This is a genomic window from Candidatus Bathyanammoxibius amoris (assembly GCA_024451685.1).
Taxonomy (GTDB): domain Bacteria; phylum Planctomycetota; class Brocadiia; order Brocadiales; family Bathyanammoxibiaceae; genus Bathyanammoxibius; species Bathyanammoxibius amoris.
In genome coordinates, this window is the sequence record JAMXCW010000014.1 from 4357 (window position 1) to 56212 (window position 51856).

Here is a 51856-nt window from a genome sequence, read left to right on the forward strand (position 1 = left end):
TTCAGGAAGAGGTCCCTCGGTCTCTTTAGCTTCCCGCAGGGTCTCCTCCCCCGGCCCTTCTCCCTTTTCAGTGGTTTCGGGTTTCTCCTTGCCTGAAAGGTCTTCAGGAAGAGGTCCCTCGGTCTCTTTAGCTTCCCGCAGGGTCTCCTCCCCCGGCCCTTCTCCCTTTTCAGTGGTTTTAGAGACCTGTTTAATACTCAGACCCAGTTTTCTTGCAGGAGCGTCAAGCCGTATTACCTTTACTTCTACTTCGTCGCCTATGGATATTAGCTCACTGGGGTCGCTCACTTTTTTATCAGACATTTCTGAGACGTGAAGCAGCCCTTCAATTCCCTTTTCCAGTTCGACGAAGGCGCCAAAGTTGGTGAGCTTTGTGACCTTGCCACTTACTATACTCCCAACCTGATATTTATTCGGAATGTCACTCTCCCACGGGTCCTCTTCCAACTGCTTCACCCCGAGGGCTACACGCTTCTTTCCTTTATCTACCGACAAAACCACCGTCTCTATACTGTCACCCTTCTTGAGTACCTCCGCGGGATGGGCCACCTTTTTGGACCATGAAATGTCTGATACATGAAGGAGCCCGTCTATACCTTCTTCTATCTCTATAAAGGCGCCGTAGTTGGCCAGGTTTCTGACTGTACCCAAGATCCTCTTTCCAGGTGGAAATTTTTCTTCGATATGGTCCCAGGGATTTTCCTCGGTCTGCTTCATACTGAGGGATATCTCCTGTTTTTCCTTATTGATCTTCAGGACCAACACCTCCACCGTATCGTCTATCCCCACCATCTCGGAGGGATGGTTTATACGTCTCGTCCAGGACATTTCCGAGACATGTACCAGGCCTTCTATGCCGTCCTCCAGCTTGACGAAGGCCCCGTACGGCATTATGTTGACCACCTGTCCGTCAACCTTGGTCCCGACGGGGTATTGCTCCTCCACCTTCATCCAGGGGCTGTCCGTCTTTTGTTTGAGGCCCAGGGCGATCTTTTCTTTCTCCTTATCTACGTTAAGTATCCTCACCTCTATCTCCTGGCCTATAGAGACTATCTCTGAGGGATGATTTATGCGGCCCCAGCTCATGTCGGTAATGTGAAGAAGACCGTCCAAACCACCCAGGTCGACAAAGGCGCCGAAGTCGGCTATGTTCTTTACCATACCCTTACGAATGTCGCCTTCGCTTATCTCCGCCAGGAGCTGCTGTTTTTGCTCCTCCCGCTCCTCCTCCAGAAGCCTCCGGCGCGAAACGACTATGTTTTGTCTGGCCTCGTCTATCTTGAGTATCTTACAGGTCACTTCCTTCCCTATATACGCGGCTATGTCTCCGGGCGGCTTTATATCTATCTGAGAGGCGGGCAGGAAGACAGGTATGCCAAGGTCGACCAGGAGTCCACCTTTTATCTTTCTGGTAACTGTGCCGGTCACCACGTCGCCCTCGTTATATTTTGTGATAATCTTTTCCCAGCCTCTTATGCGGTCGGCCTTCCGCTTTGAGAGCTTTATCAACCCCGAGTCGTCTTCTACGGCCTCAAGGAGCACCTCTATCTCGTCTCCAACCTGCATTTCAGAGAGGTTGTCAAACTCGTCATTGGAGACAACACCCTCTGATTTGTACCCACAATCAACAATCACATCCGACGGGACAAAAGCAAGGACCTTTCCCTTAAGGATGGAACCTACCTCAAAATGCTTTATGGAATCGGCGTAGACCTTTTCCATGTCCTCTGACGGGTCGGTACCAATCGCCTCTTCAACCTCTCTATCAACCTCCGCCATGTCAATGTCATATTCCACCACTATGTCAAGTCTCTGCATTTATTCCCTTCTCTCAAGAAACAGAATTAACTTTTACTCTTCAGAAAACCCTGAAGCCTTAACATCCTTGATGATACTTCCTCCGCAAACTCTTCCGCAGAACCATCGCAATAAAGGACGGGGCCAAACGCCACCTTTACCGCGGGGCCAAACCTGAAAAGCTTCCTCGCCCTGGGCCAGACCTCAAAGGCGCCGTCAATTACCGCCGGCACCACCGGTGAGCCCGACCTCCTGGCTATTGACGCTATACCGGGATGAATCTCACCTATACTTCCGTCACTGGTCCGCGTCCCCTCCGGGAACAACAATACGATATTGCCCCTTTTTAAACGCCTTATCGCCTCCTTCATGGCTCCGACGTCAACCCCGCTGTCATTCAGGGGAAAGGCGTTAAGGGACAATATCAACCAACGGAACAAAATAAACTTATGGAAGAGCGAACGCCTCGCCATTATATGAATCTGACGATTCAGCCCAACACCTATAAGCAGGGGGTCTACGTAACTCTGGTGATTACACACTATTAAAACCCCGCCGCTGCAAGGCACGTTCTCCCTGCCGAAAGACCTGTACCGCCAGAAGGCAGAAAAAACAAGCTGGGACAATATGCGCAAGAAACCATACCATATAGCCCTTATGACTTCCACGTATAATCTGTATTCTACTTGAGGGCTAAATTTTTTTCAACAACCGTTCCACAACTTCTTCCACACTCAGCCCCGTGGTGTCGAGGCTGATAAAGTCCGGCCCGCTGCGCAAGGGTGATGCCTCGCGGGTACTGTCCCGCCGGTCTCTTTGTTTTATGTCCTCCAGTATCCCTTCGTAGCTAAGCCCTGTATTGTCGGGGCCCAGCTCTACGTAACGCCGCCTGGCCCTCTCTTCCGGCCGGGCATCGAGATAAAACTTGCGGTCGGCGTCGGGGAATACGACGGTGCCTGTGTCCCTGCCCTCAGCCACCGCATCCACACCCGCCGCCGCAGCTCTCTGTAATCCTACAAGGGGCTCCCTTACCTTCGCAAGGCTTGCTATGAAATGGACTTCTCCCGTTACCTCAGGGCTCCTTATCTCTCTGGTTACGTCTTCACCGTCTACAAGGACGCGGAGGCCCTCCCGGCCATCTTCTATCCTTATATCCGTCTTTTTTACCAGTTCGCAGAGTCTCTTCTCATCCCTGAGGTCAGCACCGGCCTTGATGGCCTTCCAGGTAAAGGCCCTGTAGAAGGCACCTGTATCTATATATCGGTAGTTCAGCCGCTTTGCCAGGGCCCTGGCGACGGTACTCTTGCCAGAACCCGCAGGGCCGTCCATAGTAATAATCAACCGTCCACCTACCCGTTGTAAAGGTTCCAGGCGGGCCGCACAATCTAGCAAAAGGTCATGACCATTTCAATGGTTTTTTAGGGCTACGGGGTGCGCACCGTACCACCGCCCGCCCCATGACCACTTAGCGTCTGGCCCTCTTTCTCGTCCACCACTCTGTCGTCAGGGCGCCGATGACTATCATAAAAAAGACCCAGTTGTCCCACAGAGTGTACGTCCTGCGCCCCAGAAGTCTCATCACTTCCGGATTCTCCAGTCGTAAAGACTTATGGACGTCAGACACGGGGAGTCTGAAAAACTTCCCGCCCGATGCCTCGGCTATCTTTTCCAGAACGGCCTCGTCCGCCTGCAGCTCACGGAACTCTTCCATCCTGGAGATGACGCCGAAAAGGGCCGACGCCTCACCTAATAATTCATCAGCGCCGGCTTTTGCCCTTACGGCCTTTACCTGTACCCTGTAGAACCCTGCGGGAAGGTCCTTGCAGGAAAAACAGCCCAGGCCACGAGAATCCGAGTCCAGGGTCTTTTCAAGGACCTTTTCCCCGGTCTCAGCGTTTATAATCTCCAGGTCTATCCGAGCGCCGGCAACGGGCTTATAGTCCCTTCCAAGTACCTCGGCCTTCAGGTGTACCTCTTCCCCCGGCAGGTACTCTTCCTTCTGTGGGGCGATACGAACCAGATTAAGCTCCGGGTCCCTGACAAGCCACCTGACTGCGTTATTCCAGAATTTCATGTAATGCCTGTTGCTGCCCCCTCTGGCAATGGACAAGAAATTCCACCTCCAGGAGCCGTCGGCCAACATGGCCATGGTCCTCCCCTTGCCGACGTCCCTGACGGCCAGGACCGGTCTTTTATGCCCCGGATGCACGCCTAGAGTGACGGCCCCCTGCTTCTCACCGCCAATAACGTTACACCCGTCAAGTTCGGGAAATTCCTCCCACACACTCCTGTTCCTTGCCTCATCGTACTCAAGGGTTGTTATCGGATGGGTCATCCCCTGGGCGGTGAGAACGGGTCTAAAATCCTCAGCGTCTATGCGGTCTACGCCTTCATCCAGTTCCACAGGCAGGATGTCTTCAATAGGTGTGTGGTCGTACCCCCCGTGCGAAAAGGCAAGGTCGCCGCCCACCATTAGAAAACTCCCTCCGGTCTCCACAACGAACCTTTGAATATTGTCCATATAATATGAAAACCGCAGGTAAGCGGAATCATAAGGACGGTAATCAAAGTTCTGGAAGATCACCAGGTCAAAGCTGTCCAGGGCCTGAGTGAAGAGTTCATCCACGGGGAAAGGGATAAGGCTCAGTTCCCGGCTCGGTGCCGCCACAAGGTCGGTCGGGGTCCGCAGGATAAAGAAGGAGATAAGGTCTATGCTCGGATCTTTTTTGAGGACGCGCCTCAGAAAAAGCTCGTCCCAGGAGGGCCTGCCACAGAGGTGAAGCACCCTTATCTTGTCACGTATGACGTGCAGCAACACGCTGGCGGTATTGTTCTCAGAGACAAGCTCGTCGGCCAGCGGCGGCACGGCGACGGTGTAGAGGGTGTTGCCGGTAGAATACGGCATGGCCTTCATTGTAACAACGTACTCCTCCTTGCCGGGCACTACCTTTATCGGCCTGGATAGTATAATCTTGCCTCCCTCCTTCAGGGTTAGAGGCAGGGTAACGTTGTCATATCCTTTTACCCGAACGGTAACCTGTACGTTCCAAGGGTTCCGTATGAAGGCGAAGCTGTCTGCGACTACCTTTTTAATCGCTATGTCCTTATACTCTTCGGGGGGCGGCCCGAAGGTAAATACGGGTGCCGGTAATTGCTTCGCGAGTTTCTCCAGCTCCTCAAGTTTTTCTCCCGCTGGGACATCGCTTGAGTCTCGTCCGTCTGAAAACAGCAGTACGCCGCTCAGATGCCCGCCGCGATAGCGTTTTATAAGCCCCCTCAGAAGCGCGGCAATGTCCGTAGACCGGCCATCCAGGTTGATACCGCCTTCCACGTCGCTTCTCCTTATTTCCTCTAAAATCTTCTTATCGGGACCGGGGAAGCTAAGGCAGTCCACGTCAAAATCCCTCTCCAGGAGTTCAAAAAATTTCCTGTTGCTCCGGAGGAATTCCCTGACACTTTGAAACCTCTCACGCTGCCCGGCCTTTACGGCCATGCTCTTTGAATCGTCAAAAACGAGCGCCACTTTATTCTTTATCCGTGCCGTCTCCAGCTCCCAGACCTGGGGCTCAAGTATCATAGTTATGAGCGCGGCAGTCGCAACACACCTGAGGAAGATGACAAAAAGCTTAGTGCGGGCGGAGGGAATCCTGCGCAGGCCCATCCATGACATGACGATTATGGCCAGGCCCAGTATCAACACTACGGCCCTGAGCCACGGGTCCGTAACGCCGGCAAAGGTCAACGACCACTCATCCCCATGACCGGGGCCGGTAAGGAACGTTTTCAATAAATCAAGCACCCTACATCTGCCTCCTCAGGATGAACGGGAGGTGGACCTGGTCCTGTTTGTAGTCGCCGGTAAGTGCGTATAATATGATGTTGATCCCCAGCCGGAAGGCCATGGTACGCTGGCGCTCACCCCCGGGGAAGACCTCGTACTCCCAGTTCCCAAGGCCGTCTCTGGCCCAGGCGCCGCCGAGGTCGTTCTGCGAATATATCACGGCCGCGCGGCCTTCGAGGTTAAGCTCTTCGAGGTATGGGTTTACCATAAGCCTTCCACCCTGCCTGTTCACAAGATAGAAGGCCCTGTAGATGGTGTGTTCATCGGGTATTTTGGCAAGTTTTTTGCCGGGAAATATGGCGGCGAGTTCACGTCTCAGGGCCTTGTCGAAGCCGTAACCCGGCTTACCCGCATTGTCATCCACAAGCAGCATTCCGCCAAACTCCAGGTACCTCTTGAGGTTCTCCTTCTCCCTGGCGTTAAACGGCTCAAAGTCCTGGTCCCCGGCCATATATATAAACGGATAATTAAAGATGGCCCGGTCGTGGGGTTTAACGCCGTTAACGCTCAAGCTTGCCTCTACACTGGTCCTCTTTACCAGTTCCCAGACCAGCGCCCTTCCCGCCCTGGGCCGCGGGTTCCAGTTGCCGCCCCTGTACTCAAGCTGGGCGAAGACGAACCTGGACTTCCCGCCCATCGCAAATACACCGGGGGTAAATGCGTTGGAGGAAAGGTATAAGACACACAGACCCGACAAGAAAAATGTCGGACCGAGAAACCCCCTGTGCCTTATCGTTCCTACGACAGATTTTAACGTGCAAATCATTTACGGTCGGCTTCTGACTCCAGTCACTAAAATCATTAATTACCCCTTACCCGTACAAAGAACTCGTTAACATCATCGTAGCTGTCCTTGACAATATTAACAATCTTGCCGTCCAGGGCCCCTCCTGTTACTTGTTTATCAAGAATGTCTATCACCTTATCTTTTTTCAGGTGTTTCCGATATGGCCTATCCTCAGACAATGCCGTAAATACATCGCTGACGGCCATCACCCTGGACCCGACAGACATGTCGCTACCGGGGATGCGAAATGGATAACCCGTGCCGTCAAGTCTCTCATGATGATAGGCCGCCCACTTGCTCATCTCATCAAAACCCTTTATATTATTCAATATGTGAAAGGTATAAAAGGTATGCTGCTTGATGATGTCAAATTCTTGTTCCGTTAATTTTCCGGGTTTTTCGAGGATCTCGTCTGGTATCGAAAGCTTACCTACATCATGCAGCAACCCGGCAAGCGACATCATCAAGACCTCCGTCTCGGAGAATCCAAACATCCTGGCAGTTTTTGTGGCCACACTGGACACCCCGCGGGAATGTATCTGTGTAAATTTGCTTTTGTCATCGATAATCGTGGCAAACACCTCACCCAGGTTCATAAGCGTCTCAACGTCCACAACAACTTTGTCCTGTTCGGCTACGATTCTGTCCAGAAAATTATGGGCATTTGCCGGCGCAAGGTCCAGCCAGAAGGACTCTGCCAACGCCAATTTGTTAAAACAGTCCACCAAGTCCGGCCTAAAATACATTCCCCTGTAATTGTTAACACTTTCACAGACCCCCTTCTTTTGTTCAAGTACATACACGTCTTTCTCAAGCAATACATCAATACGGTCCGCCAGAAAGACCATACCGCTTAACAATGGTATCTCATGCTTGGACAAACCGGATGGATTCCCGCCCTCCCATTTGTCATGGTGAAATCTTACCACATGAGCTATCTCTTCCAGCGGGGGATAACTCATCAGCAGCCTGTATCCTCTCTCGGCGTGATCCGACCCTTCAACAACATCAAACTCTTCAAGTTTGCCCTTCTCTCCAAATGACGATATACCAGCGTCGTGGAGCAGACAAGCGTACAAGAGCACGGTTTTATCGCGTTTGCTTAAACCAAGCTCATCGGCAAGCTTTTGTGCAATTACCGCAACACGTGAATGGTGTTCCCCTATGCCTGAGACTGTAAACTCAAGCGCCCTCGAAAGCGCCAATATTACGGCGTTCTGGTCGATTGAAAACTTCATTTTTCAGCCCCCCTGCCTGTGGCATTAAATGAAATACGGCTGCAAGCAAACGGTCAAGGATTGTCCTCTTGTTTCTCCTTCACCGGTATATTTTCCACGGCCTTTCTCATAGCCTTTGCCACTTCCTTCGACTTTATAAGCACTGACGCCTCATTATTGGTCCTAAGGCCGCCGAAGGTCCAGTTGTGACTGCCGATGATGGTTATCTCGTCGTCGATTACCAGTAGCTTGTTATGGGTGGTGATATTATCCGTATCATAAACGACGTTTACACCGGCACTCTTAAGGAAATTGTAGGCATACTTGTTGTTCGCGTCGGGGTTGTCCTCCAGTATAACGCGTACGTCAACGCCCCTGTTCTTGGCGGCGATTAAGTCCCTCAACAAAAGGCTCTCTCCCCCGAACGGGTGGTTCACGCTGAGTTGCGACATGTACATCACGCAGAGGATTTTTTCCTTTGCGCCCGTTATGGCCTTGCGGACGACCTGAAAATAGTCCCTGTTAACAAGGGGTATAACGTCGTCCGCCGCCGCGGCACGGGAAGGGGGGAAAAGAAAGAGACTCGGGAGAAGCGACACCATCATAATGAGTAAAAACCTGCGTGAAATCATCGTCTAAGAGCCTCCTCTCCTCTCCTATGCGCCCTTACGTAACCCGGAAAAATCTCTGTCACCTCGACCGGTACAATCTCACCTGTAAGTTCTCGTGGTCCGGGAAACAGGGCCTTTATGTAACGCTCAGAATAGCCCGAGAGCATACCGTCGGAACGCTCTTCCTCCACAAGGACATCTATCGTCTTTCCCAGGAATCTTCTTTTATAGTCCAGCGCCAGTTCACTCTCTAACCCCTCGATTACGGCCTTTCTGGCCCTTATTACCTCAGCGGGGCCGGGACGGTCCTGCATACGTGCGGCCGGCGTGCCTTTTCTGGGGCTGAAGGGAAAGATGTGCATCCTGCTGAAACCTGCCTGACGGCAGACATTGAGGGTGTTTTCAAACTGTTCCGGCCCCTCGCCGGGGAAGCCCACCATAACGTCCGTAGAGAATGAGGGGTTGGTCAGCCTTGACCTGACTTTTTCTATGACGTCGAGATATTGCCCCGCGGTGTACCGCCGGTTCATCGTTTTTAGAATTTTGTCGTCACCGCTCTGAAGTGAGAGATGGAGGTGAGGGCATACCTTGCTCCCTTCACCGGCCATAAGGTCGATTAGCTCATCGGTCACCTCCGACGCCTCCAGGGAACTCAGTCTTATCCTGCGGATACCGTCAATCTCCCTCAATCCCCTCAGGACGTCAGTGACTGTGACGCCGTCCAGGTCACGGCCGTACGCGCCGAGGTGTATGCCCGTGAGAACAACCTCCCTGTAGCCGTTCCCGGCCAGCCTCCTCGCCTCTGACAGGACATCCTCCGGGGGTTTACTCCTGATAACGCTGCCTCTCAGCGCTGGAATGATACAGTAGGAGCAGTGCGCGTCGCAGCCGTCTTCTATCTTCAAAAATGCCCTGCTGTGGCCCTCGAACCTGCTGATACCCAGATCGGCGGGTGAATAGTCCTCGCCCATCTCCTCAAGCAGCGATTCCGTGAGGTCCTCTCTACAAATTACATCGTCCACGCCTTCTATACCCCTAAGAATCTCAGGGTCGGCCTTGGCATAACAACCCGTCACGATAACCTCGGCATCGTGTCCCAGGCGCACGGCCTTTCTTATCTCCCGTCTGGACTTCCCCTCGCTGGTCGACGTTACGGCGCAGGTATTGACCACGTAGAGGTCGGCGGGACTGTCCGAAGGCACCTCCCGGTAGCCCTTCCTGCCCAAAAAAACCTCACGCAGTACCTGGGTGTCATACTGGTTCGCCTTGCAGCCAAGCGTGATGAACGCACAGGTCTTCGGCAATTTCAAAAAACCTCCAGAAAAACAGAAAAATCACATTTTAACTGTATCAGAACGCTTGTATAAGCGTCAAGCTGGTAATATTAGGATAAACACACGCGCTAGTACTTGTAGCGGTTCGCTATGGGCATCCTGCGGTCCCTTCCAAGCGCCTTCGGGGTTATCTTTATTCCGGGGGCGGCCTGGCGGCGTTTGTACTCGTTCTTGTCAACCATGGCGATAACCCTCTTCACAACCTTTCTGTTATAACCCTTTGCTACGATCGCCTCGAAGCTCTTGTCATCCTCGACGTACGCCTTCAGTATGGGGTCCAGGACGTCAAACGGGGGCAGGGTGTCTGAGTCCTTCTGCCCCGGCCTCAACTCCGCCGACGGTTCTTTCTCAAGAACCCTTTTGGGGATTATTTCTTTATCCGAGTTCCGGAACCTCGCAAGTCTATAGACAAGGGTCTTGGGGACGTCCTTGAGCACGCCGAACCCCCCAACCATATCACCGTAAATAGTGCAGTACCCGCAGGAGACCTCGCTCTTGTTCCCCGTATTGAGCACGAGCGAGCCAAACTTGTTCGACAGGGCCATGAGAACGTTCCCCCTTATCCGCGCCTGTATGTTCTCCTCCGTCTTGTCCTCCCCGTAGCCCCTGAAGTGTCCCGTAAGGTTCCACAGATACTCATTGAACAATTTGTGTATTGGTATTGTCTTCAACATGATACCCAGGTTTCTCACCAGTTCCCCGACGTCCTCTCCGCTTTCCATCGAGGTATAGACCGACGGCATGAAAACGCCGCAGACGGCATCCCTGCCCAGCGCGTCTACCGCAATCGCGGCCGTCAATGAGGAGTCTATCCCGCCGCTTACACCGATGACCACCCTCTTAAGACCGTTCTTGACCAGATAATCCCTCAACCCCAGAACCAGGGCCCGGTACACCTCATCGAGGGGTTTCAGGTGGTCCCGGCTAATCTCAGGCAGAGGCGGTTTCCCCCGGCCGCTTATCACCTTCGATATGGCAACCGCTCCGCGTGTGGTGCTGGCCCCAACGGGCATCTTCAAATCAGCGGCCAGCAGCTCCTCCTCAAAGGCCCCGGCCAGGGCAACGCGTTTACCGTCACCGTCCATGATAAAACTCTGCCCGTCAAAGACCAGCTCGTCCTGCCCGCCGACCATATTCGCATAAGAGATAAACACCTTGCTGTCGAGGGACTGCTTGCGTATAACCTTTTCCCGTAATTTTATCTTGCCCGCATGATAGGGCGAGGAGTTTATGTTTACGATAAGCCCCGCGCCCTCACGGGCGAGCTTGGCGGTAGGGCCGTCCTCCTGCCAGACGTCCTCACAGATGTTGACCCCGAAGGCGACGCCGTCCATCACAAATACAGGCGTCTCCCTGCCCGGAGCAAAATACCGTTTCTCGTCAAAGACCCCGTAATTGGGCAGGAGTATCTTGTGGTAGACCTTTATGATTTTCTTGCCATATATTACCGCCGCGGCGTTATAGACATGATCACCGGCCCTATCCGCAAAACCTACAACCGCGACTATATCCTTCACCTTCTTAGCGAGGCCGGAGAGGGTTTTCTTGTTGTCCTGGACGAAACTGCGATTCAGCAGGAGGTCTTCGGGCGGGTATCCGCATACCGCCAGTTCGGGAAACGAGACGATATCCGCCCCGATGCGCCTCGCCTTCTCGACATATTCGAGTATTTTGCGCGAGTTTTCATCCAGATCACCGACGGTCACATTTATCTGCGCAATCGCGACCCTCAGTTCTTTCAGTTGCTTGTCTTTGCCTTTCATCGCCCCGTATTTTACCCACTCGGACGGTTAAAGGCCACTCCAAAGAATTGAGAAGCGGACGGTGTACATCCGCCTGAGAGGAGGGAGGGGATAAATGATGCATGACGCCGGGTGCGGAGACCTGTCGCTGGAAGGGCTGGTCAAATCAACGACCGTGAAAGTCTCAAATATCGCAGGGCTAAAGCCCTGCGGTACCCGCAGCACACCTAAATATGCTTAACATTAACCTACAACACGGGATTGCTTCGTCCACCTCAGGTGGACTCGCAATGACAGTTCGCTGCCACTGGGGGCTGCACCTACGACTCTTCTTCCTCTTCTTTCTTGCCCTGGGAGATGATGTTCTTGACCATGTGGGAGGGGACCACGTCGTAGTGGGATAATTCCATTGTGTACGAGCCCTGGCCGCCAGTCATGGACTTGAGCTCTGTCTCGTACCTGCTGACTTCCGCCATGGGTATGGTGGCCTTTATGACCTGCATCTGGCCGAGCGAGTCCATACCGACTATATGTCCCCTGCGTCCGCTGAGGTTGCCCGATATCTCGCCCATGAATTCGGCCGGTATGGTGACCTCTATGTTCACGACGGGTTCGAGGAGCACGGGCTTCGCCTCGCTGAACCCCTGACGGAAGGCCTTTGAGGCCGCCATCTTGAATGCCGCCTCGGACGAGTCTACGCTGTGGAAGGAACCGTCGTACAGCGTCACCCTTACGTCTACTACGGTATAACCGGCAAGGATGCCCTTCATCAGGGTCTCTTTTATGCCCTTTTCCACCGCGGGTATGTACTGAGTGGGTATCCTGCCGCCCACGACCTTGTTTACAAAGTCAAAGCCCTCGCTCCTGGGCAGCGGCTCGAGCTTTATCATGACCTCGCCGTACTGGCCGTGGCCGCCGGTCTGTTTCTTGTGTTTGTACTTGGCGTCGGCCGAGGCGGTGATTGTCTCTTTATACGGTATCTTGGGCTCGTGCGTGTTTACCTCGACCTCGAAGCGCCTCTTGAGGCGGTGGAGCATGGTGTCGAGATGGAGGGCGCTTGTGCCGGTTACGACCATCTCATGGGTCTGCGCGTCCCTGGTTATCTTGAAGGTATGGTCTTCTTCGGCGAGTTTTGTCAGTACGCCCAGGAGTTTCTGCTCGGCGCCCTTGCTCTTCGGCTCGATGGCAAGTGAGACCATGGGGGCGGGGAATTCTATCGGGGCACAGCAGAGCTGCCTGCCGGGGCTGCACAGTGTATCCGATATACCGATATCCTCTACCTTGGACATGGCGACTATGTCGCCGGCTATCGCCTTATCAACGGGCTGCTGCTCCTTACCCAGGACCTTAAATATGTTGCCGGCCTTTTCGTTCTTTTCGGTGCACGAGTTGAAAAAGCTCTGGCCGCCCTCCAACACCCCGGAGTACACCCTGAAGAAGGCGAGCTTCCCGACGAACGGGTCTGTAATACACTTAAATACCTGGGCGCAGAACGGGGCCTTTTCATCGGCCTCTATGGCGACCTTTTCGTCCTTCCCCGGCACCGTCGCCTGTCTTGCGGCGCCGCACTGCGGGCTGGGCGCGAAGTCCACAATGGTATTTAACAACTCTTCAACGCCTATCTCGTTCCGGGGGGCGGTGCAGAGCACCGGCACCAGATGTCCCACCGCAACGGCCTTTGCCATGCATTTCTTCAGTTCTTCGGCGCCCACGTCCTGCCCTTCGAGGTATTTATTCATTACGTCGTCATCGGTCTCGACTATCTTCTCTATCAGCGATTCACGGCCCGCCCGGGCATCACACAACACCCCGGAGGGGACCTCCCCGGGCAAGTCAAACAGGTTGACAACCCCCTTGAAATCATCTCCGCAGCCTACGGGCAGATTGACGGGCATACACTCCTGACCAAAATTCTCTTTAATCGAGTCAAGTAAGGCGGGAAAATCGATGTTCTCACCGTCGAGTTTCGATATAACGACGATACGGGCCAGGCCCCTGCCGGCAGCAAGCGACCAGCATTTTCGCGCATTTACCTGTATACCTGCGGTGGCGGGGATGACGATTACGGCCGTCTCAACGGCGCTCAGGGCGCCGATGGTCTGCGCGATAAAGTCGGGGTAACCGGGCGTATCAAGTATGTTTATGAGCGTGTCCCGCCACCCGCACGGCAGCAGCGACGCGTCTATGGTGTGTTTCTTTTCTTTTTCGTCGGGTTCGTAGTCCGCTATGGAACTGCCGTCGTCTACGCTCCCCATCCTGTTAGTAACCCCCGAACGGAAAAGCATGGCCTCGGCAAGCGTAGTCTTGCCGGAGGCGCCATGACCGGCCAGGGCAATATTTCTTATGTCTCTGGTTTGATAGGCGGCCATCTCACCCTCCTCAAAGTGAAAATGCCAGGCGAAGGACGTAATCTAGCAGACCTGAAAAAAAATATCAAGGGGTAAGGAATCAGGATATATTTCCGGCGTTACGGGAGGGTCTTGGACGCCGCGATGGCCTCGGGGAGGTTTACCGCGCCGGAGTACAGGGCCTTGCCGATTATGGCGCCTTCGACGGGCAGCTTGCTGAGGGCCTTAACGTCGTCAAGGGTACTGACGCCCCCGGAGGCGATGACCGGCACCTTTACGGCCCCAAGCAGTTCCTTCAGCAGTTCTATGTTCGGGCCCTGCAGCGTCCCGTCCCTCGATATGTCTGTAAAGATAAGTGCGCGTGGGCTAAATATCTCTACCTGCTTCGCCGCATCCAAAAATGAAAGCTCGGAGGATTCTACCCACCCTTTAACCGCTACCTTCCCTTCCCTCTGGTCAAGTCCCACGGCGATGCGGCCGGGAAATTCGACACAGAGCGTCTTTATCAGCTCCGGCGCGTCAACGACCTGAGTGCCCAGTATCACCCTGTCAACACCCATATCCAGTATCTGCCGCGCCGTCTCAAGAGTCCTTATGCCACCGCCGAACTGGATGGGTATATCCACGGCCTTGATGATGCGTGCAAGCTCCTTTAGATTTTTAGGCTCGCCCTCGAGGGCCCCGTCCAGGTCTACTACGTGGAGATATTCCGCTCCCCCTTGCTGCCACTTGAGGGCCGGTTCGACGGGATCGGCAAAGTAGACGGTCTCTTCCTCAAAACTTCCGCGGGTCAGCCTGACACATCTGCCGCCCCTTATGTCAACTGCGGGGATTATAAGCATGTTAATTTATCTCGACACCCCGGTAAGAATCTGTGTATCCACTTACCGGATTTAAGCCGTTGGGGTATGGTTTTTATGGTTTTTGTTTATTGTACAGCGAGATAGCTCCGGCACTCAATCATCTGCCGAAAACTAACGTCGTCACCCATTACCTCTCGTCTCTCTCTATAACGCTCAGCTGATAATACTTAATCTCGGACAGGACTTCGGCACTGCCCAGGAACTCCATAGACACCTGGTCCGCGTCACCGGGCTGAAGAAGGGAAGGCGAAAAAGAGACGGCGGTCAGGAGAAATCTCTTAGAATCAAATAAAGCGATACTTATTGCCGCCCGCGCTTCCTCCCTGCCGATATTCTTTATCTTCAATTCTACCTTTACGTCCCCTGTACGAAAAAATCTTAGACTGTCCACCGCAAAAGTACCGCCATAGCTACCTTCCTGGGCCGTTAAACCAAAATCCCTCCAACCCGTGGACATATCGGCACAGGCCGTCTCTGTAACGGGGGACATGACAAGAAACAAAAAGAACACCGTGAGCCGCGCTATTACTAAATGTGTGTTCATAGTCTTTCCCTTTGCCCGGCCTCATCCGGCAGCAAAGTTTCTTATAAGGGTCAATCCGTTGGTCTGGCTCTTCTCGGGATGAAACTGTGTCGCAAAGACGTTGTCCTTCTGTATGGCGGAAGCAAACTCCCCGCCGTATTCAGTAACGGCGGCTACCACGTCCGGGTCATCCGGACAGACATAGTAGGAGTGCACAAAGTACATGTAGGAGTCCCGGGGAATTCCCCGGGTCAACGGGGAGTCTGTCTTGAATGAAACCTGGTTCCATCCCATATGGGGTATCTTGAGATGGTCTTCGCGAAACCTGACCACCCTGCCGGGAATCACGCCCAGTCCCTCGCAAGGGCCGTCTTCCTCACTCTCAGTAAAGAGGATTTGAAGGCCCATACATATCCCAAGATAGGGCCTTCCCTCCCTGATATGCCTCAAGACAGGGTCAATCAGGCCCCTGTCTCTCAGCCCTTGCATGGTGTCCTTAAACGCCCCCACCCCGGGGAGCACCACCTTGTCAACCCCTTCCAGCTCCTCAGGTTTTTCCACCAGTACCGAATCAAAACCGACCTTCTCAACCGCCTTCTGTACACTCCTGAGGTTGCCCATGCCATAATCAATGATGGCTATCATACGGCATCCTCAGCGTCCCCCGGCCAACACAACAATACCTACCCTTCTGTTCTTCTTCCTGCCGGCGGCTGTTTTGTTGCTGGCAACGGGGTGATATTGTCCGAAGCCCGCAAGGTAAACGTTCTCCGGGTTTATATGGCCCTTGCTTATGAGGTATCGGAGTACGGATGCGGCACGGGCTGCTGAGAGTTCCCAGTTAGAGTTAAACTTCTTCTTTAATTTCTTTATTGGCTGGTTGTCCGTATAGCCTTCCACTCTCACCATTGCGTTGGGAAAGTTGCTTCTGATTACCTTCGTTATCTTGGAGAGGTGTTTTTTCGCCCCCTTCTTGAGCTCGTACCGACCCGGACCGAAAAGCATGACCGAGGGCAGTGAGACAATGAGATTCGTGCCCTCCGTCGTGACGCCGGCTCCCGTACCCTGCAACGCCGCCGCCAGCACATCTCTCGAGTTCTGCAACGCTGTTATTTCCGACTCGAGAACCGTATCCTTCTCTTGCATCTGCACCAGCAAATCATCGTTCTGCGTCTGAAGTTCCAGAATGGTCTGGTCACGCTGTGCCAGCCCCTGCTCAAGGCCCTTATTGCTGGCGCAGCCGCTGAAGGGCATGCCTGCAAGCACAACAATACAAGCGGTCAATAAAGCGGGCGATAAAAATTTAGTACGCATTCGTTTCTCCTTCTTACGGCCATCTAAGGCCATCTTCTAAAGGAAAGAACCAAAAGCACCCCTCACGACCATAAAAGAGAAAATATCTGTATACGAGAGTCCAGAAACCGCACAAACGGTTCCTGAAACCGAATAGACACCAGGGCGGCAAGAGACAAGAACGGCGCATAAGGTATCTTGTGGTCCCTTTTCAGGCCCCCACTTAAAAGGAGTGGGATATTCACCAGAAGGGCGAAAAACGGGGCAAGAAAGAACGTTATCACGGCCAGTTTCCAACCCAGTACGCCCCCTACCATAGCCATCAACTTGACGTCGCCCATGCCCATGGCCTCTTTCCTGAAAACTATTTCCCCAAACACAAGGAAAAACAGGATAAGCCCGCCCCCTGCCAGCATACCATACAACGACGACAGCAGCGCATCAAGCCTCTGGCCCTCCAGAACGTCAACACCCCTGTAATAACCGTGCTGCTGGTGCAGGACGGGGAAGAGAAGACTGTAAACCGGGCCGAAGATTATGCCGGAGTAGGTAATCTCGTTCGGGATTATGTACGACTCCAGGTCGACAAAACTCGATACCAGAAGGGCGCTGCCCAGCACGCAGTAGGCTATATAGACAGGAAGCGGTTGGCCGGCCAAACAGACCGACGTATAGAAGAACACCCCAAACATCAGCCCTGTCAGGGCCTCTATCGCCGGATAACGCAGGCTTATATCACCCCCGCAGGACCGGCATTTGCCCTTTAACAACAAAAAGTAGCTGACGAGCGGGATATTATCGTACCACTCTATGGGGCTGCCACAAAGGGTACAGTGAGAACCCGGTGAGATAACAGATTCGTTCCTCGGCAGGCGGAAGATGCAGACGTTCAAAAAACTCCCGACGATTAATCCGAGGATTACGGCAGCTAGTATGAGGCCTAAGGTACCAGTCTCCAAACCCAGTCAGTTCCTCTGAACCACGGGAAATACCAGTGGTTTATAAAAGCCGCTTCGCGTTAGCATAAGCGACGCACGAGAAAAAGCTTACACCCCTCAGCACCTAGGCGCCACATATACTAACAAAAGAGTTCTGTGATTTCAAGATGTTACTTAAACAAATCCGTCTTAGAGGAAGAATCGGGACCAACCAGGGATTATGGCATGTTTTTGGGGAAGCATTCAAAACAGGGGGGGCGGGGCAGTTCTTGAACCGTACGCCTTCAGCAAACCTCTCCGCCCTATGCTTTTGATCCAGGCAGCTCAGGTGTGGTCTGGAGTTTAGTCCCACATGGCGCCACAGCTTAGTATTGACAAAGCAAAACGGCTCACCTAAAATGCCTTCACCGATAAGGCACCGTCATTCTGTACGTTAACAAACATGATAAAAGACACACACGTAATCCTGGGTTGTGGGCCAGCCGGTATAGACATTGCCCGGAAGCTCTGTGAAGATGGCAATAAGGTCGTGGTGTACGAAAACGACCCGGATATTCTGGATCGGCTAAGAAAGCTAAATCTGGGCATAGAAACAGTCCCGGCAACCCCCACACAGTCACTGTCGTCCAACCACCTTGAACATGCTACGGCCATCGCCATCCTGGGAAAAAACCATGATAAAAACCTCAAGACCCTCAAAAAAGTGAAAGACAAGTACCCGGATAAGGACGTGCTAACGGTAGCGAGCGACCCGGACGAGACCAGTATAATGGCACGGAATGGCGCAAACCATGTGGTCGAGGGGGGAGTGGCCCTGACAAAAATGGTATTGAGAGAACTCAGTATTGCCACGCAAAGACGGGCAACGACGTCACTGACCAGCATCATAAAGGGCGCAGCCGACAGGGGGCTCGCCATATTTTTACAAGATAACCCCGACCCCGACGCAATAGCATCGGGGGTCGCCCTGAAACGCATAGCCGAAAGCTATGAAATAGACAGTACTATATACTATGGAGGAAACATCGGCCATCAACAAAACAAGGCCCTCGTAAACCTGACGGACACGGAGCTGACCCAGGTCTTATCGCCCGAAGAGGCGAAGGAAATAATGTCCAAACATGAGAAAGTAGCCCTGATCGAGGCCTCCACCCCGTCCAAGAACAACATCCTGCCGGAAGGCACGATCCCGGATATCATAATAGACCACCATCAAACAGACCTAGACGCGGTCAAGGGCAATTTTGTAGACATCGAGACCAAGCTCGGCGCCAACTCCACCATAATGACCCGATACATCAAACTCTTCAACATAAAGCCGGACCCGCGGCTCGCCACCGTCCTGTTGTACGGGATAAAGGCCGATACCAACGGCTTCACGCGCAACACCACGTCCGAAGACATGGAGGCCGTTGCGTTCCTCTCGCCACTCATTGACCACAACCTCTTAAAAGAGATCGAAAGCCCTCCAATGAGTTCTGAGACCCTGGACATAATAGGCCGGGCCATTCGCAATAGAGAGATTCGAGGCTCTTACCTGGCCTCTTTTGTCGAATTTATAACCGACAGAGACGCTTTGCCCCAGGCCGCCGAGGTGATGCTGCAACTCGAAGGTGTGAACACGGTGCTGGTCGCCGGCATATGTGACGACAGGGTGCACATATCTTCACGAAGCCGCGACCCGAGGGTAAACCTGGGACTTCTAATGCAAAAGGCCTTTGGGAAAAACGCCGGCGGGCACTCGACTATGGCTGCGGGCAGTATCGAACTGGGCATCTTCGGCATGACGAGCGACAAAAAGGCCCTGCTTAAGGTAACCTCCGACGCCATAAAAAAGAGATTCTTCTCCGTGGTGGGCGCAGAATTTGAACGGGAAGAATTGGGAGAAGAAAGGGATTACGGCTACAGCTGATAAACGGCTCTCCCATCCCGCCCTATAGACTGAACTGCATGTTACTGCAATATCTTCCGTTACAAAGACAGTCTCGGGGAAACCACCTGTGAACAAAACCGCGGACAACGTTGCCAACCACATTAACAACAAAGAAGAGCTGTTCGTTGTGTTCAGTCTTGACGTTGACCCCGACTATAACAGGGCTGTCAGGGGTAGAATCGACGCACTCTCCTACCCTCCGGAAAAGGGCCTGGTCAAGATAGATGCCGCACACAGGGGATTGGTCGAGACCCTCCAACTGCTTGAATACCTGGGCGACATACCCGCAAGCCTCTTCTTTGAGGCCAGAACGGCCCGACTGCTCGCGGAAAAAGGGCCCGAAGACCTAAAGTCACTTACCGCCTGTCACGAGATTGGATGCCACTCTCTCAGGCACGAGGACTTCCTGGGGATCACCTCCGGCATCCCCATATCCAGGTCCCAGGCCCAAGAAATAATCTCCGAGTCAATGGACATACTTAACGGCATCTTTCAGAGAAAGATAACCGGTTTCAGGGCACCTTACCTGAGGATAAACCGTGAACTCCTCTCCTTACTCGGCGAGATGGGGTTCAGGTACGACTCCTCTCTCATCAATGACTGTATCAGACCATTCTATATGAAACCGGTCTCCCTGTGGGAGTTAACCGTGGCCTCGCTGAGGGCGGACTCAGGCAGAAGAATAACCTCATACCTCCACCCTGTCTTTACGGGCAAGGTGGACACTGAGGAATATATCTGGGCCGTGGGCACACTGGCCCGGAGGGTAAAGGGCGGACTGTTTATACTCGCATTTCATCCGTGGGAATTGTTTGCCGGCCACTCAGGTGAAGCGCTTAGCGCTGAGGATTCGAGACAGAGGATAAACAGGCTCTCAGACGTGCTGAAGGGGCTTAAGGCCAGGCCGGGGCTAAGATTCGTACATCCGGGACAGTACCTCGACATGCATGGTGAACACTTCTCAGGGTATCCAAAGATACATGAAGTCCGGGCTTAGAGCCCTGCCAAAACCGGCCAGCTGCAAGCCGATAAAACCTGTCGCCTCAGGGGCCCCTTCACCCAACGAATAGATATTGTTTTTGTAAGTACCGGGCCTCTTGTACACGATGACCCTGGCCTCCTCAATCCCCGCCTCCTTCTTGGCCAGTTCTATCGCGTCTTCAAGATAACCTATCTCGTCAACAAGCCCGAGGTCAAGGGCCTGCTGCGCGTCAAAAACCCTGCCGTCGGTCAGGTCTTTGTGGCCCTTCAAATCCGCTTCAGGTCTGGATTCTTCTACCACGGTGACAAAGCGCTGGTACAGACTGTCTATAATGCCCTGAAGCAGCTTTTTCTCCTCCGGGCTAAGGGGGTGGAAGGGTAGTGTCGAGTCCTTCTTGTCACCAGACATTATCACCTCGTCCTGTACCCCTATTTTCTCCATTAAACCTTCCAGATTGACCTTCAAAAGTATAACGCCTATACTGCCCGTGATGCCGGTGGGCAGTATCACTATCTTGTCTGCTGCAGTCGCCGCGTAGTATCCGCCTGACGTGCCCAGGCCCATAATGCACGCCACGACCTTTACCCCCTTTTTCTCCCTGAACTGCTTTACCTCATGATATATAATGTCGCTTGCGGTAACGGTGCCGCCGGGGCTGTTAATTTTCAAGACCAACGCCTTTACCTTATCGTCTTCCTTGGCCTTCTCAAGTTCCTCTTTTATGCGGGCGACCATACTGGGCCTGTCACTGAGCCTCAGGGGCCCCTGCTTCTTCTTGTCGGAGATGAGACCGCTGATGTCCACCACCAGGACCTTGTCCTCCCCTTTTCCTGATATTACCTTTTCCTCCAGCGGCTTCACACGGCCGATTACCGGGACGTTTACCGCGCAACCGCAAAGGATACTTGCTGCAACTGTGAATAGAATAAACCTGCTGGCCTTTAACATAATACCGCGCATCCTCCAGAAATAATAGCTCTACGGGGCCAAACCCCACGAGGCTCAAGCACCCGCGCCCCGAATTTATCCATGTGCCTTAAAACAGGGGGCCTCTAAGGCGTCTATTTTTATATCCCCACCAGGGAATAAATTCAATCCCTATTTCAGCTGCACCAGCACTAAAGATTTATGCATTCCGGCAATAATCAGGCCTCTACACCGGGAAGTGATGACGGGCTTTGCCCTTGACAGCTAAAGTAATGCTCTGCTAATATGCGCATAATATCCACATCCATGCGAACGGGGCTGTACGCACTTTAACGGTCTCATTTACGCCTCTTGTGTTATCTTAAGGATTAAGACACATGCTTAGATTCGACGAACGTATGCAGTGCCTGGTGGAGGACGACTACGCCTTCGAGCTCCAGGACGTAAGTGGGCCAAATCTCTATAGAGAGATGTTCTCCTACGGACACGTCCCAAAGATACCCTTCAACTACCGGCTAAACCCCATGGAGCCGCCGGAAGAGATATGGATAACGGATACTACCTTCCGCGACGGCCAGCAGTCACGCCCCCCCTTCACGGTAAAACAGATAGTGGACCTCTACGACATGCTGCACCAGCTGGGAGGGGACGGGGGTCTGATAAGGCAATGCGAGTTCTTCCTCTACACCGATAAGGACAAAGAAGCGGTAACAAAATGCCTTGAGAAGGGTTACAGATACCCGGAGGTCACCGGCTGGATAAGGGCAAACAAACAAGACTTTAAGTTGGTAAAAGATATGGGTCTGAAGGAGACGGGCATACTGACCTCCGCCTCGGACTATCATATATTCTTGAAGCTGGGCAAGAGCCGGAGGCAGGCCCTGGATGATTACCTGGACATTGTTCGTGCCGCCGTAGAGGAAGGCATAATCCCCCGCTGCCACTTCGAGGACATCACAAGGGCCGATTTCTACGGCTTTGTAGCGCCATTTGCAAAGGAGCTTATGAAGCTCTCCGTGGAGAGTAATATCCCCATCAAGATCAGGGCCTGCGACACTATGGGTTACGGGGTAGGCCACCCTGGGGCAATGCTCCCAAGGAGCGTGCCCGGTATTATATATGGTTTAAACCACTTTGCGAAGGTGCCCTCCGGGCGCCTGGAGTGGCACGGCCACAACGACTTCCATCGTGCGGTATCCAACGCCACCGACGCCTGGCTGTACGGATGCAGCAGCGCCAACGGCACACTCCTGGGAATCGGGGAACGCACAGGCAACACGCCGATTGAGGCATTGGTGATTGAATACATGATGCTAAGAGGCAATGATGCCATTGACACCACCATAATCACCGACATAGCAGACTATTTCCGCAAGGAATTAGGGCATGTGATACCGCCCAACCAGCCCCTTATAGGCGATAACTTTAACGTGACCCTGGCAGGGATACACGCCGACGGGCTCCTGAAAAACGAAGAGATATATAACATCTTTGACACACGAAAACTCCTCAAGAGACCACCCGGTGTGGCTGTCAACGACAAGTCTGGTACAGCCGGCGTCTTGCACTGGATAAAGACAAACCTCAAACCCGAAAACAGTAAATTGACGAAGACCCATCCCGGAATAATAAAAATACACGAATGGATAACGGCGCAATACGTCAAGGGACGGGTTACGACATTGTCTAACCAAGAAATGCTTGACCAGGCAAAAAAGCACCTGCCGGAACTCTTCCAAAAATAAGCAAAAGCAGGCCAGCCTTGAAGCTGCATGAATACCAGGCAAAAGACCTACTGAGGAACTATGTAACCAATGTGTCCACGGGAAAAGTAGCTTTCTCTGCCGAGGAGGCGGAAAAGGCCTTTCGCGAGCTGAAATCCACCCGGGCCGTACTAAAGGCACAAATCCTGGCAGGCGGCAGAGGCAGGGCAGGCGGCATCAAAAAGGTAAACACTCCGGAGGAAGCCCGAACCTCCGCAGAGAAACTCCTTGGCTCCAGACTTGTTACCGCCCAGACCACACCTGAAGGGGAAAAGGTACAGGCCGTATTAGTACAGGAAGTCCTCGATATAAAGAAGGAGTTGTACGTCTCGTTATTACTGGACAGGCGCCGGGCCACCCTAATCCTGATGGGGTGTTCAGAGGGGGGCGTGGAAATAGAAGACGTGGCCAGGCGTTCCCCGGAGAAAATCTTCCGCGAATCCTTTGACATATTGTTCGGCCTGCACCCGTTTCAGGCCCGAAGGATGGCGTCCGCCCTCGGGTTATCCGGCCAGTTGACAGGGGAGGCTGCCAGCCTGTTCAAGAATCTCTCACGCGCCTTTATAGAAAAAGACTTATCCCTCCTGGAGATTAACCCTCTTGCCGTCTGCAGCGATGGGTCACTTTCCATTATTGACGCCAAGGCAGACCTGGACGATAACGCCGGCTTTCGTCATCCGGAACTCTTCAAAGACAAACCGTCCGGTGAGGAATCCCTGGAGGCCAGGGCGTCTGCCTATGGCTTGAGTTATGTAGGGTTGGAAGGTGACATAGGCTGCCTGGTCAACGGTGCGGGTCTTGCAATGGCGACCATGGACATAATAAGACACTACGGGGGCCGGCCTGCCAACTTCCTCGATATCGGTGGTGACGCCGCGGCGGAGAAGGTAACTCAGGCCTTTCGGATACTCTTTGAGGACGCCAGGCTGAAGGCCATCCTGGTAAATATATTTGGTGGCATCGTAAAATGTGATATGATAGCGGAGTCTATCATATCTGCGCTAAAAGACGTGAAGCCGGGGGTCCCCCTGGTGGTAAGGCTCGAGGGCACCAACGCCCACATCGCAAGGAAGATGCTGGCGGAGTCGGGGCTCGAGATGCTGTTCACGGAAAGTATGGAAGAGGCTGCCAAAAGGGTCTTGGAAGCTACAGAGCGAAATACCAGTTGAAGCGTGTGGAGGATACATCCATGAGAAAATACGTACTGAACAAGATAGGTGTTATATCAGTCTTTACTGCACTGAGCCTGTTTCTTGTCGAAGACTGCAGGGCTGAAATATATGACTACGAGAGGATGTCGAGCGCCATCGTAAACATGTTGAACGCGGCCACTGACTTTATTGCAGACAACTTCGAGGTAATAAACACCCACAATGCGCATGTCGGGATGCCGACACCCAGAGGCGAACTAGAAAGCTACAAGGGGATCAACCCCGAGGGTTTTGCCACTATGGTGGGGAAAATATTCACGAAGCAGACTGGAATAACCATAAAATTCACCTCGTTTGGAAAAGACAAAAGCGGCCCGCGGAACCCCGCCAATAAACCGGACAAGTGGGAGAAAAAACAGCTCAAGAAATTTGTCAAGATAAGATACCCGAAAGGGGTAGGCTATGGCGAGGTGGAGCAGGTCGGAGACAAAGAATTATATAAGATGGTCTACCGCTACATTTACCCCCAATACGTAGAAGCACGATGCCTCAAGTGTCACGGCAATCCCAGAAGAAGCCCCACGGGCGACGGCAAGGACGCGACGGGCTTCCCGATGGAGAACTACAAAGAAGGAGAGCTGATCGGCGCCATAAGCCTTACATTCCCCATCAAATAATCACGGTAGACTTCTCAAGTGAAGGGAGAACCTGAATGAGACCCTTGCAGAAAACTGCAATTCTGATACTGATATGCGGCCTGACAATCTTCCCCGCCGGAGTCGGCTTCTCACAGATTTACGACTTCGAGAAGATGTCCAGAAACATTATCCAGTTGATGGCCATCGCGGGCTTTTTCATCGCGGACAACCTTGACGTCATCAACATGCATGACGCAAAGCTCGGCCAGCCTTTACCCGAAGGCAAGCCTTACAGCCATAAAGGTATTGACCCGGTCACCTTCGCCAAAACCATTACCAGGGACTTCACCACAAGGACGGGGATTGAGGTCCGGTTCGTCTCGGAAGGAAAAGGCGAATACGGCCCCAGGAACCCGGCAGACCTGCCGGACCAGTGGGAACTGGCCCAGATAAACAGGTTCCAGGAGCTTGACCTGCCCCAGGGTGCAGGTTTTGGAGAATTCCTCAAGGTGGGAGAGAGACCGAAAAGGGTCATTTATCGCTACTTCTATCCCCTCTATATAACCGAACGCTGTCTCAAGTGCCACGGCGACCCGGCAAACAGCCCCACAAAAGACGGAAAAGACATAACTAATTACTACATGGAAAACTATAAACCCGGGGAGTTAAGAGGCGGCATAAGCCTAATCTTCCCCGTCCAGTAAAACCCCGTACCGTGATATTAGCAAGCCATGAAACAAAGGTGTTGTGTCAGGGGATGACCGGTGCGGCGGGGACCTTTCATACCCGGCTCATACTTGAGTACGGCACCAGGCTGGTTGCGGGTTGCAGCCCCGGTAAGGGAGGGACCTCACACCTCGGACTGCCGGTATATGACTACGTCCTTGACGCCGTCAGAGATACGGGCGCGGAGGCCTCTATAATCTTCGTACCGGCGCCTTTTGCCCCTGATGCCATCATAGAGGCGGCGGACGCGGGGATAAAACTCATCGTCTGCATCACAGAGGGTATACCCGTACTCGATATGATAAAGGTAAAAAAATATCTGGCACAAACGGGCAGCCGGCTCATAGGGCCAAATTGCCCGGGCGTCATCGTCCCCGGCGAAATGAAGATAGGCATCATGCCCGGCTACATACATAAACCGGGTAATGTCGGCGTTATCTCCAGGAGCGGCACACTCACCTATGAGGCCGTCTGGCAACTTACGAAACTTGGCATCGGGCAGTCAACCTGTGTAGGCATAGGCGGAGACCCCATACCGGGCAGCAGCTTTGTTGACATCCTGCGTCTGTTCCTGGACGACGACGACACCTGTGCCGTAGTACTCATTGGAGAAATAGGCGGCGGGGCCGAAGAGGACGCGGCCGAATTCATAAAAAACTCCTTCAATAAACCAGTCGTCAGCTACATCGCGGGACAAAACGTACCGAAGGGCAAGCGCATGGGACACGCAGGCGCCATAATAGACCACGGCTCGGGCACGTGCGAAACAAAAACCCGGGCGCTGAAACAGGCCGGTGTCACGGTAGTCGAAAACCCCGCCGAGATTGGGGCTAAAGTAGATATGGTCCTGAAAGAAGCCGGACTGATAAAGACGCAAACAAACTGATATAATAAAAACCTCTGTAAAATATAAAAAATGCCGCGGAAAAAGGGCCAGGTCGCTATAAATCACAAGTACTGTAAGCGGTGTAATATCTGTCCGCAGTTCTGTCCAACCAGTAACCTGGAGATAGTAAAGGACAAGCTTACCTCCTACGACAGGTGTATCGCCTGCTTTAACTGTGAGAGATACTGTCCTGATTTAGCCATTGAGGTGGTAAAGATATACAATGTCAAAACTCCTTCTACAAGGTAACCAGGCCATCGTCGCCGCCGCCGAGAGGGCCGGGCTGGGGTTCTTTGCGGGATACCCCATCACTCCCGCCTCAGAAATCCTGCTTGACCTTGTCGGCAGAAAGCACATAAAGGTCCTCCAGATGGAGGATGAGATAGCCTCGATAAACGCGATAATAGGCGCCTCGCTGGCCGGACTGAAGGTAATGACTGCTACCAGCGGCCCCGGCTTCTCACTCATGCAGGAAAGCATCGGACTCGCGCACATGATGGAGGTGCCCCTGGTAATCGTCAACGTGCAGAGGGTGGGGCCCAGCACGGGCATGCCAACCTTCCCCGCCCAGGGAGACATCATGCAATCAAGGTTCGGCAGCCACGGAGATTACTGCCCGATAGTCTTTTATCCCAACTCCGTAGAAGAACTCTACCGCCATACGTTCAGCGCATTCAACGCCGCGGAAAAGTCCTCAAGCCCTGTAATACTCCTCAGCGACAGCTTCATAAGCCACCTCTACGAGACTGTAGAGTTAAAAAAACATCCTACTGTCAAAAGGTCAAAACTGCCCCTCGGTCTGGGAAAACGCCACTTTACCGGCCTCACGCATAGAGACACCGCAAGGCCCGTAACCTCCGACCCCGAGGTACACCGGGCACTGCTCCAACGTTTTACAAAAAAATGCAACAGCGTGGCGGAGGGGTACAACTTCTACGAATACATCGAAAACGACACCGCCGACACCCTGTTGGTATCATACGGCGCGCTCTCCAGGGCCGCATACAGATTCAGGGACAGATACGCCCTGTTCCGCCCGATTAGAATGTTTCCACTGATTAAAGACCTCGCGGCAATAGCCGACCGGTACGAAAAAATAATCATACTGGAAATGAACCTCGGCCAGTACCGCAACCAGATAGAAAGCGTCATACACCGGCACGTAGAACTCGTCTCCATAACCGGCGGGAGGATAGATATGGAAGAGATACAGGCCAAACTCGACGCTCTAAAGAGAAAGAGGAGGAAACCTCTTTCAGCAACAGGCTAAAAGGACAGCGTTTATGAAAGACACAACGCATTTTCAGCGATTTTTGAAAGACAAGAACCTCCCCACACCGTGGTGCCCCGGCTGCGGCAACGGCCTGATCCTTAAATCCACGTGTGATGCTTTCGACGAGCTTAATTTTGACATGAAGAAAACGGTTGTGGTCTCAGGTATAGGCTGTGCGGGGAGGAGCGCAGGGTTCTTTAACCTCGACACCGTCCATACCGCGCACGGCAGGGCCATACCCATGGCCGAAGGCATAAAAACAGCTGACGAAAAACTCAACGTGGTAGTGCTAAGCGGTGACGGAGACCTCCTTGGCATAGGCGGCAACCACCTGATTCACGCCTCCAGAAGGAACACGCCGATAACTATAATCTGCTTCTCCAACGAAATATACGGAATGACCGGGGGACAGGTCTCCCCCACTTCAAAACTCGGCGCCAAGACGATAACAACTCCCGACGGCTCACGCGACACACCCATCAACATCCAGGCAATCATCAAGGCACACAACTGCTTTTACGCCCGGACCAGCACGTTCCACTTAAAACACCTCAAGAAGAGCATCGTCGCGGCCCTCAGGCACCCGGGGTTCACCTTCGTAGACGTTATCTGCCAGTGCATCGTCAACAACGGCCGGCGCATCGGCTTCAAAGACGGCTACGAAATGCTCATGTACTATAAAGACGCATACAAGATAAAAGATAACACCCGATTTCTGGAAGAAAACGAAATAGGCATTACAAAATGACTTTCCGCATAAAAACCATGACGGTCCCGGACATACCGGAGGTGCAAAAGCTCTTCAATGAGACGATAACGAAGCTGTGCGCGAACCGCCCCCCGGAGGAAAGGCGGCACCTCAAAGAAGACAACAGTCCGAAACGGATAAAAGAAAGGTTAAAGGACAAAAACAGCGTGTATCTCGTGGCCAGGAAGGACAAAAAGGCGATAGGCTACGTATTCGGCTGGAACCTGGACGGTGTGGGCCACATCCACTGGTTCTACGTTACCAAGGGCACAAAGGGGATGGGTTATGAACGTAAACTCCAGGAAAAGGCACTCTCAGAATTCAAGAAAATGCGGTGCTACGAAAGCAGGGTTTTCGTATACCCTGAAGACCGTGAAACGTGCGACCTCCTGGAGAGTCTGGGCTTTCTAGAAAAGGCAAGCCTGGAAGAAGAATTCCTTGGTGTAGGTCTGGTACTTTTCGTTAAACAACTGGCCAAACTGCCAAAGGCCGTCCAAAAAAAGCTCATACTTGCCGGGGAAGCGGGCCAGGGCATAAAACTGATGGCCCACGCCCTGGCCAACATACTTGCAAAGCTCGGCAAAGAGGTCTCCGTAAACCTAGTCTACGACGCCGCCGTCAGGGGTGGAGACATTACCGCCGAACTCGTTTTTTCAGACGAACGAATAGACGTCCCGTTCTTCAACAAGGCGGACATATGCCTGCGGCTCTCCAAACCGGTACGCAGAAAATTTAACGCTGATAAGCAAATCATAGACATGTCTATCGCTGAAGACCTGGAATACGTGGGCGCAAAAGACGTGCGCCCGTTCAAGCAGGATGCAATCGAAAAATTCGGCAGCCCTATATTTATCAACATGATTGCCCTGGGCAGGGTTCTGAACTACATCGGCATACCTATAGACCAGGTAGACTTCCGCACAAGCCTGCCGGCCCGCTTCCTGGAAGAAAACGTACGCGCCATAAAATACGGCTACACATATCAGGACTAGCCATGCGCCAGATAGACTCAAGAACCATTACCCGGGCCATAGAAAAAGGCTTTATGGAGATTACACATCTGCCGGGGGATGACCTCATCGCCGCCCTTGAAAGGGCCTGCCGGGAAGAAGAATCCCCAACGGGCAAAGAGGTCCTGGCGGAACTGCTTGAGAACGCGAAGATAGGCAGAGAAGAACATACACCCATATGCCAGGACACCGGCAACAGCGTCGTCTTTGTGGAGGTAGGGCAGGACGTGCACATAACGGGAGAAACGCCCTTTGAAGCCGTTAAACGCGGCGTAAGTGAAGGATACACAAAAGGATACCTCCGGGCATCCATAGTCGCCGACCCCATAGGGCGCAAGAACACCGGGGATAACACACCGCCTTTCGTTCACACGGAGATTGTGCCCGGAGACAGGATAAAAATCACCATGATGGCCAAGGGTTCGGGGTGCGAGAACATGAGCCGCTTCAAGATGTTGACCCCTGCCGGGGGCAGGCAGGGGGTGGTGGACTTTGTGGTCGAAACGGTGCTAAGGGGTGGCGGTAAACCCTGCCCGCCGCTCATCGTGGGAGTCGGCATAGGCGGCACCTTCGACCTGACCACCAGTATCGCAAAAAAATCCCTCTTCCGCCCCCTGGGCGAACACCACCCGGAGCCTCACATAAGAGAGCTGGAAGAAGAACTTTTGGACAAAATAAATAGTCTGGGCCTCGGCCCCCAGGGCTGGGGAGGGCGCGCAACCGCCCTCGCGGTGCACGTTGAGACACACCCCTGCCACATCGCAAGCCTCCCCGTGGCAGTGAATATCGAGTGCCACTCGCACAGGGTCAGGACCGTGACATTGTAAATGAAAAGCCGGCACATTTATGAAAAAAGACAAATATGCCGGGACAGGGCCTGTCTCACACCAGAGGCAGACCAATTATTTTTTGGGTATTTTTACAGGGGTCTCTATCTATGAAACGACCAAAAAATCTTAAGACCAAAATATCTTTAGACAGCGGAAACCCGGAGGAGACGAAGCAGGTTATCTCGCTCCTCGGATTTCTCGACGGACAGACCACCAACCCCACGCTCGTCTCAGAAAACCCTCAGGTAAAGGCACGGCTTGAACGTGGCGAAAAATTTGCCAGAGAAGAATTACTTGGCTTTTACCACAAGATTATTAAAGAAATCTCCGCACTAATTCCACCGGACGGTCATCTATCCATAGAGGTCTACGCAGACCATTCCACAACCGCCGACGAGATGCTCCGGCAGGGTAGAGAGATGCACTCCTGGAACCTCAACGCGCATGTCAAATACCCCGCGACTAAAGAGGGGCTTGTCGCGGCTCAGCAGTCGGTAAAGGAAGGTATTCGCGCCAACCTCACAATCTGCTTCTCTCAGGAGCAGGCAGCCGCGGCGTACGCGGCAACACCAGGCGCAGCAAAAGGACAGGTGGTCGTCTCCCCGTACGTAGGCCGCCTTGAGGACCATGGTCAGAACGGAATGGACCTGATCAAAAATATTATTGATATGTATAAAAGCAGCGACGGGCATGTCGGGGTTCTTGTCGCAAGCGTAAGACACGTTGCCCACATGCTTTACGCCATGCAACTTGGGGCTGACATCATTACGGCGCACCCAAAGGTGTTAAAAGAGTGGGGTGAAAAGGGCATGCCCACGCCCGACAATAACTACCGCTATGATTCCGGAGATTTGGAGGCCATTCCATATAAAGACCTTGACCTTTCAAAAGACTGGGAAGAATTTGACATCACACACGAACTAACAGATGAGGGCGTAAAGAAATTCTCACAGGACTGGAACCACCTTATTAAATAGACCATCCCTTAAATTTTACGTACAGAAAAAGCTTTTTAAGACCGTATTTATTAATATAATAAGGGTTCTGCAAAAGTCCACAAATACTGTATGTCATTCTGAGCCCTGGCGCAGGGTCGTGCCATAGGCAGATTCGCCTACGGCGTGACTTGTTGTCCTGCGCCGGGACAGGTCGAGAAGACCTGCCCTACCCACCTTGATACTGGATTGAGGTAAAGATGGCTAACGAAGTTATACAGATAAAAACGCCGCTGGACGAGGCAACGGTTCTCGGTCTGAAGGCCGGTCGGAGGGTACTCATCACCGGGACGCTCTACACCGCCCGGGACGCGGCCCACGAACGCATAACGGAACTCATTAGAGAAAGCAAACCCCTGCCCTTCGACCTCAAGGGACAGATAATTTACTACGTCGGCCCCTCCCCCGCCAAACCGGGACAGGTCGTAGGCTCCGCCGGCCCCACCACAAGTTCCAGGATGGACACTTACATGGAAACGCTTTACAAACTGGGCCTCAAGGGCACTATCGGCAAGGGGAACAGGTCACAGGAAGTGATAGACTTGATCAAGAGATATAAGGCCGTCCATTTCTCAAATATCGGCGGCGCGGGCGCGCTCATCGCAAAAACCATAAAAAAGTGTGAGACCATAGCTTTTGAGGACCTTGGTACGGAGGCCATCCACCGCATGGAGGTAGAAGACTTTTCCTGCATCGTGGCCTACGATTCAGAGGGAAACGACGTATATAAAGAAGCAGTCAAGAAATACGGAAGATAAGATCCTATGGTGAAAAACGACAAGAGAAAACTCCTGTACATAGTACTTGACGGTATGCCCGACGGCCCTCACACCGTGAAGGAACTGGGTAATAAGACCCCCCTCGAGGCAGCCGACACGCCGAATCTGGACCTGCTCGCCCAAAAGGGGCAAACGGGGTTGATGCACCCGGTAAGGAAGGGCCTCGCCCCTGAGTCCGACGTGGCGGTGATAAGCATCCTGGGTTATAACCCCTTCCTCTACTACACGGGCAGGGGGCCTCTGGAAGCATTTGCGGCGGGGCTGAAAATCAAACCCGGCCAACTCGCCCTCAGGGTCAACTTTGCCACAAAAGGCTCTGGAAGGGATATACTGGACCGCCGGGTGGGCAGAAACCTCTCTACCGAGGAGGCTACCGCACTGTGCGGGGAAATAAATTCCAGGCTTAAACTCGAATCCGTACCGGCCACGTTCCAGCTAAGAAACACCATCGGCCACAGGGCCGCGCTGGTCATACGGTCAAAGGGACATGAACTCTCGGGTGAGATAACCAACACAGACCCCGCCTACGGCAGGGAGGGCATTTTAGGTGTCGCGCTGGAGGAGGGCTCTTACCGCAATGTGGTCCAGCTGGCCAGGCCGTTGAACAAATGTAAAGACATTAAGGCCGCCGCCCTCGCGGCCCTGCTCGTAAACGAGTTTACCGTCAAGAGCAGTGAGATACTGAGAGCGTCTCCAGTCAATAAAAAACGTAACCGCCGCAGGCGTCATCCGGCCAACCTGCTCCTCCTCAGAGACGCGGGCAACCGTCTACCTGTGCTGCCGAGTATAAAAAAGGTCTTCGGCAAGAACTTCGCGTGTCTCGCGGACATGCCTATAGAGAGTGGCATAGCGCTCTTAACCGGGATGAGCGTGGTAAAACTTCCACCGCCGACCTCCAATCCGAAAAAGGACTATTCGCTGCGGGTGAAAGAAAGCCTTGCGGCGCTGCGTAAATACGACGGTGTCTACGTACACATAAAAGGGCCCGATATACCGGGCCATGACGGCCACTGTAAAAAGAAGAAGGACGCTATCGAGGCCATAGACAGGTACTATCTCGGGCCCATACTGAAAGGCATAGACCTTGAAAACACCGTGGTCGCCGTAACCTCAGACCACTCAACACCCTGCCGGACCAAGTCGCACTCACACGACGCCGTGCCCCTGGTAATCTGCGGCGGTCCCGTCAAACCCGACCGTACCACGGTTTTCTCCGAAAAGTCCTGCGCCAGGGGACAGATGGGGGAGATTAACGGGACCCAACTCATGCCCATATTAATAGGCTACTGTCACTAGCCCTTTGAATGAGCACACGGTTTTTCCCCTTGTACAGGCAGGCCGTCCCTGATACCATATCTCCCGTATGGTTAGCTTCGCGGGTAGAGATATCATCTCCTTCAGGGATTTCACCAAGGAGGAGATACTCTTTATCTTAAGTCTTTCCAAAGAGATGGAGACAGAAGCCCGCCCCGACCTGCTCAAGGGCAAGGTGCTGGCCACGCTGTTTTTTGAACCTTCCACACGCACCCGGATGAGCTTCGAGTCGGCCATGAAGCTTTTGGGCGGAGAGGTCATCAGTTTTGCGGAGCCGGGGGCCACATCGGTCGTCAAGGGTGAATCCTTAAGGGACACGGTCAAGATTGTCGCAGGGTACGCGAGCGCAATCGTCATAAGACACTTCCTGGACGGTGCGGCAAGGGTGGTGGCGGACACGGTGGACATACCCGTCATTAACGCGGGGGACGGCGCAAACCAGCATCCCACACAAACGTTCCTCGACCTCTACACCATACACAAGACCACGGGCGCGCTGGACGGCCTTACCATAGGATTCATAGGCGACCTGAAGTACGGCCGTACCGTGCACTCACTCGCATATGCGCTGGCCCACTTTAATTCATCCATGTACTTCATATCGCCGCCAAGCCTGCGAATGCCCCCGGACATGCTGAAGGAACTGGACAACAGAGGTGTCCGGTTTTGGGAGGTCACCTCTCTTGAGGAGGCAAGCAGCAAACTCGACGCCCTTTACTGCACACGCATACAGAAGGAACGCTTCGCCGACCCCATTGAGTTCGGGAAGGTCAAGGACACCTACCACCTGAGCAAGGCCTCGCTGGACAGGTTAAACATAAAGGAGTCTCTGAAGATCCTGCACCCCCTTCCCCGCGTGGAGGAGATGGACGAGAGCCTTGACGACACCCCGTACGCCGTGTACTTCCAGCAGGCGCACAGCGGAGTACCCGTCAGGGAGGCGATACTCGCCTCGGTACTGGGGGCAAAGGAGTAGCCATATGACAGTCAAACAGCTCCAGGTCTCGGCCATAAAAAACGGGACGGTCATAGACCACATAGAAAGCAAAAACACCTTTAAGGTCGCAAACATACTTAACATTGAAAACGAGACACAGGTCGTCCTCATAGGGATGAACCTCAGCAGCCACAACCTGGGCAGAAAGGGCATAGTAAAAATCGAAGGGAAAAACCTCACCCAGGAAGAGGCCAACAAGATAGCCCTCATTGCCCCGGACGCCACGCTGAACATCATAAAAAACTACGAGGCCGTAGATAAGAAGAAGGTCAGCCTGGAGGACGAGCTCCGGGGTATAGTAAAATGTTTCAACCCCAACTGCGTGAGCAACCACGAACGGATTCAGACCCATTTCCACGTAGAGAGAAAAGACCCGCCCTGCCTCCGCTGCCACCACTGCGAACGCACAATGGAGGGGAAGGACATAGAACTGCTGTAAACTACTGCGGGAACCGCTGCTTGTTTAAAACGGCGCATCAAGTCATACCCTGCAAAGACTAAGCCCTTCTGTCATTCTGAGCGTAAGCGAAGAATCTAGTACCTTTAAGATTCTTCGGTCGCTTTACTCCCTCAGAATGACAATTTTGTGAAACTTTTCACTAGCCTCCTGACGCACCCCGCTGCAAAATATTTTTGTCTTTCCCAAAGATGGAATAGGTTATAAAATGATGTTTTTCTTCAGGCACTAATATATCTCGCCGAAGACACGAACTGATGTCCCCTTTTTTATTCAAGATAGCAGGAGGTTTTATTGCACTCCATATTTACCGTGGACTGTCACGTGCATACGCACCGGTCGGCATGTGCCGACCCTGTTGACATAGAAGACTACCTGGGCCGGGCACGCGGGCTCGGCGTCGAGTGTTTCGCCATCACGGACCACAGCAACGACATATACTTCGACGGTGAGGACCGGCAGTGTCTCAAGTGGAAGCTGGAACCCCCTGAGTTCCACGATGTGATAAAAAAACGCTCCGGCCGGATGGACGAATACATATCGCACGTCGGGCAATACAGGGACATGGGCGTGCGTGTCGGCATAGAGCTGGAACAGATGCCGCTGAGTGGGGACTTCATATTCGACTGGGGGTACAGGAAGGAGTTCGACGTGGTAATAGGCTCCGTGCACAGCGTGCCCTCCGTAAGCCGGGACGGCGCAATGGATGCAGACGCCGTAAGGGAGGAATTCCTTTCGCTCACTATGAAGGCCCTGGAGCAGGACATTGACATACTGGCGCATCCCACAAGGAGCCTCCATAACGCCGGTATCGCCGTGCCGGGGAGCTACTACGAGGCCATCATAGACAAGGCCGTCTCCAGGGGAATCCCACTGGAGATAAATTCCCATTCGCTGAACCCGGAACCGGAGTTTGTAAAAAAATGCGTCGAGAAGGGCGCAAGACTCGCCTTTTGCACGGACAGCCACTCGCTCAGTGAATTCGGGGATTTCTCCTTTCATAAAAAACTCCTGAAAGAGGCGGGCATAAACGATGAAACCGCCAGGAAACACTGCTTTACGCCGCTTCAGGATTTTCTCAGGAGAGAAGAAAGGGTAACAAGATAGTATCGTGGAAATAAATAGGAGACCACCCGCCCTGTATCGAAAGACGATCATTCCCATCCTATTATTGTTCTGTGTGTTGACAGGTTGTACGTTTGAGGCCAGAAACCACTTAATCCTCGGCACGAACTACCTCAAGCTGGGCAAAATCGACCACTCGATAAGAGAGTTTAAAAAGGCCCTGGTGGCAGACCCCAAGAACGTCACGGCGCTCATACGTCTGGGGAACGCCTACGAAAAGAAGGGTCTGACGGACGAGGCCATCGCCGAGTACGAAAAGGCGCTTAAGTACAGCCCGAACTCGGCAAACGCCCACGCCTCCCTCGGTCTAGCCTATGCCAGGAAGGGTATGTTCGACGAAGCCATCGCTGAATATAATAAAGTGATAGACATCTACCCGGGCCTCGCCGAGCCCTATTTCATGATGGGGCTGGCCTACGGAGAAAGTGGAACGCTCGACAAGGCAATCATCTGTTTTAAAAAAGCTACCAAGATTGACCCGAAGTACACCGAGGCGTATCTGTATCTGGGACTGGCCTACGACACAAAGGGCGACACCGAAGGCGCTATCCGTGAGTTTGAAAAGGTCCTGGAACTCAGACCCCACGACGCCGTCGCCAGCGTCAGCCTCGCAGAGACGTACATGAACAAGGGCGTTAAGTATGAACAGGAAGGACGACTTGACGAGGCTATATTTAATCTCCAGGAGGCCTTAGCAATAAACCAGGGGCTGGTTGAGGCACACATGCTCCTCGGCAGGATATACCAGGAAAAGGGCATGATGCAGGAGGCCATCTCTGAATATCAACAGATAATAAGCCTCAACCCGGAATACGCCGACGCCCACAAAGAATTTGCAGAGGCCCTGAAAACGGTAGGACTGTACAGTATGGCAGAGAGGGAAACAGAGATATACAAGAACCTGACGAGAAGCAGGAACGTGAAGTGATTTCCCGACGACATTCAACCATTAATCTTCTTCCCCGGGTTTTCTCCTGTCTTTCCGGCCGAGATAGTCCTGCAGAATGAGTTGTGCCGAGATTTTATCGACTTTCCCCGCCCTCTTCTTCCTTGTAAGTCCGCCTTCCTTCATAGCCCTGTGCGCCCTCACCGTGCTCAGGCGTTCGTCCATCATATGCACAGGAAGCGCAAAACGTTTCCTAAGTTCCCCGGCAAACGCAAGCGCTTCCCGCGCGATCTCACCGCGGGTTCCGTCCATGTTCAGGGGAAGACCCACAACTATCTCGTCGACCTCCCGCTCCCGGATAACCCCGGCCAGCACGTCCATATCATGCCCTGACAAATCCCCGCGCTCAAGGGTAGGCAGCCCCTGGGCCGTGATACACAACGGGTCGCTTACCGCCAGGCCAATCCTCTTTCTACCGTAATCTATACCAAGTATTCGCATGTGCCGTCAGACCATCGCAGTCAATATAATACCCGTTCCCACGGGCACAGTGACATTATCATCCCTTATTGGAAGTGATTCTATTAATGAGGACGCAAGAGCGGCAACTACCGCCGCGGTCAGAGGAAGGTAAGGCGCAGAGCACAGGAACGCCACAACCATGGCCGCTATCAACCCCTGGACGCTCTTAGACCTGTTATACGGTATGCGCCACGTGCCCCAGGCCCTTCCTACCAGCGCTGCGGCACTGTCGGCAAACGCAATAATCAGTATAACGGCCATAGCCACCTCACGTGGAAAGATTATCAGAGAAGACACCACACCCAGAGTAAGCGTAATGGGCGCCAGAACAAAATACCGTTTCTCCCTCTTTCGGAGACATAAAAAGCTTATATCCCCCACGAGTGGAAAGACCCTCCCGCTAAGCCTTGTCCATTCTGAAATGGTGTAGATGACCGCCATAACACACAGAGAGACCACGGTAAGCACGGGCGCAAGCCCGGCCACAAAGGGCACCGCCGCCGCAAAGACGTGCAACAGCTTTCGTCTGGCCTCCTGCAGCCAGCCTTCCCAGATATCTACCACCGTGTCGCCCGTCTCAAGAAAACCGACAACCTCCCTCAGGTCACCGCTGTCCGCCAGATAGGCAGCACACTTCCTTACCGGATAGCAGGCATTAACCCCTATGCTTATCCCCGCCTTCTTCATAATGTTGAGATTATTCCGGTCATCAGCCACGACAATTACATCTTCCCATCCGAGGCCCCTGTCCCGGAGAAGCCCCTCTACTATTTCACTCTTACCACCCTGGTGGGCAAGAACACCCCCTATCTCACCCGAAAGGGTACCCCCCGAAACGGAGACTTCAGGGCCGAAGCCGAGGTCTATCCCAAGCCTTCCAGCAACGTCCCTTACAACAAAATCCGGCACACCGCTGCTGACGATTGCCGGTTCATAGCCCCCGGACTTAAGGTCCTTCATTGCCTCCCGCGCGCCATTAATAATTGGCATCTCGTCGTACACCTCCCGCAGCGTGGAAAGCGGTGTCCCTTTGAATCCAAGGTATACATCTCTAAGGAGTACGTCCATCGAAAGCATGCCCATCTCATAAAGCAAACATCTATATATATTGAGGAACCAACCGGGAAGACTTACGCGGCGGGACAACCTGAGCAGATACTGACCCCTGAATATGACGCCGTCCAGGTCAAAGATAATTAGTTTTGGGTGTGCCTTCATACCAATAACCCGTTCTTTACGGCGCACATATCACTCAGAATAATTAGGAACTTCGAAGTAGTTCATTGTGGAGGCCCAAAACAATTATTCCATCCCGACTCCGGGGTATTTTTCCTTTATCGGTTTACTGTCCCGGTTCACGTCAGTCTGCCGTTCAAGGGCCTTTCTCAGATACTTTGGCAGGCTGAAGACGGCCTGGTGTGTTACACCGTCATAAAATTCCAGTTCGCCCTCTACCCGCTCCAAAATCCTTCGGTCAACTTCTTCCTTTGTAAGCACGACCGGGTCAGGCCCGCTGGTTCCCAGGCAGAAGCCCCAGAGCATGGCGTACGAAGGGACGTATGCGGCATAAGGAAATACCCCGGGAAAGATTTCCTGAAGTGTTCGTGCTATTGCCGTGTACGTGTAGCTTGCAACAGGAGAGGTGTTGTCCGCCTGTACCGCCAGGATACCCTGCGGCGCAAGCTTGTCTTTTACTATAGAGTAAAACTCCCGGGTAAACAGCATATACGAGGGCCCGCCTTCCAGCGGGCAGGTAAGGTCTATTATTATTACGTCAAAGAGGTCTTTTGAGTCTTCTATAAATTTCCTGCCGTCCTCGAAGCGGAGTTCCGTGCGCGGGTCAGTAAAGGCTCCTTTGTGGAAGGTGGGCAGAAACTCGCGGGCGCAGTCAACAACCTTCCGGTCTATATCTATCATTACCGCCTTCCCGACGGACTTATGACGCAAGACCTCTCTAAGTGCGGCCCCCTCTCCACCGCCTATCAGGGCCACCCTCTCCGGCCCCGGGTGCAGGATCATGGCCGGATGCACAAGCGCCTCGTGGTATATAAACTCATCGAACTCCGCGGACTGGAATTCGTTATCCAAGACAAGACACCTGCCGAAATTCAAGCTCTCTGCTATCACAATCTCCTGTATGCCCGTGTGACCGTGGTAGAGAGTCCCTTCGATTGCGTGTTTGTGGACCTCAAAGGGGTTAAAATAGTCGTACAACCACTTGTTCGGCAATTCTTTCTTTGACGAGAACTCCGTCATGCTTATACCGTCTGGTGTTGTGCGGCCTTAGCGAGTGAGGGGTCGCCTCTAGCCAGCAATACGATCTTGGAACCCTTCGGCTTGAACGCCTTTTTCAGGTATTCCGCCGCTTTCCGTGGGTCTGCGGTATGTCCACAGGTGAAGATGTCAGCGGCAACATAGCCTTCTACAGGCCACGTGTGCACAGAGAGATGTGATTCCGCCAGTATGGCCAGGCACGTAACGCCGGAGGGGTTGAACCGGTGACACACGGTACCCATCACGGTGGCCTTGGCCGCCAGGGCCGCGTTTCTGACTATTCCCTCTATCGTTTGTTCGTCGTTCAGGATTTCTCTGTCGCAATCCCACATCTCAAGTATAAGATGGCGACCGAATGCTTCCAATTCTCAACCCCCTTTCTACGGTAAATGGACTGGAAAGATAACACGATTGATAACTATACTAAAATCTGACCATCGATGCAAATTGTCTCCGCCGTGATTCCACGTCGGCAAGGTTTATCTGCTGAAGACGCTCGATGCTGAAACCTTCCACGTTAAAAGACGCCAGTATAGTCCCGTAAACGATAGCCTGTCTCAGGTTTTCCACGTTCACGTCACCCATTTTCGCCAGGTACCCCATCGTCCCGCCCGCAAAGCTGTCTCCCGCTCCGGTAGGGTCTTTAACGTGCTCCGTGGGATAACCGGGCACGAGACAGAAACCCTCCTCAGTGACCAGCAGTGAGCCGTGTTCACCCTTTTTTATTATCACGTAGCTCAGCCCGAGCTTCCGCAGCGCCCTGGCGGCCTTTATCAGGTTGTGCTCTCCCGTAAGTTGTCTGGCCTCTGCATCGTTCAGTATAAGGGCGTCTATGCGCTTGAGCACCTCCAGGAGTTCCGGCTTACTCTCGGCTATCCAATGGTTCATGGTGTCCGCGGCGACAAAGGCAGGCCCGTGCATCTGGTCGAGTACCTGCATCTGCAGCGACGGAAGACCGTTCGCAAGAAACACAAAGCGGCTGTCTCTGAAAGGTTCCGGAACCTCTGGGACGTACTGACCAAATACGTTAAGGTCTAGGGATAGTGTCTCGGCGACGTGCATCGTATCTTTATACTGGCCCGACCAGCGAAAGGTCTTCCCCTCCATTACCTTGAGCCCGGTCATGTCGATATTCTTTGTGGCCAAGGCATCACGGTAATCCTGAGGGAAATCACTCCCAACCACGCTGACCAGCCTCACGGGCGTAAAGAAAGTGGCCGCCCACGAAAAATATACCGCGGAGCCGCCCAGCACCTCCTCCGCCCTGCCGTGAGGCGTTTCCACCGTATCTATACCTACCGAACCGACCACTAACAAAGGCATTGTTTATTTCCCCTTGCTACTTTAAACGCTTCCAGCCTTACAAAACGTGTTAAGGCATCGGGATATCCTTTGGAGGGTTTTTTCACGGCCCAGGAGTTCCAGGGTCTCAAAGAGCCCCGCGCTCACCGTCTTTCCCGTCACAGCAACCCTCAGGGGTTGCGCCAGCTTTCCGAAGCCTATGCCGCGTCTCTCTACCAGGCCGCGAAGACACTTCTCCAGTGACTCCGTGTCAAAAACCGCCACCTCCGAGAGTACAGAATGGGTCTCCTGAAGCAACTCCGGCACGATGTCCTTCTTAAGGTGTTTCTCCACCGCCGCCGTGTCGTAGTCAACCTCCTCAGTGAACAAAAAAGACGTCTGGACATAAAAGTCGGCCAGGGTCTTGAACCGTTCTATGTGCAACTCCACCGCCTTCTGCAGCCAGCCCTCCGGCAGCTTATCCGGCTCTACACCGGCCTTCTGCAAAAACGGCGTCAGCCTCCGGAGCAGGTCGTCTACAGGTAACTGCCTTATATACAGACTGTTCATCCAGTCAAGTTTCGTGTTGTTAAACCTGGCGCTCGTCTTTCCCACACGCTCAAGCGTAAAAGACTCTATCATCTCAGCCCGTGATACCATCTCCCTGTCGTCGCCCGGCGCCCACCCGAGGAGCGCTATAAAATTCGTCAGGGCCTCGGGAAGGTATCCGAGTTCTCTGTACTCCTTCACGGACGTTGCGCCGTGGCGCTTGCTGAGGCGCGCGCCGTCCTCGCCGAGAATCATCGGCAGATGGGCGAAGCGCGGTAGCTCCGCCCCGAGGGCCATGCAGATAGCTATCTGCTTCGGTGTATTGGTTATGTGGTCGTCACCACGGACGACGTGTGTGATACCCATCTCCAGATCATCTATGATGCAGGCAAAGTTGTACGTGGGGAATCCGTCGGCCTTGCGTATGACAAAGTCCTCTATCAGAGTGCAGTCAAATTTTATGGGGCCCCGTATGACGTCATTGAACTCTATCTCTTCGCCGGGCATCTTGAAGCGTACTGCACGTCCCTTTTCTTCGTCACTCCAGTACGCCTTACCCTCCTGAACGAGCCTCTCCGTGTATTCCTCGTATACCGCGAGCCGGCGGCTCTGGTACAGCGGGCCGGAATCCCAGTCCAGCCCCAGCCACTTGAGACCTTCTTTAATGTCTTCTACGAACCGGTCTTCCGAGCGCGTCCGGTCGGTATCCTCTATACGCAAACTGAACGTGCCGCCCTCGTGCCTGGCAAAGAGCCAGTTGTACAGCGCCGTCCTCGCGCCTCCGATGTGCAGGTGCCCGGTGGGGCTGGGTGAAAATCTTACGTGTACCTTTTTTTCCGTCATGCCGGTTAAAGTGTTTAATCCGTCCGGGAAGTTTGGGTCTCTAATTATAGGCTAAGAAGGAGCTAAGGAACATCTTTAAGGGGTTGTCCTAAGCTTAATCAATTTAACGGGTAATGCTACAGAATTGATTTTCACGTGTCAAGGACTTTGATGGTTTGTTTGTCATACGTTCGACGAGAACAGGTGGCATTTGACAATAAACTAACCGCCGACAATTGTACTCAGGGCGTAGACCGTAAAGAATATGTACACCAGTGACGCAACCACAAGAAAGACGGTGGAGACGGCGTCCGGTCTGACACCCTCGGGGAGGAAGCGGTAGTTGATTACCAGCGTCAGCGGACAGTAAACGGCCATGGCCAGGCCGCCGAAACAGGCGTTTATTATCAGGAGCACGAGCGGCGATATCTGCGTTACCGCAAGGAGACAGCCCACCACTATCCACGCCCCGGCAAAGAACATATACCAGAAGGAAAGCGACCTGTTCTGCGCGCGGGGAAAGTTCACGTAGATTATGTCGGAGATGGTCCTCGCCATGCCGTCGACTATGGCCACCTGCGTACTGAAGAGGACGACAAAGGAGACCAGCAGGAATATATAATACCCCGTGCGCCCCGCAATGACCTCAAGCATCTTCGACTGAGTGACCGCCACCTCGAAGCCCTCCGGCACCAGGCCCGCGGGGTACAGCGTTGCGGCTGCCGCTACGAAGAACAGCATAATGGTAAACGAGGTGACAAACCAGAAGAGGACTGCCTGCTCCAGCCTGAAGTCGCGAAACCACTCCCGCCACCGTTCCAGGTTCTCTACGGTGGGCTTAAATATAAATCCGGTGGACGGTACCGATTCTGCCTCACCCCTGAAGGGGTTTATTATCCTGCCCATCCTGGCGCCCATACCCATGCTCTTGTCGCGCAGGTAATAGTTAAGAAAGATATTGCCCGTCCCGCCCACACCGGCAAAGACGAGAGCGGCAAAGAACTGGAACCTGTTAATATGCGGGTCAATGAACCCGAAATTGAGCACGCCCCGCCCCACGTCCTTCCATGTGTTCGTGTCACCGCATACCGCCACAGTGGCCATAAGCCCGGCCACGATAACAACGCACATGACCAGCATGATGGCCTCTATCACGCTGTAGATATATTTGGCCAGAAACAGGGTGGCCGCAATACCCAGGAATGTAACCCAGACCCAGACATAGGTCTCGCCCGGCCCGTCCACGCCGACAACAAGGGCCTTTAACACCCCGCCCGACGCAACGGCCCAGGCCGGGGCCAGATGCTGTGCCGTACTTATAAAAAGAAAGAAATATACAAAGTAGCCGGAGAGGCGGGCAAAACCCGTGTACACACTCTCCCCCGTGGCAAGGACGTAGCGGCCCAGCTCCTGATTCACCCAGTACTGTAGAAACACCCCCACCAGAGGGGCCCAGGCCATCGTAGGACCGTACTCGGCCACTATCGTGGGCCACAGTATAAGCTCCCCACTGCCGATGGACAGTCCGACAAGAACGGCCCCCGGACCTATCATCTGCGCAACGCCCATACTCTTGGCCGGCAGGTCCGCGGGTGTCAGGGGGGCCAGATTATGTCCTGTCTTCATCTAGAGACTCCATCCTGCCGCTGAGTCATCATCTATACCATGGGACGGTGTTATTCTAACCGATGGGAATAGCGTGCATTAGGCGAAATCTACCAGATGCGCATGGAAATCGCAAACGATAGAGTATATAATTTCGCGGCAGACTGCGGCTTTATTTCTCTGAAATTCGTCTGAGAAATCGGACTAACTATACAAAGGCGCCACTCTTATGAAACAAACGCTCTTAATAATCCTGACGGTACTATTCGTGTGCTCATGCAGCACTCTCGAACAACCGGCCCAGACGTTCCCCCCGAATTACACCGGGCCTGCTATCATAAAGGTGACACCCTGGGAAACGACCCTGGTCAGCGGTTCAACCGGCCACATCTATGTATCGATACTGGATGAAAACCGGAACCCGCTGCCTGGCCTTACCGTGACTGCCACGATGGACTCCGGTGCCAAGTCGGTGGCCTACTTCGACACGCTGATCACCAATCCCGTAACAAACGAAAAAGGTCAGGCCGTGTTCGTTGCCGTGGGGACAGGTTTTCCCGATAACGGCAACATCAAATTCAGTTGCGGCCCGGTCTCTAAGAGTGTCTATATCTGGACCCAGGGCAACAGCCCGTTCGAACCCCCCGGACCCGATTAATACAAAACCCGCTTCCCGTCCAAAAAAGGGGCGTGGGTTCGCACCATAAGCGTGGTGCGGCAAGGTCCTGCAAACAAACCACGGGCTGGAAAGACAGCATAACGGGAACTTACCGAACTTTCAATCTAACCCTGGGCTGGGTGGTTAGAGATCTTAAAATCGTTCGATACACGGTAGCAAAGAAAATAGGACAAAGGATGGACAGAATTGGTAAATTGATCGCATAAGAGATGGCTTAAAAGTCCCACGCTAATACCTATCCATAACTGCGAGAGCTGGAAAAAAAACCACGAGGCCAACAACAGCAGTACCAGTTCATAACTGTGCAACCAGATGAAATGCCGCCCTGTCTCGGTAAAGTAACGTCCCAAGAGAAAGTCTTCCACGCTGAGCCTAAAGCCTTTGTGCCTGAAATAATCGTACAAATGGTCAACATCGATTGCCGTACCGGCAAGAAAACAGGCGATACCCGAAGACGCGGAGTGGGTAGCGTAAAATAGCGCTCCTCCAAGGGCTGCGGACACTAATACGTGTCTTTTCGGTGACATTATGCCGATTGATCCCTAACAAATATTGTTACAAAAAGTTGACGTTAAAACTGCTTTTTGGTAAAACACTCCGCCGGTTAGGTTGGATACAAGGATTTCTTAAATGCCGAAAATAGTATATACGAAAAGAGGGATATCTCTTACTCTGGGGGTCAATAATTTATCCCTTGCTTTGGTGAACTGTAGTACATACTTTTTGGACTGGAGCTGCGGTACGCGAACTAACCCCTTCCGACACCCTGGTAATTGAAGCCCTTCTGCCGCATCTCATCGGGGTCGTAGACATTCCGCGCGTCAACTACGTTGGGCATCTTCAAGAGCCTCTTTATCTTTTCCTTATCCAACTCCCGGAACTCGTTCCACTCCGTCATGATGATCAGGGCATGACAGCCCGTCAGCACCCTGTAGGGGTCACTGAAATACTTTACGCCCTTTAAAACCTTTTTTGCCTGGTGTTCGGCCTCGGGGTCGAAGGCCCGTATCTTTGCGCCCAGTCCCTGGAGTTCCTGTATCACGGTTATGGCGGGGGCCTCTCTCACGTCGTCGGTCTTCGGTTTAAACGCGAGCCCCCATATCGCAATGTTCTTCCCTTTGACGACGGGCAGCAATTTCTTCAGCTTCCTAACTATCACCTTCCTCTGCCTAACGTTTACGTCGTCTACAGCGTCAATAATACTGGAGCGGAGCCTATGTTGTTTCATGATCTGGGCCAGAGCCTTCACGTCTTTAGGAAAACACGACCCGCCATAGCCGGCACCCGCCTGGAGAAACCTGGGGCCAATCCTCTCATCCAACCCCATCCCCACGGCTACCGCCTTTACGTCCGCCCCTACCTTCTCGCACAACGCCGCCAGCTCGTTCATGAAGGATATCCTGGTGGCCAACATGGCATTGCAGGCATATTTTATCATCTCTGCCGTTCGCACACTAGTAAACAGAACGGGCTTGTGTGTCCGGGCAATGCCCCTGTATATGGACTCCATGATTTTCCGCGGCCGAGGGTTGTCTACACCAACTATTATCCTGTCAGGGTTCGTAAAATCCTGGACGGCCTCTCCCTCCCTGAGGAATTCCGGATTTGACACCACGTCAAATTCTATTGGCTGGTCCTGGTTTTTCTTTATGGTCTTAATTACTTCGGTAGCAGTACCAACAGGTACGGTGCTCTTGGTCACTATGACCTTGTAGTCGTTCATGTGCCTGCCAATCTCACGCGCGACCTTCTTAACAGAAGTGAGGTCTGCCTCGTGGTTCTGCCCGGGAGGTGTCCCCACAGCTATAAAGATAACCTGCGAGGCCCTTACCGCCCTTCTCATGTCCGTACTGAAGGACAATCTCTTTTCCTTTACGTTTCTATGGAGCATGTCATGCAGGCCGGGTTCATATATAGGTATTACGCCCCTTCTCAGCTTGTTTATCTTCTTGCCGTCTATATCAAGACATATAACCTCGTTGCCAAGGTCGGCCAGGCATGTCCCAACTACAAGTCCAACGTATCCACAACCTATGCAGGAAATGTTCATTTTCCGGGTCTCAACACCTTACAGGATTATTAGGTATACGAATCAGGGCCTTCGACTCAAGTTCCAGTCCGGCCCCACATAACCGCTAACGGGAATGAAACGATATGCCCCGCCGCCCTTCCCTCACCAGGCTTTTTGGGAATAACACACGCACTCCCTTAGAAAGAAATAACAGAAGGGATTTTAAAAATCAAACGGAAATTTAGTGCCTGTAAAAAACGGCTGGACCGGCTGGATTAAAAGTGCATGAATGTCGTTGTATTTTCCGGCCTTGAGATTATAAAAATAGACGTTATCATGGATACATCCGCTGTTCTTTCCTCTTTTACCTTGACTCTAGTTTTCCGTATTACTACAATGTGCCGGAAGTCCCTCCAAAGGCGCCGCTGTGCGCATAAGGGTCTATTTTGTATAGACTTATACTTTTCTGCCGGCAGGTAAGTTTCTGGGGGACATCTCTGTGGCAAGTTACTTGGTTACGGGCGGTGCCGGGGTTGTCGGCTCACATATAGTTGAGACACTCTTGCAGAAAGGAGAGGATGTAAGGGTTGTTGACAGTTTTTCCACGGGGAATAGAGGGAATCTTGAGCCTTTTAACCACAAGTTCGAGCTTATCGAAGCAGATATCAAGGACGCGGCTTCCGTAAAAACGGCTGTCAGCGACATAGATTACGTCATACACGTGGCGGCCCAGGGTCGACTTGGAAAGCAATATTACCGGGATGTTCGCCGCTTTATCAGGTCCAATTTCTTTTCAAGGCAAAACACATCCCGCTTGCCCTCTATGATGATTTAAATTATACTGGCAAAATCTTTGGCGGTCCCTGTAAAATTCTAACGTTTCAAACCGCGCACCGTCCGCCTGAAGACACGGCGGTGTGAAAGTATGTTAAGCGTCATAAAATAATATACGTTTCCTCAATGCCCACGTGGCTCAACGGCAGAGCACGGCATTCGTAATGCTAACCGAAGGGTATACGTAAGTGTGGGGTATACAGTGTATTCCGTTAAGTGTAAGGGTTTTAGGGTTGAATTAAGCAGTCTGTATTTCTTCAGCTTTTGAATGGTTTTGACGGTATTGTGGTAACAATTTGGGCACAATTTTTTGTCGTAAGTATAGAGGACAGTCTTGAGCAAATACCGGGCTGCTACAAGCACTTTTGCCTCGAATAAGGTGTCAAATATCTCTACGGTCAAGTGCCAACAGGAAAGATAACCTTAACCCCTTAATTGTCTGAAGGATAACTAAATATACAAAATGTGGTTTGACATCTGGGTTTTTTGTGGTAAACTTCGTTAAATGTTTGGGTGGTGTCCGTTTGCATAATCATGAAAATGTGACAAACGTTTGCGCGATTGGAACTCTGTTTGTTTAGCCAAATGTGACTTGGCTTTATTTTTTGCTAGTATTGTATTCGTACGAATATATCTCATAAGTCTAATGGACACAACTACCAAGAAGCTAATTGCCAAGATGGAGGCGAAGGGTTACCGGCTTACAGAGGCGATGCTCAGCCAGTGGGCACGCAGAAAACTCCTCCCGCCTGCTACAAGGGTGGGTAAAGGGCGCGGGAAACCACCTCGTGCAGTATACCAGCCTCACATCGTTGAGCGTATTGAAACGATCTGCCGGATGCGGAAAGAGGATAAGGGGCTTGTTGAAATCGAGAAGTACTTAATAAAAGAGCACTTAGGCAGGCTTCTACTCTTCCTTGAGGAACACAGTTTACAAGACACAGAGACGTATAAACGCTTAAGAAAGTGGCAAGGGCTGCGTTGGGAGGCGTTGGGGCGCATCGCGGGCTTTGACAGCCGCCAGTCTCCAGATCGGACCGAGGCGGAAGATTATCATTTTATTTCAAAGACCTACAACGAAACTCCGGCACAAATCGGGAAAAGGGTTGTATTACTGGAATACGATACTGTTATGCGGGAGATGAACAATAATTTTATACGCAAGAACACTCTAAAGACGATTTTAGACGAGGTGCAACAACAGGATTTAACTAGAGAAGCCGTAGAGAAAGCCCGTAGGACATTAGAAAGAAAACATTCCGAACTAGAACAGAGATTAAGCGGAGTCCTGGCAAAGCTACATTAAGAACGGTGGGTGGTAGGAGTTGGGAAGTAAGAAGCGAAAGAAAAAACAGAGTACAGAAGAACTAATAGAAAGGCTGGTTGGCCATATCTTAGAGTTTTTTGTGGCAGTCGCGAAAGACCCACACCTAGGATTACCCGGCCTCGCCCCGTTCACAGCAACACGGCTTGTCAATAACTACATCGACGTGCCCCCGTCCGAAATGGCACAAGCCCTTGACCGACACGGGGGGCTTAACACCACCAAAGGCAAACCCCCGTCTATAAAGCCACACAAAACAGAATCCCTGGACAGGTTTCTTGTTTCCATGCTCAAGGCCATACTGTCATGGGAATACGCAAGGCAAAGCCCGGCCCTATTTGAAGACTATTACCTGCTTGTTCATACATACCAGTACAACACTAAATCCCCGTCCAGTGAACAGTACAGGTTTCTTCGGTCCGTGTATACCAACGAAAACGTTCTGAGACTGTGGCACCTCCGAACTTTTGGGGGTGCATACATTCAAACCTTGTCACGCCTCAACAAGAGACACCACCACATTCTTGAAGAAAACGAAAGACTATTTAAAGATTTGGGGAGACGGATTGACCTTGCAATACATGAATTAGAACAGGGGAAGCTTAAGGGCTACAAGTGGGACGGCACAGAAGAACTTATAACAGACGCTCTTAAAAACACACCGGAAAGCCGCGACTTCATGCTCAAATACGGTGTGTACCCCACCCCCCCCGATTTTAAGATGCCATTGGGTAGTTTGTTCCCCGTGTTTCAGGTAGAGAACGTAAACATTGAGGTAATGATGCGCACCTTGGATGTGTACGTTTTATGGAAAAAACGGGGCTTATTCCCCGAAGAGATAGCCCAGAAAATCTACCCCGACATACCCCAAAAAAACAGGCTCAACCGTGTGCGTGAAGACCTTTGGCGCGGCATTAAGGAGGTTGAGCGCCGCGACATATCCAAGGCCGAACTTAAAGACATCCTCGAAGAGCCACCTTGTTTGCCATGCGACAACTGTGAAGAAATTGGCGGTTGTGAGATATATGCAGCCTCCCCCGGATGTATCGGTGTGGGCAAGCCTTTGCGTAGTACGGTAAGGAGGACAACTTGCCGGATACATGAAAAGAGAATGGAATACTATTACCCTAAGAATGCTTGGGTTAAAGACAAAGGGTGGTATAGGTTTGGGAAAAAGTTTTGCGGGGTGCATCACGGACTATGGAAGAAACTCTCGGTAGGTAAAGAGGGCACCGACAAGGCGGGGGAACGATACCTTAAATGGGGGAGACTATCTTCCAGTGACAGACATAGAGATCCACTGTCCATATTGTATGTAGGGCGTTATGGGTTTTACGATAAAGAAGGTTTAAAGGGGCGGGACGAAAGGTTGTATCAATTCTTTTTTGGTAAGCCTGAATTTTCAAGCAAGAAGGCAGCGTTGAAGTTTCTTAAGGTTGACAGCATTGACCCCAAGATTGCAGAGCAGAAAGTATACCTTTGGTGGCGGCGTATTAAGGGGGAACGTAAAACGCCTCGTAATACAGGCAAGAGGTATTGTGGCATCTGCATAACGCGCGAAGCACGAGAAGACGAATTAGTTTGTTCGCGTTGTTCTGAATATAAATGTTCTGGGTGTGGGGGCAAAGGTGCAGGGCGTTGTGGTTATAATACAATTTATACTTGTGACGGGTTATTGTCTCCTGTCTTCCCACAACAAGAGAAGCCAGAGCGGCTACTTAACCATGACATAGCCTGGCAAACGCTCCGGGCTTATCTTATCCTGGCAGAGCCGGAGGAGAAACACACACCGCCGAAGCGAGGGTTGCGAGAGGTCTGCGAAATGTGCGTATCTCTCGTGTCAGAAACGTTTGTACGGCTAGAGCCTAAAACGTTATTTGTATGTAAGCTTTGTGTGTTTGGCGTCTTTAAGACCGACGACCTTTTTGAAGAACCCCGAGTAGCTAAGGCGTCCGAAGGGAAATTTAGGAAGCTTCCCAGCCGGAAAGATTGTGTTATGTGCGGCAAGCCAGTGAGAGGTGGGTATCGCCCCACCTGTTCAGCGACACACTGGAGAAAATATAAGGCGTGGGTGTGGGAACGGGAAAATATCAGGTGGTTTTATACGACGGTTTACGACGAAACGAACAAGGGGCGTTGAGAACTTTAAAAAAATTCTCTAGATAAGCCCTTTTGGTGATTGTCCTCCTGTCACACCAACCCGTTATACTTCCCCAGCTTATAATAAATATCAGAGTTTTCAGACTACCCCTTAGTAGGGGAGGAGGTTTTTTCTTCCTTCCCATCAGAGAAGTTTTTTTGAAAAACCCCCAGACACCCGCTTTTTACTTTGGCCGTGTTTACCCCCGTAACATTTAGCCAACATAGTTGTTACGGTAAATATCAGCCATTTCAGACTACCCCTGTATGTGGGAGGGGTGTGTTTTTCTGCGCAAACGTTTGTTTATAAGGTTTTACTTCTATATCGTTTTATTACGGAGATACTCGATGGAAGACACAACCGCGGCCCAAGAGCCGATTTTAACCATCGGTGAGGTTGCTAAAATGCTACATACAGACCCTTATCGTATTCGTTATCTACTTGTGCGTGGCCACTGTCCGGACGTCCAGCAACTCGCAAACAGGCGGGTCTTCAGTGCCAAAGATGTTTACCGTGTAAAGAAGGCGCTGGAAGACACAAACGGGACGCGGCACGGGGAGGGGCGTTAGTGGATGGTGAAGAAAAAAGAACCGGGCGCGAACCCGCAGACGGAGAACGGATTTTTGCGGGTTGCGAATGAGTTGGCCGAAGCATTTTGTTTCGTGAATTTATACCCATACGAATCGCGGGTGTTGTGGTATGTCTTGCGGAAGACTTTTGGATGGAGCAAAAAAACTGACCGGATTCCACTCTCGCAGTTCTCGAAAGGCGCTGGACTAGACAGGCGGTTAGTGCATCGGGCCTTAAAACAATTACGAGAGAAGGGGCTCATTGTCATCACTAAAGATGACAAGAACCACATAAGCTATGGGTTAGAAAAGGACTACACAAAATGGCGAGTGTCGTCTGCAAAGATGACTGTCATCGGTAAAGATGATGGGGTGTCATCTAAGAAGATGACGGACCTGTCATCTCCAAAGACACCCTCAATAGACAATATATCAAAAGACACTGTATCAAAAGACATATTGTCCGGCAAGCCAGACAGCGTGTCCCTCGAGATAATTGACTACCTAAACAAAAAGTTAGACACCCACTATC

50 protein-coding genes are annotated in these 51856 nt (G+C 52.5%); 26 read left to right on the forward strand and 24 right to left on the reverse strand.

The genetic code is table 11. The features are described 5' to 3' along the window. The 9 genes from NOU37_07930 to NOU37_07970 form a co-directional block, all read right to left on the reverse strand. Nucleotides 1-1818 (reverse strand): 30S ribosomal protein S1 (locus tag NOU37_07930; protein MCQ4575157.1); only part of this gene is annotated, 1818 nt, incomplete at its 3' end. Nucleotides 1819-1844: 26 nt separating this feature from the next. Next, entirely contained in the window at nt 1845-2465 is a 621-nt protein-coding gene (locus tag NOU37_07935) for a 1-acyl-sn-glycerol-3-phosphate acyltransferase (GenBank protein ID MCQ4575158.1), read from the reverse strand. 25 nt (nt 2466-2490) lie between these two features. Next, nucleotides 2491-3138 carry a (d)CMP kinase gene (cmk, locus tag NOU37_07940; GenBank protein MCQ4575159.1) on the reverse strand — a complete coding sequence of 216 codons (648 nt, stop codon included), beginning with the start codon at nt 3136-3138 and terminating at the stop codon, nt 2491-2493. A gap of 124 nt (nt 3139-3262) precedes the next feature. Then, nucleotides 3263-5584: a glutamine amidotransferase gene (locus NOU37_07945; GenBank protein ID MCQ4575160.1), complete on the reverse strand. Its 2322-nt coding sequence runs from the start codon at nt 5582-5584 to the stop codon at nt 3263-3265. Nucleotides 5585-5597: 13 nt separating this feature from the next. Beyond that, nucleotides 5598-6404, reverse strand: coding sequence for a DUF4159 domain-containing protein (locus NOU37_07950; GenBank protein ID MCQ4575161.1), 807 nt, complete (start codon nt 6402-6404; stop codon nt 5598-5600). Nucleotides 6405-6439: 35 nt separating this feature from the next. Then, nucleotides 6440-7663, reverse strand: coding sequence for an HD domain-containing protein (locus NOU37_07955; GenBank protein ID MCQ4575162.1), 1224 nt, complete (start codon nt 7661-7663; stop codon nt 6440-6442). Nucleotides 7664-7716: 53 nt separating this feature from the next. After that, nucleotides 7717-8274: a phospholipase D-like domain-containing protein gene (locus NOU37_07960; GenBank protein ID MCQ4575163.1), complete on the reverse strand. Its 558-nt coding sequence runs from the start codon at nt 8272-8274 to the stop codon at nt 7717-7719. Continuing rightward, nucleotides 8271-9557, reverse strand: a complete 1287-nt coding sequence (mtaB, locus tag NOU37_07965) for a tRNA (N(6)-L-threonylcarbamoyladenosine(37)-C(2))-methylthiotransferase MtaB (GenBank protein ID MCQ4575164.1) — start codon at nt 9555-9557, stop codon at nt 8271-8273. The genes NOU37_07960 and mtaB overlap by 4 nt, the downstream gene beginning before the upstream one ends. 98 nt (nt 9558-9655) lie before the next feature. Beyond that, complete coding sequence (locus NOU37_07970) at nt 9656-11350, reverse strand: NAD+ synthase (GenBank protein MCQ4575165.1); 1695 nt, start codon at nt 11348-11350, stop codon at nt 9656-9658. Between the two features lie 94 nt (nt 11351-11444). Here NOU37_07970 and NOU37_07975 point away from each other — a divergent pair, with 94 nt between their 5' ends. Continuing rightward, on the forward strand, nt 11445-11570 hold the full coding sequence (locus NOU37_07975; protein MCQ4575166.1) for a hypothetical protein: 126 nt from the start codon (nt 11445-11447) through the stop codon (nt 11568-11570). Nucleotides 11571-11649: 79 nt separating this feature from the next. Here the strand turns inward: NOU37_07975 and fusA are convergent, their stop codons facing one another. The 6 genes from fusA to NOU37_08005 all read right to left on the reverse strand — a co-directional run bounded on the left by fusA (nt 11650) and on the right by NOU37_08005 (nt 17315). Beyond that, nucleotides 11650-13698 carry an elongation factor G gene (fusA, locus tag NOU37_07980; GenBank protein ID MCQ4575167.1) on the reverse strand — a complete coding sequence of 683 codons (2049 nt, stop codon included), beginning with the start codon at nt 13696-13698 and terminating at the stop codon, nt 11650-11652. Nucleotides 13699-13796: 98 nt separating this feature from the next. Then, on the reverse strand, nt 13797-14519 hold the full coding sequence (hisA, locus tag NOU37_07985; GenBank protein MCQ4575168.1) for a 1-(5-phosphoribosyl)-5-[(5-phosphoribosylamino)methylideneamino]imidazole-4-carboxamide isomerase: 723 nt from the start codon (nt 14517-14519) through the stop codon (nt 13797-13799). Nucleotides 14520-14667: 148 nt separating this feature from the next. Then, entirely contained in the window at nt 14668-15084 is a 417-nt protein-coding gene (locus tag NOU37_07990) for a hypothetical protein (GenBank protein ID MCQ4575169.1), read from the reverse strand. Nucleotides 15085-15105: 21 nt separating this feature from the next. Further along, the gene (gene hisH, locus NOU37_07995; GenBank protein MCQ4575170.1) at nt 15106-15708 is read right to left on the reverse strand and encodes an imidazole glycerol phosphate synthase subunit HisH; all 603 of its coding nucleotides are present in this window, start codon (nt 15706-15708) and stop codon (nt 15106-15108) included. Between the two features lie 9 nt (nt 15709-15717). Then, nucleotides 15718-16377, reverse strand: a complete 660-nt coding sequence (locus tag NOU37_08000; protein MCQ4575171.1) for an OmpA family protein — start codon at nt 16375-16377, stop codon at nt 15718-15720. A 62-nt stretch (nt 16378-16439) separates the two neighbouring features. Then, a complete protein-coding gene (locus tag NOU37_08005) occupies nt 16440-17315 on the reverse strand; it encodes a prepilin peptidase (GenBank protein ID MCQ4575172.1) in 876 nt (291 codons plus the stop codon). A gap of 421 nt (nt 17316-17736) precedes the next feature. On the opposite strand from NOU37_08005, the gene NOU37_08010 reads away from it, so the two are divergent. Beyond that, nucleotides 17737-19206: a DHH family phosphoesterase gene (locus tag NOU37_08010; protein MCQ4575173.1), complete on the forward strand. Its 1470-nt coding sequence runs from the start codon at nt 17737-17739 to the stop codon at nt 19204-19206. 88 nt (nt 19207-19294) lie between these two features. Further along, complete coding sequence (locus NOU37_08015; GenBank protein MCQ4575174.1) at nt 19295-20224, forward strand: polysaccharide deacetylase family protein; 930 nt, start codon at nt 19295-19297, stop codon at nt 20222-20224. Here NOU37_08015 and sppA read toward each other — a convergent pair. Next, nucleotides 20189-21157: a signal peptide peptidase SppA gene (sppA, locus tag NOU37_08020; GenBank protein MCQ4575175.1), complete on the reverse strand. Its 969-nt coding sequence runs from the start codon at nt 21155-21157 to the stop codon at nt 20189-20191. The genes NOU37_08015 and sppA overlap by 36 nt on opposite strands. A gap of 356 nt (nt 21158-21513) precedes the next feature. Here sppA and NOU37_08025 point away from each other — a divergent pair, with 356 nt between their 5' ends. From NOU37_08025 to NOU37_08105, 17 genes are all read left to right on the forward strand, one after another. Further along, nucleotides 21514-22881, forward strand: coding sequence for a 2-isopropylmalate synthase (locus NOU37_08025; GenBank protein ID MCQ4575176.1), 1368 nt, complete (start codon nt 21514-21516; stop codon nt 22879-22881). Between the two features lie 17 nt (nt 22882-22898). After that, nucleotides 22899-24068 (forward strand): ADP-forming succinate--CoA ligase subunit beta, encoded by a 1170-nt coding sequence (sucC, locus tag NOU37_08030; GenBank protein MCQ4575177.1) that lies wholly within the window; start codon nt 22899-22901, stop codon nt 24066-24068. A 20-nt stretch (nt 24069-24088) separates the two neighbouring features. Continuing rightward, nucleotides 24089-24727 carry a DUF3365 domain-containing protein gene (locus tag NOU37_08035; GenBank protein ID MCQ4575178.1) on the forward strand — a complete coding sequence of 213 codons (639 nt, stop codon included), beginning with the start codon at nt 24089-24091 and terminating at the stop codon, nt 24725-24727. Nucleotides 24728-24762: 35 nt separating this feature from the next. Next, on the forward strand, nt 24763-25392 hold the full coding sequence (locus NOU37_08040) for a DUF3365 domain-containing protein (protein MCQ4575179.1): 630 nt from the start codon (nt 24763-24765) through the stop codon (nt 25390-25392). An 11-nt stretch (nt 25393-25403) separates the two neighbouring features. Next, nucleotides 25404-26300 (forward strand): succinate--CoA ligase subunit alpha, encoded by an 897-nt coding sequence (gene sucD, locus NOU37_08045; protein MCQ4575180.1) that lies wholly within the window; start codon nt 25404-25406, stop codon nt 26298-26300. Nucleotides 26301-26330: 30 nt separating this feature from the next. Further along, entirely contained in the window at nt 26331-26549 is a 219-nt protein-coding gene (locus tag NOU37_08050; protein MCQ4575181.1) for a 4Fe-4S dicluster domain-containing protein, read from the forward strand. Continuing rightward, the gene (locus NOU37_08055) at nt 26524-27570 is read left to right on the forward strand and encodes a thiamine pyrophosphate-binding protein (protein ID MCQ4575182.1); all 1047 of its coding nucleotides are present in this window, start codon (nt 26524-26526) and stop codon (nt 27568-27570) included. Before NOU37_08050 ends, NOU37_08055 begins: the two co-directional genes overlap by 26 nt. A gap of 13 nt (nt 27571-27583) precedes the next feature. Next, nucleotides 27584-28321, forward strand: coding sequence for a thiamine pyrophosphate-dependent enzyme (locus tag NOU37_08060; GenBank protein ID MCQ4575183.1), 738 nt, complete (start codon nt 27584-27586; stop codon nt 28319-28321). Then, a complete protein-coding gene (locus tag NOU37_08065) occupies nt 28318-29313 on the forward strand; it encodes a GNAT family N-acetyltransferase (protein ID MCQ4575184.1) in 996 nt (331 codons plus the stop codon). The genes NOU37_08060 and NOU37_08065 overlap by 4 nt, the downstream gene beginning before the upstream one ends. Nucleotides 29314-29315: 2 nt before the next feature. Next, nucleotides 29316-30158 carry a fumarate hydratase gene (locus tag NOU37_08070; protein ID MCQ4575185.1) on the forward strand — a complete coding sequence of 281 codons (843 nt, stop codon included), beginning with the start codon at nt 29316-29318 and terminating at the stop codon, nt 30156-30158. 110 nt (nt 30159-30268) lie between these two features. Continuing rightward, nucleotides 30269-31138 (forward strand): hypothetical protein, encoded by an 870-nt coding sequence (locus tag NOU37_08075; GenBank protein MCQ4575186.1) that lies wholly within the window; start codon nt 30269-30271, stop codon nt 31136-31138. Nucleotides 31139-31356: 218 nt separating this feature from the next. Next, on the forward strand, nt 31357-31914 hold the full coding sequence (locus tag NOU37_08080) for a Fe-S-containing hydro-lyase (GenBank protein ID MCQ4575187.1): 558 nt from the start codon (nt 31357-31359) through the stop codon (nt 31912-31914). Nucleotides 31915-31920: 6 nt separating this feature from the next. Then, nucleotides 31921-33231 carry an alkaline phosphatase family protein gene (locus tag NOU37_08085; protein MCQ4575188.1) on the forward strand — a complete coding sequence of 437 codons (1311 nt, stop codon included), beginning with the start codon at nt 31921-31923 and terminating at the stop codon, nt 33229-33231. A gap of 67 nt (nt 33232-33298) precedes the next feature. Then, entirely contained in the window at nt 33299-34225 is a 927-nt protein-coding gene (gene pyrB, locus NOU37_08090; protein MCQ4575189.1) for an aspartate carbamoyltransferase, read from the forward strand. A 4-nt stretch (nt 34226-34229) separates the two neighbouring features. Continuing rightward, nucleotides 34230-34685 carry an aspartate carbamoyltransferase regulatory subunit gene (gene pyrI / locus NOU37_08095; protein ID MCQ4575190.1) on the forward strand — a complete coding sequence of 152 codons (456 nt, stop codon included), beginning with the start codon at nt 34230-34232 and terminating at the stop codon, nt 34683-34685. 312 nt (nt 34686-34997) lie between these two features. Further along, nucleotides 34998-35810: a PHP domain-containing protein gene (locus NOU37_08100; GenBank protein MCQ4575191.1), complete on the forward strand. Its 813-nt coding sequence runs from the start codon at nt 34998-35000 to the stop codon at nt 35808-35810. Nucleotides 35811-35814: 4 nt separating this feature from the next. Beyond that, nucleotides 35815-36756, forward strand: a complete 942-nt coding sequence (locus NOU37_08105; protein MCQ4575192.1) for a tetratricopeptide repeat protein — start codon at nt 35815-35817, stop codon at nt 36754-36756. Nucleotides 36757-36777: 21 nt separating this feature from the next. Here the strand turns inward: NOU37_08105 and ruvX are convergent, their stop codons facing one another. The 7 genes from ruvX to NOU37_08140 form a co-directional block, all read right to left on the reverse strand. Next, a complete protein-coding gene (gene ruvX / locus NOU37_08110; GenBank protein MCQ4575193.1) occupies nt 36778-37215 on the reverse strand; it encodes a Holliday junction resolvase RuvX in 438 nt (145 codons plus the stop codon). Nucleotides 37216-37221: 6 nt separating this feature from the next. Then, complete coding sequence (locus tag NOU37_08115) at nt 37222-38454, reverse strand: haloacid dehalogenase-like hydrolase (protein ID MCQ4575194.1); 1233 nt, start codon at nt 38452-38454, stop codon at nt 37222-37224. 84 nt (nt 38455-38538) lie between these two features. Next, a complete protein-coding gene (gene speE, locus NOU37_08120; protein ID MCQ4575195.1) occupies nt 38539-39492 on the reverse strand; it encodes a polyamine aminopropyltransferase in 954 nt (317 codons plus the stop codon). Between the two features lie 2 nt (nt 39493-39494). Beyond that, nucleotides 39495-39875, reverse strand: a complete 381-nt coding sequence (speD, locus tag NOU37_08125) for an adenosylmethionine decarboxylase (protein MCQ4575196.1) — start codon at nt 39873-39875, stop codon at nt 39495-39497. A gap of 58 nt (nt 39876-39933) precedes the next feature. Then, nucleotides 39934-40833 carry a PfkB family carbohydrate kinase gene (locus NOU37_08130; protein MCQ4575197.1) on the reverse strand — a complete coding sequence of 300 codons (900 nt, stop codon included), beginning with the start codon at nt 40831-40833 and terminating at the stop codon, nt 39934-39936. Between the two features lie 21 nt (nt 40834-40854). Then, the gene (gene gltX, locus NOU37_08135) at nt 40855-42183 is read right to left on the reverse strand and encodes a glutamate--tRNA ligase (protein MCQ4575198.1); all 1329 of its coding nucleotides are present in this window, start codon (nt 42181-42183) and stop codon (nt 40855-40857) included. Nucleotides 42184-42384: 201 nt separating this feature from the next. Further along, nucleotides 42385-43788: an Nramp family divalent metal transporter gene (locus NOU37_08140; GenBank protein MCQ4575199.1), complete on the reverse strand. Its 1404-nt coding sequence runs from the start codon at nt 43786-43788 to the stop codon at nt 42385-42387. A 208-nt stretch (nt 43789-43996) separates the two neighbouring features. Here NOU37_08140 and NOU37_08145 point away from each other — a divergent pair, with 208 nt between their 5' ends. Further along, on the forward strand, nt 43997-44425 hold the full coding sequence (locus NOU37_08145; GenBank protein ID MCQ4575200.1) for an Ig-like domain-containing protein: 429 nt from the start codon (nt 43997-43999) through the stop codon (nt 44423-44425). Between the two features lie 769 nt (nt 44426-45194). On the opposite strand, the gene NOU37_08150 is transcribed toward NOU37_08145, so the two are convergent. Next, nucleotides 45195-46496, reverse strand: a complete 1302-nt coding sequence (locus NOU37_08150; GenBank protein MCQ4575201.1) for a UDP-glucose/GDP-mannose dehydrogenase family protein — start codon at nt 46494-46496, stop codon at nt 45195-45197. A gap of 460 nt (nt 46497-46956) precedes the next feature. Between NOU37_08150 and NOU37_08155 the strand changes: the two genes are divergently transcribed. From NOU37_08155 to NOU37_08175, 5 genes are all read left to right on the forward strand, one after another. Continuing rightward, nucleotides 46957-47292, forward strand: a complete 336-nt coding sequence (locus NOU37_08155) for an NAD-dependent epimerase/dehydratase family protein (protein ID MCQ4575202.1) — start codon at nt 46957-46959, stop codon at nt 47290-47292. 645 nt (nt 47293-47937) lie between these two features. Next, on the forward strand, nt 47938-48597 hold the full coding sequence (locus NOU37_08160) for a hypothetical protein (GenBank protein MCQ4575203.1): 660 nt from the start codon (nt 47938-47940) through the stop codon (nt 48595-48597). Between the two features lie 19 nt (nt 48598-48616). Next, a complete protein-coding gene (locus NOU37_08165; GenBank protein ID MCQ4575204.1) occupies nt 48617-50755 on the forward strand; it encodes a hypothetical protein in 2139 nt (712 codons plus the stop codon). Between the two features lie 347 nt (nt 50756-51102). After that, entirely contained in the window at nt 51103-51324 is a 222-nt protein-coding gene (locus NOU37_08170) for a helix-turn-helix domain-containing protein (protein MCQ4575205.1), read from the forward strand. Nucleotides 51325-51327: 3 nt separating this feature from the next. Continuing rightward, the coding region (locus tag NOU37_08175) for a replication protein (protein MCQ4575206.1) at nt 51328-51856 on the forward strand (529 nt) is incomplete at its 3' end.

What these genes read in the sequence shown, in the direction of transcription:
- NOU37_07950 (MCQ4575161.1), bottom strand. Translation starts at nt 6,404, where the DNA reads ATGATTTGCACGTTAAAATCTGTCGTAGGAACGATAAGGCACAGGGGG.
- NOU37_07955 (MCQ4575162.1), bottom strand. Translation starts at nt 7,663, where the DNA reads ATGAAGTTTTCAATCGACCAGAACGCCGTAATATTGGCGCTTTCGAGG.
- NOU37_07960 (MCQ4575163.1), bottom strand. Translation starts at nt 8,274, where the DNA reads ATGATTTCACGCAGGTTTTTACTCATTATGATGGTGTCGCTTCTCCCG.
- NOU37_07970 (MCQ4575165.1), bottom strand. Translation starts at nt 11,350, where the DNA reads ATGAAAGGCAAAGACAAGCAACTGAAAGAACTGAGGGTCGCGATTGCG.
- NOU37_07975 (MCQ4575166.1), top strand. Translation starts at nt 11,445, where the DNA reads ATGATGCATGACGCCGGGTGCGGAGACCTGTCGCTGGAAGGGCTGGTC.
- fusA (MCQ4575167.1), bottom strand. Translation starts at nt 13,698, where the DNA reads ATGGCCGCCTATCAAACCAGAGACATAAGAAATATTGCCCTGGCCGGT.
- hisA (MCQ4575168.1), bottom strand. Translation starts at nt 14,519, where the DNA reads ATGCTTATAATCCCCGCAGTTGACATAAGGGGCGGCAGATGTGTCAGG.
- NOU37_07990 (MCQ4575169.1), bottom strand. Translation starts at nt 15,084, where the DNA reads ATGAACACACATTTAGTAATAGCGCGGCTCACGGTGTTCTTTTTGTTT.
- hisH (MCQ4575170.1), bottom strand. Translation starts at nt 15,708, where the DNA reads ATGATAGCCATCATTGATTATGGCATGGGCAACCTCAGGAGTGTACAG.
- NOU37_08000 (MCQ4575171.1), bottom strand. Translation starts at nt 16,377, where the DNA reads ATGCGTACTAAATTTTTATCGCCCGCTTTATTGACCGCTTGTATTGTT.
- NOU37_08010 (MCQ4575173.1), top strand. Translation starts at nt 17,737, where the DNA reads ATGATAAAAGACACACACGTAATCCTGGGTTGTGGGCCAGCCGGTATA.
- sppA (MCQ4575175.1), bottom strand. Translation starts at nt 21,157, where the DNA reads ATGTTAAAGGCCAGCAGGTTTATTCTATTCACAGTTGCAGCAAGTATC.
- NOU37_08025 (MCQ4575176.1), top strand. Translation starts at nt 21,514, where the DNA reads ATGCTTAGATTCGACGAACGTATGCAGTGCCTGGTGGAGGACGACTAC.
- NOU37_08035 (MCQ4575178.1), top strand. Translation starts at nt 24,089, where the DNA reads ATGAGAAAATACGTACTGAACAAGATAGGTGTTATATCAGTCTTTACT.
- NOU37_08040 (MCQ4575179.1), top strand. Translation starts at nt 24,763, where the DNA reads ATGAGACCCTTGCAGAAAACTGCAATTCTGATACTGATATGCGGCCTG.
- NOU37_08050 (MCQ4575181.1), top strand. Translation starts at nt 26,331, where the DNA reads ATGCCGCGGAAAAAGGGCCAGGTCGCTATAAATCACAAGTACTGTAAG.
- NOU37_08055 (MCQ4575182.1), top strand. Translation starts at nt 26,524, where the DNA reads ATGTCAAAACTCCTTCTACAAGGTAACCAGGCCATCGTCGCCGCCGCC.
- NOU37_08060 (MCQ4575183.1), top strand. Translation starts at nt 27,584, where the DNA reads ATGAAAGACACAACGCATTTTCAGCGATTTTTGAAAGACAAGAACCTC.
- NOU37_08065 (MCQ4575184.1), top strand. Translation starts at nt 28,318, where the DNA reads ATGACTTTCCGCATAAAAACCATGACGGTCCCGGACATACCGGAGGTG.
- NOU37_08070 (MCQ4575185.1), top strand. Translation starts at nt 29,316, where the DNA reads ATGCGCCAGATAGACTCAAGAACCATTACCCGGGCCATAGAAAAAGGC.
- NOU37_08075 (MCQ4575186.1), top strand. Translation starts at nt 30,269, where the DNA reads ATGAAACGACCAAAAAATCTTAAGACCAAAATATCTTTAGACAGCGGA.
- NOU37_08080 (MCQ4575187.1), top strand. Translation starts at nt 31,357, where the DNA reads ATGGCTAACGAAGTTATACAGATAAAAACGCCGCTGGACGAGGCAACG.
- NOU37_08085 (MCQ4575188.1), top strand. Translation starts at nt 31,921, where the DNA reads ATGGTGAAAAACGACAAGAGAAAACTCCTGTACATAGTACTTGACGGT.
- pyrB (MCQ4575189.1), top strand. Translation starts at nt 33,299, where the DNA reads ATGGTTAGCTTCGCGGGTAGAGATATCATCTCCTTCAGGGATTTCACC.
- pyrI (MCQ4575190.1), top strand. Translation starts at nt 34,230, where the DNA reads ATGACAGTCAAACAGCTCCAGGTCTCGGCCATAAAAAACGGGACGGTC.
- ruvX (MCQ4575193.1), bottom strand. Translation starts at nt 37,215, where the DNA reads ATGCGAATACTTGGTATAGATTACGGTAGAAAGAGGATTGGCCTGGCG.
- NOU37_08115 (MCQ4575194.1), bottom strand. Translation starts at nt 38,454, where the DNA reads ATGAAGGCACACCCAAAACTAATTATCTTTGACCTGGACGGCGTCATA.
- speE (MCQ4575195.1), bottom strand. Translation starts at nt 39,492, where the DNA reads ATGACGGAGTTCTCGTCAAAGAAAGAATTGCCGAACAAGTGGTTGTAC.
- NOU37_08130 (MCQ4575197.1), bottom strand. Translation starts at nt 40,833, where the DNA reads ATGCCTTTGTTAGTGGTCGGTTCGGTAGGTATAGATACGGTGGAAACG.
- gltX (MCQ4575198.1), bottom strand. Translation starts at nt 42,183, where the DNA reads ATGACGGAAAAAAAGGTACACGTAAGATTTTCACCCAGCCCCACCGGG.
- NOU37_08140 (MCQ4575199.1), bottom strand. Translation starts at nt 43,788, where the DNA reads ATGAAGACAGGACATAATCTGGCCCCCCTGACACCCGCGGACCTGCCG.
- NOU37_08145 (MCQ4575200.1), top strand. Translation starts at nt 43,997, where the DNA reads ATGAAACAAACGCTCTTAATAATCCTGACGGTACTATTCGTGTGCTCA.
- NOU37_08150 (MCQ4575201.1), bottom strand. Translation starts at nt 46,496, where the DNA reads ATGAACATTTCCTGCATAGGTTGTGGATACGTTGGACTTGTAGTTGGG.
- NOU37_08160 (MCQ4575203.1), top strand. Translation starts at nt 47,938, where the DNA reads ATGGACACAACTACCAAGAAGCTAATTGCCAAGATGGAGGCGAAGGGT.
- NOU37_08170 (MCQ4575205.1), top strand. Translation starts at nt 51,103, where the DNA reads ATGGAAGACACAACCGCGGCCCAAGAGCCGATTTTAACCATCGGTGAG.